Here is a 57,671-nt window from a genome sequence, read left to right on the forward strand (position 1 = left end):
ATAACTGGAATTCTTGGATACCCAGGTTGCAGCGGTTTACATATCTACCATTAGCCTCCTCTACTTAATATTCTAGATGAGCATAAACTATGTGCTTTATCTTGTTGCCACAGGTTCTATATTCTGAGGCATAATAGGAGTACATTTATATTGAGTCTATTTTAAATGCTTCCCTTTACACCGTCGTTTGGTCGGTTACCAAACCAACTATCAGTGTATTTGAAATCCTTGTATTAAACTGATATTTAACCATTTATAGCAACAAGTTCGAACCCGGTTGGGTGCACCAAAAAACTCAAAAGCAACTTTACAACATGGCACTGTCCGTAGTATTAAGGCCAAACGAAGCTACCTATATGCTGAGGATTTGTAAGAGCAATTCAATAGGTATTATCAAGACAATTTGTGAAAAAGAACCCATGTTACAAATATGTTACAACCCCATTTCTCCCTCTCCAAAAATCTCCGTAAATTAGCCTTCAGTTGAACGGAAACGAAGATATTCGCCTCTAACGCTCGAAACATTCCCAAATGCCTTATAATCTTTTGGTCGTTAATTAGTATTATTTCATTTTTTTCTCGAATAAACAAAGGTGTTTTTCTTTTCACCATGCTCTTTAACCTCAATTAAATCTGGCATCCTGTTTAAAGCATTTGAAATTGACGAGCTCTTGTAGTCCCACCCATATTTTTTTAAGGTATCCTTAATTTCATGTACTTCCAAAGGCGACCTCATAAAGTCTTTTTTTAAAAGGATGTGATTGATGCCGAAAACGATCTTCGGCCTCTTAGAAAGAATTTCCACCGCGGGGCTACCTCTTTTTTTATGCAGGTTAAGAATCTTATCTCTAAAATCATCGGGGACAGTAAAAATGTCATCTGAAATCTGCTTCAGTTTTAAGTCTAGAAATGAAAGTATCTTGTCTAATAGATCAAGATTGTAACCAGATTGTGCTGCTTCAATATTTGCAATAGATCTTTTAGAGACATCGGTAACTATGGAAAAATCGTGTTGAGATAATCCTAAAGCGTTTCGGATAGATTTTATATTGGAGCCGATAATGACTCTGCTCAATGATGCCATTAAGCAAAAAGATTACTTAAAATGATTTCAAATGGTGCATGAATTTGTATTTTATAAATTTATATGTATATTTAAATCGTTATTTTATAGGTAATTAATTAAGAGTCTTGCGGCTACATTTCTGACACCGTGACGTAAGACAGCAGATTAACCCCTACGTCTAAAACTGATATGCTATATTTGTATGTCAAATAGATGTGGGGTCTGCTGTAATTCCATGTCACGTAAGGTGTCAGAAGCAGTATGTAGCCATGGTTAGCAGAACCCACATCTATTTTCTGCATACTCAAGACTCGTATTGACATACGAGAATGAAATATTTTTCCAGTAAACATTTCCTCCAGAATCTCATCACTGCACCCGAGTGAACTCCAAGGCTGCTGCCTGATTTGCCATCTACCCGGTTTAGAAACGTCTCTGATTTAGTTTACGTCCCTCACTCGCACAGATAGCGATTAGCCACCTGCCGATCTCCAACATCTTATTGAGAATTCATTTTAAAAGCCCTCAGCGAGCTTAACGGAATCCTATTGCCCAAATTTTTTCCAAATCACATGAAAATTACCATGTCCTATTTTTACATTTTACACTCCCAAAAACTAATCATTCTGACCAGTTTTAAACTGTTCCTCATCATCATCTTAACTTCTGGTACCTCAGCCCGGGCTCAGAACATACTCACCAACCCCTCCGATACGGCCACCGTGATCCTGATCCGCACCTCCACTGCCGATAAGATCCAGGCCATCGGGGCACTGCAGCAACTCGATTTCGACCCTTACGGCTGCCGGGTGTATAACGGCAGCCTGAGCCAGTTCATGCAAGGCCTCAAAGCCACTTACCTGAAAGAGGCCCGCTTAAGCCTGATCGACGGCACTGGCTATGCCGATCCCATCGACCTGCTGCTGGATACGCCGCTGAACAGCATCGAACTTTTGAACCAAGCCCTGGCACCGTACGACCTCCGCTTTGTCACCATAAAGGAGCAAGCGCATGCCCTAAAAGCCTTGACCCTTCAAACCAAACCAGGCCACTGAAAATAACTATGACACTCAAAACAGACAACACCGAAGCCGGGGCCTTCAGAAAATGCCTGATCGTCATTGGTATCCTCATGCTGCTGGTCACCATCGTACTGGTCAGTACGCTGGTCAATGCCGCAAACAGGTCATACAGTAAACCAGGACCACAGCCCAATCCTATCACCCATAAAACGCTCAATAAAAAATGAAGAAATACCTGCTCATCATCATCATGCTCAACCTCCTGTCGGCAACCTATAGCCAGCAGATCCTTCGCGGAACGATAATTTCCGCCATAGATAAGCTTCCGCTGCCCGGAGCCAGCATCCGCATCAAAGAAAATAACAGCTCCGCCACTGCCGACGAAAAAGGAGGGTTCAGCGTCAGCGCCCCACCGGCTCCTTTTACGATCGAAGCCAGCTTCATCGGCTTCCGCAAAAAAGAACAACGTATCAGCAGCCTGCCCGCGGAGGGCACACTTACCCTGACCCTGGAAGAAGATGCCAGACGCCTCCAGGAAGTGGTAGTATCTACCGGCTACCAGGAAATTCCTGCCGAAAGAGCTACCGGTTCCTTCGCACATATTGGCGAGGAACTCTACAACCGCCAGGTAAGCAGCGATGTGCTCAGCCGCCTGAAAGCACTGGCCCCCTCGCTGCTTTTCGACGAGAGGGGAGGAGGCCAAAGCCTCAGCATCCGCGGAAGAAGCACCATCTATGCCAACGATCAGCCCCTGATCGTGCTGGATAACTTCCCCTACGAGGGAGATATCAACAACATCAACCCTAATGACATTGAAAGTATCAGCATCTTGAGAGATGCCGCAGCAGCCTCCATCTGGGGAGCCAGGGCAGGCAACGGGGTGATCGTGATCACCAGCAAAAAGGGCAGGGAAGGACAGCCCCTAAACGTAGAGTTTAACGCCAATACCACCGTGGTCAACCGGCCCGACCTGTTTTATCCGCCCGCCATCTCCCCATCCGATTACATCGATGTGGAGCAGTACCTCTTCGACCTGAACCTGTATAACAGCGACCTGGGCAATACCACTACCCGGCCTCCGGTATCGCCGGTGGTCGAGATCCTGGCCCGGCAAAGAGCCGGAACTATCACCAGCGCTGATGCGCAGTTAGCGATAGATAATTATCGAGGTTACGATCTGAGGAAGGAACTGGAAAAACACTTTTACCGCCGGGGGCTCAACCAGCAGTATCACTTGAACTTCAGGGGAGGCAGCCAAAAGCACAGCTATTTTTTCTCCGCAGGGTATGATGATAACCAAACAGAAAAGACCGGCAACAGCTCTAACCGGCTCTCACTGAACGCTCGGCAGAGCTTCAGCCCGCTGAAGAACCTTGAGCTCAGCAGCCAGATCGGCATCAGCCAGTCGGGCAACCGGATCAATAATACCCTGACCGACCTGGTCACCGGGGGACCATCCGGCAGGGTGATGTACCCCTACACCCGCCTGGCCGACGAGCAGGGCAATCACCTGGCTGCGGTGAAAGACTACCGGGACGCCTTTAAGAAAGAAGCAGAAGCAAGGGGCGTATACAACTGGGATTACGTGCCCCTGGATGAACTGGAACTGGCGGACAACCGCAGCCGCCGGAATGATACCCGGATCCAGAGCAGCATTAAGTATGAGTTGCTTAAGGGATTCAGCGCCACACTGCTCTACCAGTTTGAAAGGCAGTACACCGAAGGCCGGGACCTGCGCAGCGCCGAAAGTTATTTCGTGCGCAACCTGATCAATCGTTATACTACCTTCTCCGGAACTACCTTAACCCGTAACATCCCCGAAGGAGCTTTCCTGAACCGGAGCAGCAGTACCCTGAATGCCCATAGCGGCAGGGCTCAGCTCAATTACAGCAAAAGCTGGAAGGAGCACGAACTGCATGCCCTGGCAGGAACGGAGATCCGCGAGCTCAGCGTTAACGGCAGCCGCAACCGCTATTACGGCTATGATGAGAACCTGGGTTCCTCGCAGACGGTTAACTTTAAGAATAGCTTCAGCCTGTATCCCTCCGGTTCAGGCCTGATCCCCATGGAGCAGGGCATCAGCTCCACCACCGACCGCTACCGCTCGTACTTTGCCAATGCCTCCTACACCTATAAGAGCCGCTATACGGTATCCGGCAGCAGTCGCATGGATCAGTCCAACTTCTTCGGCCTGAACCGCAACCAGCGGGCCGTGCCCCTGTGGTCGGCCGGGATGAAGTGGAATGTCGCCAGAGAAGGCTTTTATGATCTGTCCTTCTTACCTGAGCTTTCGCTGCGTGCCAGTTACGGCTTCAACGGCAATATCAATAAATCCGTCACGGCATTAACCACGGCAACCTTCAGCAGCAACACGCTGACCGGATCGCCCGGGGCAACAATCAGCAGTCCCCCCAACCCCGAGCTGGGCTGGGAGCGAACCGGCATCTTTAACCTGGGGCTGGACTTTGGCACCCGGAACCGGAGACTGGCAGGAAGCATTGAGTATTACTCCAAGAAAGGGCTCGACCTGATCGGGGACAGTCCCCTGGATCCTACTTCCGGCCTGACATCCTACCGGGGAAACGTCGCCGCTATGAAAGGTAAGGGTATAGATGTGCAGCTTAATACCCGGAACATTCAGAGAGCCTTCAGCTGGGAGAGCGCTGTATTGTTCAGCTATACTACCGATGAGATCACCAAATACGAGGTGAAACCGGTGTTTTCCTTGTATATGGCAGATGCGAGCCTCAACTACAGCAGTACGCAGTATTCGCCCACACCCGGCAAACCGCTGTTTGCCGTTTACAGCAGGCCATTTGCTGGCTTGGACCCGCAGACGGGGGACCCAATGGGTTATGTGAACGGACAGCCCAGCAGCAATTACGCTGCGCTCAATTCCAATACCGGTCAAACGGTGGACAGCCTGGTGTACCACGGGCGGGCATTGCCTCCGGTTTTCGGTGCCTTCCGGAATACTTTCAGCTATAAAAGCTTTTCCCTTTCGGCCAATATTTCCTACCGTCTGGGTTATTACTTCCGGCGAAGTTCCATTGACTACACGGCACTGTTCAGCACAGGGAAAGGGCACAGCGACTATGCCCTGCGCTGGCAGAAGCCCGGCGATGAGATTTCAACAACGGTACCTTCCCGGCCGGCAGGCCTGAACGAAGCCCGGGATTACTTCTACAACCGCTCATCGGTACTGGTAGAAAAAGGGGATCATATCCGTCTGCAGGATATCCAGGCCAGCTGGCAGCTCAGCAGGCAGCAGTTTCGCAAGCTGCCCCTGCAGCAAGTGCAGCTCTATGTGTATGTAAACAATGCGGGTATCCTCTGGAGGGCCAACGATCAGGGGATCGATCCTGATTATCCGGCTATGACCGAGCCGCTAAGTATATCTTTTGGAATTAAAACGCTTTTATAATCAAGCAAATAAAATTATGAGAAAATATAGCTTTTACCTGATCCTGATCATGCTGGTCTGTTCCTGCAAGGAAGATTGGCTCGATATCAAAAGCGATATCAGCAAGATCGTGCCGCAAACACTTGCCGATATGCGGCTGCTGCTTAATAGCGCCACTTTTAACCTGAACTACACTACCCTGGGCGAGGTTGCCGCCGATAACATCAGCCTGAATGCTGCCCAGCTGGCAGGGGGAAGTGCCATGGAACGGAACGCCTATGTCTGGGAAGCCGACATCTTTGCAGGCAGCACAGTAGTGACCCAGTGGAACAGCGCCTATAACCAAGTGTTCACGGCCAATGTAGTGCTGGAAGGGTTGGAAAAGATAACTGATGAAATAACACCCGGTAAGCAGAGCGAATGGAACGACCTGAAAGGGAGAGCCCTCTTTTACCGGGCCAGGGCTCATTACGACATGCTGGTGATGTTCACTAAGCCCTATGCTGCTGTCAGCGCAGGGAATGACCCCGGCATCCCGCTGCGGCTAAGCTCTGACATCCATGCGCCCGTAGTCCGGGCAGGGCTTCAGGAAAGCTATGACCAGGTGATCAGCGACCTGAAATCCTCTCTGGAGCTGCTTCCGACCCTGCCTTCCCATAAAACTGAACCCTCGAAGGCTGGAACCGAAGCGATGCTGGCCAGGGTTTACATGGCTATGGGGAATTATGAAAATGCACTGGATTATGCAGAGAAAGCTTTACTAAGAAACAGCGAATTGATTGATTATAATACTCTCACAGCAAGTACCGCCAATCCCTTTGCTGCCTATAATGCAGAAACGATCTACTTCTCCCGGCAGGCCACCCTGGGAGTGATCGTAAACAGCGGGGTAGATGGAGCCTTGTATGCTTCGTACACTGCTACTGACCTGCGTAAAGCGCTTTATTTTCGTTCGAACATGGATGGTAGCTATACGTTCAAGGCCAGCTATGCAGGCAGTACCCTGCTGTTTGGGGGAACAGCGAGCCCCGAGATGTACCTGATCAAAGCGGAATGTTTGGCCCGTAAAGGTGAGACTCTGCCAGCCATGGAAACACTCAATACCCTGCTTGAAAAGCGTTACGACGATGAGGATTTCGTGCCGCTGGAGGCAGGCGGGGCAGAGGAGGCCCTGCGTACCATTCTTGCCGAAAGGCGTAAGGAGCTGGTATTTACCGGGCTGCGCTGGCAGGATCTGCGGCGGCTGAACCAGGATCCCCGCTTCGCGGTGACCCTGGTTCGCTCAGCGAATAATAAGGAGTACCGGCTGGAGCCGGGAAGCAACCGGTATACGTTCCCTATCCCGGATTATATTATTAGTTCGAGCGGGATGGCGCAAAATCCGAGGTAAGAACAGCTAAGTTCAAGGGCTGCCGAAACAAGTTCGGCATGACGAGCGGGTGTAGTTCGGCATGACGAGCAGGTGTAGAAAGGCTGTGTCGTCATCCTGAACTCGCTTCAGGATCTCTTGGCCCGGCATTCTCCCATGCTAAGTTCAAGGGCTGCCGAAACAAGTTCGGCATGACGAGCAGGTGAAGAAAGGCTGTGTAGTCATCCTGAACTCGCTTCAGGATCTCTTGACGTAAATGCTTCTTAACATATTCTCATATCGCTTTAAAATAAACGCAAATGAAATTCACTATAATCCTGGCAAGCACTGCAGCCCTTTTCTTTTCGGAGGGGCTGCAGGCACAGGGCAACTCGAAGCCCCTAAAGATCGGGGAGGTGCTGCCCGATCTTACCATCAGCAAGCTGATGAATTATCCAGCCACAGAAGTTCCGCTCTCGCACTTTGCAGGCAAGGCCCTGCTGCTTGAATTCTGCAATGTGTATTGCAGTAAGTGTACCGAAATGATCCCGCAGATGGAGGCGCTGCAGAAACGATTTGCCGGCAAACTCCAGGTTATTCGGATCACCCGCAATACCCGGCAGCAAGTCAAAGACTGGCAGTCGCGGTATGGATCCAAAGCCGCCATGACCTTACCCATGGCCGTGGAAGACAGTACCTTTATCCAGCTCTTCCCGGTAAAGCTGCCTCACCATGCCTGGATTGACAGCAGGGGAGTGGTCAGAGCCATTACGCAGCAAACCAACATCTCCGAAGAAAGGATCAGGCAGCTGCTGGCCGGAGAGCCCTTAAACCTTCCGGAGGTGCAGTACCTGGAAAACTTCGATCCGAAAAAGCCGCTGTACGCTGATTCCAGTCTTAATCTTCAGCAGTATGTGCAGTACCATTCCGTGTTTACCGGGTATATCAACGGCATCAACAGCAAGGTGGGGTATACCATTGATCCCTCGGGTAAGCATTATACCCGGCTGGCCTTCTACAATACCCCGGTAAAGAACATGCTGAAATATGCCTTCGGCGGCTATCCCGAAAGTAAATTCGGGAACCCTACAGATGACCGGATGCTGATCTTTGAGGTGCAGGATAAAAGCCGGTTCATTCCTCCGGCAGATGAGGCCGAACGGGCAGCCTGGGACTGGGAGAATGCCTGGTGTTACGAGGTGCAGGTTCCTGCAAAGCACAGGCGGGGTCTTCAGGAACTGATGCAGCAGGATCTCTGCCGGTACTTCGGAGTGAAGGTTGCGGTGGAGAAGAGGAAAGTAACCGGGCTGGCATTGCAGGGGATAGGGGTGTATGACAGCCTGCTTACCCGGGGCGGCAAGACCCAAACGATCTACAACAGCCTGAGCCAGACGTACCAGCTGAAGAATGTGCCGGCGCAAAAGCTGGTAAGTACGTTGAAGGGTATGCTGGAAAAGTATATGGTGGTGGATGAAACGGGGATAAGGGAGAATATTGATATGCAGCTGCCCCGCTCAGAAAACCTGGACGAGGTGAATAAGAGTTTGAAGAGATACGGGTTGTGGCTGATCGTGAAGGAGGTGGAAGCGGAGATGCTGGTGATCAGGGATGAGGGTTGAGGTGGTTTTTTCCTGGCAAAACGCAAGGGTGAGTCGGAAACTCTGGTTTATTTGTTAATCCGTAGTCTGCTGACGCGTTGGCCTTTTCACAAGACTACGGACAGCGCGCGGCAAGAGTTCCTGAAACAAGTTCAGGATGACGAAGATTTGAGGCCAGAGCCGGGAACTAGGGAATGAAGCAAAAATTCTTTGGCAAGAGTTCCTGAAACAAGTTCAGGATGACGAAGATTTGCGGCCAGAGCCGGGAACTAGGGAATGAAGTAAAAATTCTTTGGCAAGAGTTCCTGAAACAAGTTCAGGATGACGAAGATTTGAGGCCAGAGCCGGGATGACGATGAGATCAAACTTGAGGCACCGCCCGCAGGGGGGGCGGTGCTTAATTGCTACTATGGCCTCATGGCTGAGTTGCCGGTTGCTGTGTCGGGATTGCCGTCAACAATGTTGGACTCTTTGGCACAAAAGGCTTCGCCTCCCTGGCACAAGCTTTCCTGATCAACCGGCTGATAGGGTTGAACCAGGTTTCCATCACGGTCTGTTGCAAACCAGCCAACGGACTGAACGGAGCTGGTTTTAGCGGGTTTGAATGCACTTAATGTGAAAGTTGCTACAGAACCTGCGATCAAAACAGCGATACCGGCCATTTTGAATTTATTTGAAAATTTAATCATGTTTTATTTTAATTTATTACAGCTCCTTTGCAGGAGGAGCAATTGCCTGCCGCTTTCCCAGGGGCTCCTGTTTGCGGAATGTGTTGTGATTGCAGAGCCGGCCCTCACTCTGCCATTTGTTGAGTTTTGTATTTGTCACCTGCCTCCTTTTTTAGTTTGACATAAGTTCCGATCGGTTACACCAAAGCTAGGAGAGGAGGGAGCATATTAAATGGCTGCTATAGCCACCTGCAATTATATTGTTTTCACTTGCTTTCGTGGATGATATGGCGTAAGCGGGATTTAGAAAGGTTGAGATACTGACAAAGATCTTCCCGGCTGATCCGGTGGTGATAAGGATGATATTTCAGAAATGCCTGGTACTTAAACGAGCCTTCTTCTTTGTTAAGGATCTTGCTTCTGATGACGGCTTTTTTATTGACCAGGCCACAAACTTTAGCGTTTACCAAACAGTATTCCGGGTAGCTCTGCATCAGTTCTTTAACGGCGCTGAAATTAATCTCAACGAATACACAGTTTTCGAGGCATTGAATATAATAAGGATACTTTTTTTCATGGAAAAACAGGTAGCTGTCGAACATAAACTCATCTTCTTTAGTAAAATGTATGATCCTTTCTCTGTTGTTTTTATTCAGGTAATAAGCTTTCACCAATCCCTCTGCAATGAACCAGAGTTTATCCGCTTCCCGGCCTGGCCGTGTGATAAACTGGCCATACTCTTTCCGGATCAGCACAGCACTGTCCAGGAATTGCTTGCAGCATGCTGCACTGAGATAGCCGAGCGAGCGTAATTTGTTAAGTGCCTGTTGTTTTTCCATCTGCTGTCCTCCTGGGTTTAACTTGTGGGTGACATTTAATGGATCACAAGTTAATGGGATAGGAATTTCTGCCTTACAAAATTTCCATGAAAGCCCTTAACTCTTATACGAAATGTGATTTCTTAAGGGGATCAAAAAACGGGCGAACTCTTTACTCTTTACTTTTTTCTGTTTAAACCGATAGTTTTAAAATCAATGCTCTCGTACAATTTCGCTTTATAAGAGTCTCCGATATTTATCCTTTTATCATTTTCCATGACAACGCTTAATTTATCGACGCTTTTAATATAATCCACATTAATAATATAGCTTTTTTGGATCCTTAAAAAATTCTTGGGCAGAGATTTCATGATGTTTTGCATGCTGGCATAAAAAATCGTCTTCCTGCCATCTATAAAAACCATCAATTTATAGTTCTGCTGTCCCTGGATATACACCAGCGAATCGTACTGAAACCTTTTTCTAAGCGAGTGTTTTCTAGTATAGAAGCTCTTCGGACCAGATGTCTCCGACGATTCAGCACCATTTTTAAGTTGATACGCTGCTTGCTGATCCATCAGGCCGGATCCTCCAGATCCATTTTCTTCCCGTAGTCTATCCAGTTCATCTTCCTTCTCCATCTTGTTCCTGATCTTAAGTACTGCTTTAGTGAAGCGTTCGTATGAAAAAGGCTTTTCCAGGAAATCAGTCCCGTCATAATACCAGGCTTCCGCAGCATATTTAGAATGAGCTGTGGTGAAAATAATGGCGCTCTTGTTTGTCAGCAGGCGGGCTATTTCAAAGCCGCTAAAGTCGGGCATTTCCACATCCAGGAAAGTAATATCGGCGGTTAAACCTTTATTGATGGTTTCAAGTGCTTCTAATGGAGTGGTGCTGAACCCGATGATCTTCAGCCAGGAGAGCTTTTCTATGTAGTGTTTAAGGATGCTTATTGATTCCGGGTCATCGTCCAGGATGTAGCAGGTTATAGGTTTCATGATAATTTTTATTATTTATTGTTCTATTAGTCAAGCTCATGGCTCTTATTCGTTTTTATGGGGTTGTTACCGGCCAGATAGATGTTCAGATTAAGATCGTAGGTATGGTCGTCTTCGATAATTTCAAGATTGTGATGCCTGGGGTAGTAGTATTGAAGCCGCTTTTGCAAGTTATCCATCCCAATCCGATGGCTTTGCTGCACTTTCCGGTTGTTTTTACGATTGAAACAATGAAAATAGAGCCATCCGTTTTCTATTCGGATCTCCAGTATGGCGGGATTGTTTTGATCCTCCATATCCCCATACTTAAACATATTTTCGGTGATGTTAACCAAAGACATTGGGATAATCCTTTGCGCTGTACCGCTTTCCGGAAAATGGCAGATCAGGTTTAGTTCAGTGTTTAAATTGCTGTTTTTTATGCGGTTAAATTCGATATAAAGTTTGATCTGGTTCAGTTCTTCATCCAGGGGCATTTTTCCATGCTTATCCGTCTCCACCAAAGAATACCGGGTGATCTGTGCAATCAAAAGCAGTCTTGCCGCCAGGTCTTCTGATACAGACAGTAAAGAGCCGTAAAGTGAGTTGAGGGCATTAAAAAGAAAATGCGGACTTACCTTAGCCTGGCTATTGATGAGTTGCAGCTCTAGTATTCTCTTCTCTTTTTCGCAATTCTGACAGGTCAGCTCATTTAGCTGCTTTAGTTTGATGACATACCTGGTAAATATCCAGTAAAGAAAAACTATGGTAAAGAAGTCTTTCCCCCGGTAAAAAATGAAGGCGAGAAAAGCCGGCAGGTCCTTGTGTACAGGATAGTGAGTCAAACCGTATGCCTCAAAAAGCAGTAATAAGCCTCTTTTTAGCAGGATATAAATGGCAAAGTCAAATGTGATCAATATCACAAATAGCATCGGGGATTTTTTTTTACCCCAGAAGGGGCGGAAAACGCAGCAAATAGTGGCATAGCAAAAGGCAATATTAATAAGGTAATTGCCTAAAAAGTGTAAAAGGGAGTAGCTGGACCCTGCGACAAGGTGGAGGGTTATCAATTCATATAAAATGAATATTAACCAGAATAATATATGAGACAGGGGATTATAAAGAGACTTATTTAACGCATTCATTGGCAATTTTTCTATCTGGTGTATTGATTATTAACCTAAAATTAACATGGATTGCACTTTTCACATATGAGATAGGTCACTTCGTGGAATTTTTTTGGAAAAAATCTGCTGAAGGCTGAATCTTGAAGAAAAATCACAAGAAGTTTGGTGTTTTTTAAACAGAGGCAAAATCAGGATATACTCAGTTCGAAGAGCCGGGCAGAAAATACATCAGAACTTCATTAAAAAACAAATCAATGAAAATAAGCCCCAAAAAAAGGATCTACATTTATGCTAAAGATGTAGAAAGAATTACAGGAAAAAAGCCAACGTATTGCCGGACTCTTCTTGCCAGGATCCGTTTAGTTTACGGAAAAAAGAAGCATCAGGGAGTAACGGTAGATGAATATTGTGAGTACATGGGTGTTTCGAGGGAGGAGATAGAACAGTTCCTGTAAGGTATTAATTAAGCCGGGCTAGCGCCCGGTTTAATTAAAAATAAGTTGTCTTTCAGCATCTCAGGCCGGACGCCTGCCCGGTATATTAACCCCAATTATTGCCGTTTCTCCATGTCTTTAAGCAGACACAATTGACCACTTCTGGTTCGCGTCTGACACGTCGCTTATTTCAACCATCATACTTCCCGGATACTTGATCGTTTTTTTAAAACTCCTGTTTGGCAAGGGTACCTGAAGCCTTTGGGAAAGGACTGGGAAAGGTTATGGTCAAGTATCGGAAGCGTTTGGGAAAAGTTGCCAAATCCTTCGGAAAAACATACCCTGGCTTCGGGAAGTGTTCGGGAAGGCTTCGGAAAAAAGCGAAGCCGCTTCGGAAAGTGTTCGGAAAACGTGGTAGAAACTGGCTTGTTTTCCGCAACCCTTTGCCTGTTTGGGGATATGTCTTTGGGAGCAGCAGTAAAACAGCCTGAGGCGGTCTGAAGAATAGGCAGAAAGTTTTTAGAACAGTGAAAGCAGCGAAAATGATAAAAAACGACGAAAACAGCGAAATCAGCGCAAACGATTAAAAACGCCAAAAACAGCGAATTCAGCGAAAAACGTCAAAAACAACTAAAAGTATCAAAAGCAGCGAAAACGCCGTTTTCAGCGCAGCCTCATTTTTATCCACTCTATGTTTGTTGGCGGAAGCAAGTTACGTAACGCGTCCTTAACAGAATGTTTAACTTTTAAAATTTTTAAAAAAATGGGAATTATTAAAAAAGGAGCCAACGGCGGATTTTCCGGCAAAGCTGGCTCGATCATCGGAAGTAGTTGGAAAGACATCGACTACATCAAGGGTTTGCCTAAAAAGAGCAACAAACCGGCAACCCAATCGCAACTAGAGCAGCAAGCCCGCTTTGCTTTAGCGGTTACTACCCTGCAACCCATCACTTCCTTGCTGAATGTAGGTTTTAAGGGACAAAAGACGGGTAAAGCAACGGGTTACAACATGGCCTTACAGCATTTTCTGAGCAATGCGATCAAAGGCACTTACCCCGCTTATACGGTTGATTTTAGTAAGATGCTGATCAGCAAGGGAAATCTAATGAAATCGCCGAGTGCTGCCGTGGCTGCCGATGCTGGTGATTTGAAGATCTCCTGGTCGCCCTTAACCACGCTGTACGGTGCTTTTGCTGACGATGAGGCAACAGGGCTAATCTATAATCCGGCAAAGAACATCTATTTACCTGTCGGGGGTGCAACCAGGGCTGAGGCTGAATTGCTGGTAACTCTTCCTGCCGACTTTGACGGAGACACCTTGCATGTCTTCCTCTTCTTCACCAACCGGGATGGTTCAAAGCGTTCAGAGAGTGTTTATGCAGGTCAGATAGTGATCTGACATTTTTAGGTTGATGCAAAATCCGGGGCTTGCTTTATGCGGCTCCGGATCTAGCAGCTTAAAATAACAGGTTGTAATGTTTCATCAATTAAGCTTTTAAAATTATGGCAAAAATAGAAGATGGTTTATTATCCGGTAAGTTAGGAGGAAAGGTCTACTGCAGACATCCTAAAACGCCTTACGTTCGTAATATGCCGGCCAAAAGCACTAAAGAGCCCACCGAAGAGCAGGTTTTCAGACGCCATGGGTTCAAGCTGATCTCAGCTTTTATCAAACCCCTTGCTGATCTTTTAAAATTACATTTCAAGGGAGCCTGGCATAACATGGGTTTGAAACTGAATTTGTCGGAGGCATTAATTCAGGAAGGTGCCGAGGCGAGAATAGATTATAGCAAAATCCGCCTGACTAAACGCGGGACATTCAAACTAACTATACAGGAAGCAGTTCTGCTTAAGACGGGAGAATTGTTAGTAGACTGGGAGTTTTCAAGACGTTTTGTCAAAGGTATTTATGAGGCTGTGATACTGGTGTATTGCCCCAGCCGGGATCTATGGTGCTATTGCATCACGGATTATTGCATTGACGACTACCTGGGAGGGATAATCGTTCCTGATGATTTACTAGGTAAAGAACTGCATGGTTACATATACTTTCTCGATCATCGATCGGGTGCTGCTTCAGATACTCTGTACCTGGGTGAATTCTCCTGATGCTCAATTTATTAATTCATTTTTCACCGGGGGTAAAGAAACTAATCTTCTATAAGTCCTGAATCAAGTTCAGGATGAAACAAGTTCAGGATGACTAGGAAACGGTTCTCAAGTCACCCTTAATTCAAAAAATCATGGAAACAATTAAACAATATTTGTTGCCAGTGTTCCGGTTCAAGAAAGAACACCTGGCCATTCTGATCAGCCTTTTGCTGTTCATCTATTATCCGGTAATCTCCAGGTACCTGGATGTCACTTCGGCTCCCATAGATCCTGGGGCTCTCAGCGCTATTATTATAGCAGTAGTGGCTTTGCTGATCTTCAAAGCCCTTACCTGGTGGCTCATAAAAGCACTGTGGCCTGCTATGGCCATTTATTCAGAGTATAGTTTCGAAAATAATTTTAATTCATTATCACCATGTTGGAAAGTAAGTATCTATTTAAGCTTTTATTTGCTGGTATTATTCTCTTTTGTATTGACGCTTTCAGCGCTGGTATAAAGAACACTGTTTCTGAGGTTCCGGAACGGTCTTCTTTAGCGAGGACTGATCCTGTAACGAACAGCCGTGAAACACTGCGGAAGATTTATACAGCAGAGATAGGTGTACGGGAAAAGACAGGCCGGAACGATGGTACCAGGGTAGAAGAGTACCTAAAGTACGTTGGTCTCTCCAAAGGCCAACCTTATTGCGCGGCGTTTACCAGCTGGTGTATGGGGCAGGCAGGTATTGCTAACCCACGAACAGGCTGGAGCCCGGCACTTTTCCCGGCTGATAAAGTAGTATGGCAACGAAACAGGACTTTACCAGGGCTATATGGTTCAAAATATAAGCCTCAAGTCGGCGATATTTTTGGGATCTACTTCCCGGAAAAGAAACGCATCGCGCACGTTGGTTTTGTAGACGAATGGGGCGATTCCTGGGTTATCACCACCGAAGCTAATACAAATTTGGAAAGCAGCAGGGAAGGGGACGGAGTCTATAAAAAACGAAGATTGACGGCCTCTATTTATAAAGTGTCGTCTTTTATCAAACCAATATCTCAGCACTTATGAAGCCGGGATCAATTAGAAATATAGCACGCAGGATCTATGGTCCTGCTGCTATAATCCTGTTATTAATCATGTCATCACTTCTTGCAGGCTGTTCTGCCTGGAAAAATCGAACGGTAAACAAAGCCGACAGTGTGGTGCTTAAACAGGAACAGACCGTTACTGAGGTTACCATAAAGAACGAGCAAAAGGAAGTGCTTCATTCCGCTCATTCCGATTCTCTGAAAGAGGGTTACTGGATCCGGATCATCCCTGAAGGGGAGTTTACTTATTCGCCGCAAAAGGGTTTTAGTGGCAGGGCATCATCACTTCAGATCGAGGGCAACAGGGAAAACTGGTATGCTGACTGGATTTTGGCTGAAAGAAGCGCGGCCAGGCAATTTGATTCTCTGTCAGACAGATCATTTCAATCAAAGGAAAGTGTGGAAACCAAAACGACAGAAAAAGCACCGGGCAGAACAATGAGCTGGGGAATTGGGCTTGGAGTTGTACTAGCATTAACGCTGTTCTTCATCCTAAGCAAGTTTGTGTTTTCCGTTTTTAATAATATTCATAGATAAGATTATGCAGCAACAAAGCTTTAATTACCGCGAACAACTGATCACCATATTCCACTGTTTACAGGAAACCGTGGATGGGATGTACGCTCATGCCTTTGATCTTGCACTGAGTGGTGAACTTCGATTTATGAACGACGTATTGGAGCATGGGGATGAGATACCCGGAGATCTTAACTATTTAAAGGCATTAAAATGCCCTGTCGTCAATGCACTCGTAGAGTTAATTGAGGATATTTTTGAATTGCAGGAGTCTATGTTTAATATAAATGCTTTGAGTTTGGACGACATAATGCTGCCCGAAGACGAGCCGGAGGTTAAGATGGAGGAGTGGGAACCACAGTTTGAATTAGGACCAGCCTGGCTTGAGGCCTCTGGCCATACTTACGGAAGCCTTCTTGTTCTTTATCGGTTGGTCTGGCAGTTAGCTAATGAAAGCCTTGATGAACCGGATGAAGTTATTGAAAAATATGAAAGGAGTTTTTATGAAGAAGACCTTTGCCTGACCTCTCTAGATGCAAATGTGAATATGATATTGAATACTTTGAACACCATACTGCGGAAGAACAGGATGATTGATTATTGCGACGCTGAGGGGCAGAGAGAGAAATAGCTTATAGTTATCTATGTTGTCATTTTGTCGTTTATCTACTATAAATATTTCAAATAGAAAATTTTCTCTTCCATTCTGTCGGCGTGATCCCCTCCTGGTTAACAAACCAACGGCTCACATGGCTTATATCAGTAAATCCAAGTTCAAGGGCTATCTGTTTTACGCTAAAATTCGCTGTAAGCAGTTTTTTAAATTTTGCCAGTTTTCGCAGCTGAATTTCTTCAGAAACCGTATTGCCGTTTAAAGCTTTGAATTTTCTGTTTAAGGCTTTTATCGAGAGTCCGGTATATTCAGCAACATCGCTGGCTTTCAATGGATGATGTAAATTTTTAGAAATAAATCCCGCAGCTTTTGAAACGCCGGCATCTCTGGCTGCCTCGGTGTCTGTAGAAGTTCTTTCGATGACTTCCAGGGCTTCAGTATAAATAATAGCTTCCTGATCTCTAATCCCGTCCATCATCCTGTTAAGGGTTATACAAATCGTATTGGCTGTTTTGAAATGGTTTCGGGCAATACTTGATAAATTAGGATAGGTAATATTACAAAGAAGTTCATCATTATCCACGCCTAGTACTGCAATTTCATGAGGTACTTTTATGCCTCCGTTAGAACATGAATTGATCAATATTTGTCCGAAGTCGTCATTACAACACAAGAGGCCTGTTGGTTTTGGCAGGCCCTTTAACCAGTTTTCGAGTTCGTCAAAGTTGTGAGATAGAACATCGGCTTCATCTCCACTTAATAGATATTCATAAAAGTCGGCCTTCGACTCCTGAACCGATCTTTTGAAGCTTTTTCTTCTTTCCTCCGACCAATCTAAACCATGAATGCCAAAAAAAGCAAGGTTTTTAAAGCCTTTGCCCAGAAAATACTCCGCCGCCATGCGTGCGTCAGATTCATAATTGCCTTTAACATAAGGTATATTTGCCGTATGATTTACTGAAGTGATCTGGATGATGGGAATACCCATTTCGATGAGATCAGATACATTTTCTGTGAACTCGAGGATGCATCCATCTGGTTTAACCCGGCGAATAATACTTAGGTCGTTCTTCCGTCTGTCGTTTTTTAGGAAATAGGCAGGCTCAAAAACAATGTCCCAGTGAGATATACTATTATTATAGGCATAAATACCTCTTAACAGATCGCGGCTGTAACCACGACTTGAATCAAGATGGACAAAAACTTTTTTCCTTTGCACAGTAAGGGAGTTAAATGGCGGTAATTTAGCCAAAAAAGGCTAAAATGCGGCATCGAAGCATTCATACCTTTGAAGAAAAATCATTATGAGCTCCTCTGTAACCATCCGGGATTACAAGTTATACAAAGCAACTGCTGCGCTGAAAAAGCCAATTGCCGACGCTACACATACTCTTCACGAGATTTCTTTCCTGGTACTTCGCCTTCAGCTTGAAAATGGTATTGTGGGCGAATCATATCTGCTTTCTTTTCAGTACTCGCCTGCAGCGATACGAGGCGCTTTTAAGGACTTGCTTCCCCATATAAAAGGTTATGCGGCACACGAAACAGGCAAGGTTATTAAAAAAATTGATGACCTGTCGGAGTATTTTGGAAACCAGGGAATCAATCGCTGGGCTCAGGCGGCTATTAATATTGCCATGTGGGACGCCTGGGGAAAGTATCTGGGACAACCTGTCAACAAAGTTTTGGGCACTCATCGCGACAAATGCTCTATATATGGCAGCGGCGGTTGGATCTCATATTCTGTCGACGACCTGATTGAAGAGGTTTCAGGTTATGTGGAGAGAGGTTTTCGCGCCGTTAAGATCAAGGTTGGTTCTCCAAACTGGCGCACAGACCTTGAGCGATTAAGATTGGTTCGCGATGCAGTAGGGAGGGAAGTGAATATTATGATGGATGCTAACCAGGGAATGACCTTACCTGCAGCGATCCAGCTGGCAAATGCAGCCAGAGAACTGGATATCTTTTGGTTTGAGGAGCCTTTGCATCATCAAAATTTTGATGGTTATCAATCTCTTAAACAGCAAACCGGCATTTCGCTGGCCATGGGAGAACGGGAGTACGATACCCTGCCTTTAGTTTCTTTATTGCAAAGAAGAGCTATCGACATCTGGCAGCCGGATCTGCTTCGCATAGGTAGCGTTGAGGCATGGCGTGAAAGTGCAGCTTTGGCTAATAGTTATCATGTGCCGGTGCTGCCACATTATTATAAGGATTACGATGTTCCCCTGGTTTGTTCTGTGCCAAACGGACTAGGTGTCGAATCGTTTGACTGGATCGATCCTCTGATCGACCAACCCATGCTGGTAAAGGATGGATTCGCTTATCCGCATGAAGGTCCGGGTTGGGGCTTCAATTTTATTGATGAGCTTTTAACTGAGATTGTATTGTGAGATTAGTAGCTTTCATTACACTATTACCTGTAGATGGAGGAGCAATTGTGAGCTTCTAGCGGAGATGCCGGGTTAGTTAGATTAATTATAGCAGAATTGAAGATATAAGTAAACATGTCAAAATTAAAGATAGGCCTATTCGGCATCGGTTTAGATACCTACTGGGCGCAATTTGAAGGACTGAAAGAACGGCTTGAAGGCTATTTAAAAATAGTGGAAGATAAGATTTCAGCAATACATCCGGGAGTGCTTAACCTGGGTTTAATAGATAATGCAGAAAAGGCATTTGCAGCAGGCAGTACTTTCAGAAAAGAGGATGTAGACATCATATTTTTGTATGTTTCCACCTATGCACTGTCTTCAACGGTATTACCGGTAGTGCAAAGGGCAAAAGTTCCGGTAATCATCCTTAACCTGTCGCCGGATGCTGCGATAGATTATACTTCATTTAACAAAATGACTGACCGGACTAAGATGACCGGCGAATGGCTGGCCTATTGTTCTGCCTGCCCGGTTCCGGAAATTGCTAATGTATTTAATCGCACCGGTATCAAATTCCACCAGATCACCGGGATGCTGCACGAGGATAAGGAATGCTGGGATGAGGTATTTGAGTGGGTAGAGGCGGCAAAGGTTGCCAATACTATGGCGTACAACCGCCTGGGATGTATGGGTCATTGTTACAGTGGTATGCTGGATATTTACAGTGATCTTACACAGCAATATGCCCATTTTGGCGGTCATGTAGAACTGATAGAAGTAGATGAGCTTGCCGGAATCAGGAAAGAAGTGAGCCCCGAAGAAATAAAGAAAAGGGTCTTACATTTCCGCGAAACCTTTGATGTACAGCCTGAATGTTCTGAAACAGAATTGGAAAGAGCCGCAAAGACTTCGGTTGCATTAGATAAACTGGTAGAAAAATATAAATTAGGTTCTATGGCTTATTATTACAAAGGTACAGGGAGCATTGATAATGAAGACACTATCAGTTCCATTATCCTTGGTAATTCATTATTAACCGCAAGAAATATTCCTGTAGCCGGTGAATACGAGATCAAAAATGCCCAGGCGATGAAAATTATGGATAGTTTTGGAGCGGGCGGATCTTTCACTGAATACTATGCCATGGACTTTAGAGAGGATGTTGTATTGATGGGACATGATGGCCCGGGACACATCGCGATAGCAGAAGGAAAAACAAAGGTCCGTCCGCTTGGTGTTTACCATGGAAAAGTTGGAAATGGACTTTCTGTAGAAATGTCGGTTAAAAATGGACCGGTAACATTACTTTCAGTCGTTGAGCAAAAAGGAGGAAAACTGATGCTGCTGGTAGCCGAAGGAGAGTCGGTAGCCGGTCCGATATTGGAAATTGGCAATACAAATTCCAGGTATAAGTTTCGTATCGGCGCAAGAAGGTTTGTGAACGATTGGAACAGCCACGGCCCTGCCCATCATTGTGCTGTAGGTTTGGGGCATATCAGTACCAGGATAGAAAAGTTAGGCTCATTACTTAATATGGACGTAATCAAGGTCTGTTAACAGCTAGAAAATATTAAAAATATGTCTGAAAATACGTTGTAAAACTTTGAGCATCAGAAAGGATTTTTCATTAAAAAAACGAAAAGCTTTTTTTTAAACCGGTTTAGTTTTTATATTTACCCCTGATTATAAACTGGCATGCTGGAGTTAAACCATCAAAAATTACAAGTTTCTAAACATTAGCTGCCAAAAGCAAACAATTGATTAATGAAAATCACAACGTTACTTATTTCAGGAGCATTTCTTCTGTTTTCTTTTAGTGTTAAAGCCCAAATTGTCGATGTAAAAAAGAAAGGTGACAAATTTGATCACTTATGGAGCAAAGGCGTGGGTGCTGGCAGGGCAAATGAAGGACTTCGTGCAGGCTGGTTAGAGCAATTGGAAATGGTGAAAAGAGACCATGGCTTTGAGTACGTACGTTTTCATGGCCTTTTTCATGATGATATGTTTCCGTATTTCGAAAAGAACGGAAAAGCAAGCTATAACTGGCAGTATATTGATGAGCTTTTCGACCGGATGCTGAACTTAGGGGTAAAACCATTTGTAGAATTAGCTTTCTTTCCAAAAGATATCGCTGCAGCAAATAGTAAAACTCAGTTTTGGTGGAAGGCAAATATTTCGGTAGACCGGAACAATTTTGGCAAATGGCATGATCTGGTGAAGGCTTTTACTCAGCACGTAACTGACCGCTACGGGAAAGAAGAAGTTCTAACCTGGTATTTTGAGGTATGGAACGAACCCAATCTAAACCCCGGATTTTTAGATGGTACAAAAAGTGATTATTTCAGGTTATATAAAGAATCTGCATTAGCAGTGAAATCTGTAGATTCCCGCTACAGGGTGGGCGGGCCGTCTACCAGTAACTTTGTATCGGACAGCAGGTTTGATGGTGAAGTGTATGATAAAAATAAGTCTATATTCTGGAAAGACGATGTAATCAATACCAAGCAATGGAAAGGCGTTTGGATTGAAGATTTCCTGGAGTATTGTAAAAGAGAGAAGTTGCCCGTGGATTTTATATCTACTCACCCTTATCCAACAGACTATGCTTTAGACCCGGAAACCGGCAGAGGAAGGGGAGCAACGCGTTATATCAACTCAACGAAAGACGATATCCTTTGGTTACGAAAGATTCTGGCTAAAAGTAAATACCCGAACGCAGAGATCCATTTAACTGAATGGAGTACCAGTCCGAATAGTCGTGACCAAATGCACGATCATTTACCTCCGGCAGCTTTCCTGATAAAAGTGAACTTAGATGTCATAGGGCTTGCAAATTCTCTGATGTACTGGACTTTTACTGATATTTTCGAAGAAAAAGGAGGGGGCGAAACAATTTTTCACGGCGGTTTCGGTCTGATTAATTACCAGGGAATTGTGAAGCCTTCCTATCATGGTTACCGCATGCTGCACCAGTTGGGCGACGAAAAATTGTATTATACAGATCCATTATTTGTAAGCCGTTCGTCTAAAAATGGAAAAATTAGTGCAATAGCATTTAATTATCCTAAAGAGTTTGAAAGTAAGGTGCCGGCAGCAGAACACGTTAATTCTTACATGAAGGCCAGTTCTAAACAACTGGATGTCACTTTTAAAAACCTGGAGCCTAATGCATTATTTGAAATCGAGATCTTAAATAATACGAACGGTAATATCATGGCTAAATATAAAGAACTGGGTTCTCCCCAATCTCCTAACAGGGAAACAACTCAATTATTGAAAAATTTGGCTCAGGGCACGGTAAAAACTACTGTTAAGGCGGATGCCGATGGAACTTTAATCTTTAAGAGAGAGTTAAGCCCATGGGAGTGTGTCTTGTTAAAGCAATTATAACTAGTCAAAGGTAGTTCTATAAAATCATCTCATAATAAGCTAATGAGGTGATTTTGTAGTATCAGACCCTTAGGCTTTAGCCTTTTTAAGTGTCAAATTAACAAAAAACAAAAATATTGAGCTGAACTCAATCAATTTGTTAAATATTCTGATAGATAATTGTCTGATTGACAAAAATGAAAATAAATATACTAAATCGGTTTAGTTTATTTAAGTTTGAATATCCAATTATTATACAACAACCTAATCTGCAAAGCTTTGATTTGAGATCAGTGCCTTCAATATAGTTCTTGGATGCGAGATATTATAGCCACAAACTTATATATGATGAGCATAGCTAAGCCGATTTGACAGAATTTTCCAGAGTGCCGCTGGCAACCCTTCTATGGGTTTAACTAAGAGTGTAAGAAGAATAATTAACCAATTTAATAATGGAATATTTTTACTTGAAAAAGCAAGAAAAAAACTCGGGTTCAACTTTTTCGTTGAAGTTCTTGCTGTTTGTACTATTTCCGGTCTTAATTTCCGGACTTATAAATCCTGCTTTTTGCCAGAGCCAGCAAAAAGCTGAGGGGATCGTTATTGATAATAACGGAAAACCATTAGAGGGAGTTTTAGTGAAAGCTAAAAATTCAGGATCATCTGTGGTTACTGATGCTGATGGCAAGTTCAATATTTTATCAGCCGCAAATGAAGAGCTGGTCTTTAACCATCCGAATTTTTATATCAGAAGTATAAAAAATAAAGCTGCAAAAGCTTTCACTGTAAGGTTGAATAACCGTTATCTCTCATCCCGTATAGGTAAACTTCAATCTACTGATAGTGCAGTTGTTGCCGCAAGCAAACAATATGTGGAGGTTTTGCATGGCCGGCAGCCTCTGGAAACCCTTATCCAGTCTATCGGTTCTGTAAATAACAATCAATTAATAACTACTCCATCGTCAAACTTCTTGCAGGCTATCCCGGGACGTATTGCCGGTTTGGATATCACTTTTAACAATGGAGCTCCTAGTATTGATGCAGCCGGTACCTGGTTCAGTGTCAGGAATTCACGCGGGGGAAATGTTGTTTTGATTGACGGTGTGCAAAGAAATTTCCTATCTATCAATCCTGAGCAGGTTGAATCTATCTCAGTTTTAAGGGATGCGCTTTCCACAGTAATGTTCGGGCAGCGTTCTTCGGGTGGGATCGTTTCTATCACTACTAAAAAAGGCGATAGCGGCACTCCCAGGCTATCTTTTACGGCCCAAACTGCTTTGCAGTCGCCGACAGTTCTGCCAAGGCCCCTGAATGCTTGGCAATATGCTACACTATATAATGAGGCAAGAAAAAACGATGGAAACACTGCTTCCTATAGTTCAGATGATATTTATAAATATTATGAAGGTAACGATCCATATGGACATCCCAATGTAGACTGGTATAATACTGTTTTAAAAGACCAGGCATTAATGAGTCGTTATAACTTTAACGTTCAGGGCAACGGAACGGGCTTCCGGTATTATGTTGATGCAGATTATATGAACGAAAATGGTCTGTTAAAAACCATTGACGAAAATCAGTACAATACCAACGCGCAGCTAAAGCGCTATATCATGCGCTCCAATCTGGGTGTAGATATTACAAAATCAACCGCCATACAAATTAATTTATTGGGACGGATCCAAAGGAATAATGAGCCGGGTGCAGGTGTTTCCGGAATATTCAACAGCATGTATAATACTCCCCGGGGAGCTTATCCAGTCTTCAATGCAGACGGCTCACTTGCCGGTAATTCACAATATACTTATAACACGAATATTTACGGACAGTCATTAAAAAGAGGTTACAGATTTACAGATGCACGGGATCTGGCCGTAGATGTTCAGTTGACCCAGAAATTAGATATACTGACCTCAGGTTTGTATTTTAAAGTACAGGGATCTTATAATAATAGCTCTAGTTACCTTACTACCAGGGCAAAAAACTTTGCTGTTTTTCAGGCAAATGGCAATGGTGGTTATACCAATTTTCTTCCCTCGGGAACAAACACCAATCAAACTTCAGTTGGTGCTGCCGGTGTTCGGTCGCGTGTAACTTATTGGGAAGGAGCACTGGGCTACGAAAAGAAGATAGGTGATCACAATCTGGGAGCCATGCTGGTGGCGAACCAGCAAAGTACCATGTTATACTCCTCCGGTCATCTTCCGGAAAACTATACTGATTTTGCAGGCAGGCTTACTTACGATTGGAAGGGTAAATACCTGGCAGAAGCAGCTGGAAGCTACGCCGGCTATAATCGCTTAGCGCCTGGAAAACGATGGGGATTGTACTGGGCAGGCGGCTTAGGATGGAATGTACATAAGGAAGATTTTGTGCAAAATAATTTAAACTTCATAAGTAATTTAAAGCTTAGGGCCAACTACGGCAAAACCGGTTTTGCAAACACAGGCTACTACACCTATTTGCAAACTTATACCAGCGCCACAAGTAATCATAGCTATTATTGGTGGGGCGAAAATAGCAGTGTAATTCAATCTATCTATGAAGGGGGCTTGACCAATCCCGAGCTGGAGGCTGAAAAAGCAAACAAATTAAACTTAGGAGTTGATCTTGGACTTTGGGACAATAAATTAAGTTTTACAGGAGATTACTACATCAACAAGTTTTATAACATGGTGACGACACCTGAAAGGCAAACGAATATCATTGGTATAGATGGTTATCCTACTCAAAATATCGCAAAATATGATATCAGCGGTTGGGATCTTTCGGCCACCTGGCAAAACCGTGTTAGCAATTTCAGTTATTTTATCATAGCAAATTTCTCAGTAGTTGATTCGAAAATAAGATACGTCGGCGAGCTGCCAAAGGAATATGAGTGGCAGAGATTAACCGGAAAAACATTGGGAGTCAAAGAGGGCTACGTGGCCACCGGCTTATGGCAAAGTTATGATGAGATCAATGACCCGGCTAATGCAATTTTGAGCGGTACAAGCAGAAGTTTAATACGTCCCGGCGACATCCGCTATTTAGACCGAAACAGTGATGGAACCATTGATAATGATGATAGAGGAGATATTGGACATGGTAAGCCAGTGATGTACTATGGTGCTACCCTCGGTTTCAACTATAAGTCTTTTGACTTTAATATGCACGTTTATGGTACTGGTAACAGGACCGCAGATATCAACACTGAAGCCTACAGGGCTTTTGGAAACTCGGGGATGGGAAATGCTTTTGAATATAATCTGGGTCGCTGGACACCGGAAACTGCTTCAAAAGCTACTCAACCGCGTGCCTGGATAGGTAATAATGTGAATAATACACAGACCTCTACCTACTGGATTAAAAATGCCAACTTCTGGAGATTGAAAAATGCTGAGTTTGGCTATGCCCTGCCGAATGCTGTCAGCAAAAAGATAGGCTTACCCTATGTCCGCTTATTTATGAACGGTCAAAATCTTCTGACTTTTTCTGAGCTGTTTAAGGTGAGGGATGATATTGATCCTGAAGCATTAGGGGGAGCGTATCCGGTTATGCGCTCGGTGAATTTTGGTGTAAATGTGAAATTCTAATTCTATAAATGATGATGAATAATAAAAAATTGGTTTTTTACCCGGTGGCTGTCTTGATAGGATTTTTGATGCTGGTAAGCTCATGCAAAAATGATTTCGAAGACGAGCCCTTAAATAATATTACAGAAGATTATGTTTGGGATAAAACAGATGTAACCGGATCTTATGCGGAGCGTTTCCTGGCGAAAGCATACACCTACCTGCCTCAGGGATACGCCCGTATCAACGGGGTGCCTTTGGATTGTATCACAGATGATGCTGTTCCCAGCGATTCACGTAACACGAGCTGGAATTTTATTACCGGGGGATATAATCAGTACAATTTGCTTGATGATAACTGGGCCTCCATGTATAGGGGTATCCGTGTCGTAAATTCTTTTCTTAATAACTATCAGCGTGTGCCATGGGCAGATCCGAACCGTCCGAAATGGTTTGCTGCCGAAGCCCGGGTTTTAAGAGCTATGTTCTATTATGAGCTGATTAAAAGATATGGTGGCATACCTCTTATTGGAGACAGAGTGTTTGAAGCAAATGATGAGGAGCTATATACGATCAAGCGTAACACGTTCGAAGAATCTGTAAACTATGTAGTGGCTGAATTGGAAGCTGTAAAAGACGATTTACGTCCTGATGCAAGTCTGGTGTCCAGAGACGGCAAAGGCACGAAGGAAGGTACAGATCCGGATGCAGGCCGGATGAGAAAAAGCGGTGCCCTGGCAATAAAAGCCAAAATATTGCTGCTGGCTGCCAGCCCATTATTTAATTCTCCGGAAGGAAACAGTAATCCGCTGTCTGGTTACACGAGTTATGATGCAGAAAGATGGAACGATGCTGCTAAGGCCGCTAAAGATGTCATAGACCTGAATTTATTTAAGCTTGAGCCAAGCAGATGGACGCTGGCTATGTACAGGGTCAATACTGAAAATATTCTTTTCAGACAAGGTGGCGGAAATACCAACCAATACGGTTACCGGATGTCTCCGGTAGGGTATAGAGTAAATAATGTGGATTGCAACGGGCTGGTGAGTCCAACACAGGAACTGGTCGATGCATTTCCTATGGTTAACGGTAAGGGAATATATGATGACCAATCGGGTTATGTTTCCAATAATCCTTACGCAGGCAGAGACCCCCGCTTGAATCAGACTATCTTTTACAATGGCTCCCGGTGGCTAAAAAGGGATGTTGCCACTTACGAGGGCGGTGCAGACAAGCCAAATGTAGTATCTAAGCCGGTGCAAACCCAAACTGGTTACTATGCGAAAAAATTCTTAGCGAATGATGCTGAGAATGCAGCCTTTACCGCAACGCCTTACCAGACAGAATACTCATTTTGGGTCTATGTGCGTTATGCAGATATTCTGCTTTCTTATGCCGAAGCGCTGAACGAATATTCCGGGCCGCTTCCTGCAGTCTCTGAGGCGGTGGATCTGGTGCGTACCAGGGCTGGTATTGGTACGATTGCCCAGGCTTTCGGCACTGTGGATCAGACCAAAATGCAGGAAATTATCCGCAACGAAAGGAGGGTGGAATTTGCATTTGAAGAACATCGCTTCTGGGATCTTCGCCGTTGGAAAATAGCCGAAACAAAATATGGAAATGGCGCCGTGCTGCATGGTGTAAAAATCACAAGAGCCGACGATGGAACATTATCGTACAGCAAGGTGCCTGTTGCCACGCCGTTTTTCTTCCCAGGTATGTACAGGCTACCTGTGGCGAATAGGGAAATTTTGGTAAATCCGAATATGAAGCAGAATGATGGTTATTAATTATCTCAAAAGAAGATCGGAAATGAAATTAATCAAACTTATACTAATACTTATTGCTCTATTGCCCATTAATCACTTGTATGCGCAGCAGCAAAAAGAACGGGTAATAACCGGCCGGGTACTCGACGACCTAAAAATACCATTTCCATACGTTTCTGTTTTAGAAAGTGGTGTAATAGGTAATGGAACCAGAACAGATGCCGAAGGAAAGTTCAGGTTAGCCCTCAAAGGAAGCAGCAATAAACTGGAGTTTAAATTTTTGGGTTATCTTACGAAAACAGTACCTGTCGGCGAAAGTTCTGTTGTAAATATCACCATGGAAGTTGACGCCAAAGGTTTGGAAGAAGTAGTTATTGTTGGGCAAGGTACACAGAAAAGGATTACTAACACCGGTGCTATCAGTGCAATTAAGGGAGAAGAAATTAAGGGAATACCAACTTCTAGTTTGCAGAATACGCTTGTCGGTCGCTTGCCTGGTTTGTTTTCACAGCAAGGATCGGGACAACCAGGTAATGATGCTGCGACTTTTTATATCCGCGGAGTGAATTCTTTAAACGGAGATACAAAACCCTTGATTATTGTCGACGATATTGAATATGAATATAGCCAGGTGCAACAGTTAAATCCGAATGAGGTAGAATCCGTCACTTTACTAAAAGATGCTTCTACCACCGCTATATATGGTATAAGGGGAGCAAACGGGGTCTTGGTGATTACTACCAAAAGGGGATCTATAGGAAAACCTCAGGTTAATTTTTCCTCAGATTTCGGCTTTAACCGCTTTATAAAAATGCCGACTTTTCTGGATGCGTATACTACTGCCTTATTGAAAAACGAGGCAACTATTAATGATAGTTATGGATCCTCCAGTATTCCTACGCTGCCATTCTCACAAGAAGATCTGGAATTATATAAAAATGGTAACGATCCTTTTGGACATCCTAATGTAAACTGGTCTGACGTATTGTTCGATAAAATGTCTGCTCAAAACCGTTATAATTTAGATTTTAGCGGCGGAAAGGGAAAAGTAAAATATTTTACCTCCCTGGGTTATTACACCCAGGACGGGCAATTGAAACAGTTCTCACCAACGGTAGCCGGTGATGACGTTAATAACAAATACTTTTACCGTCGCACCAATTTCAGATCCAACCTGGATATCACTCCTATCAGTTCTATGAAATTAAGGTTTGACATCAATGGGCGCTTCGAAACCAAGAACGACCCCGGAGGAGTACAGAATGTCGGCGGACTTTTCCGGGAACTCTATTCATATTTCTACCTACCCTCGCTGGCTATGCCTGTTACAAATCCAGATGGAAGCTACGGTTATGGTGTATTCCCCAGTGGAAATGGTGTAGCGCATCCTATCAATCGCCTGGCCAATGGTGGCTATAAAAGATCATTCATGAATAACTTTAACATAGTTGGAGGGATAGATCAAAAGCTTGAGTTTATCACAAAAGGATTATCGGCCAAAGGAACACTTTCTTACGCCAGTAATATCAATGAATATCGTAACCTTACCCGAAACTTAACCGATCTGCCTTCTTTTTTTTACGATTCTGAGTCAGGTACGTACACCATAAAAGATGCAACAAAATATAAATATGTGCCTTATTCTTTGAATACAGGTGCCGATGCTTTTAATAATACTATCGTGTTGCAGGCTCTATTGAGCTATGATCGCGTTTTTGGCGATCATCACGTGTATGGTCTGGGGATGTTTAACCAACGGAGTTATTCTAATAAAGAGGCGCTTTCAGTGAATTACCGAGGGTCGACCTTAAGGCTGGGTTATGATTTTAAAAGAAAATATTTACTCGAATTTAATATCGCGAGGAATGGTAACGATGTGTTCAGAGAAGAAGAACGGTACGGTATCTTTCCTGCAGCATCTATAGGCTGGAACTTATCGGAAGAGAAATTCTTCAAGAATGCCTTTCCATTCTTCGACCTCTTTAAGCTAAGAGCTTCTCATGGTTTGGTAGGTAGCGATGCAACCTATCCGACAAAAGTTGAAGAAGAAATTATATATACTCAAAATGATAAGGCAGGGGAATTTGGCTTCGGAACAGGTGCAGTTTCATCCGGAGCAAGAGGAAATGTTAACGGACTTGCAGAAGGGGCATTGGTAAATCGTTTCGTAACCTGGGAGAAGGAAAGAAAAACCAATATAGGTATGGACGTGAATATGTTTAATGGTAAAATAGCATTGACCGCCGACTATTTTTATAATTTTCGTTACGATCAGCTGATCGATCAGGGTGATGTGAACCTCATCATAGGACAGGTGCTACCCAAAAAGAACATAGGAGAGACCTCTAACAAAGGGTTCGATGGATCTTTGACCTATAGAAGCAGAACTCGTAATGTGGATTATTCTATTGGCCTAAATGCTTCTTATGCAATCAATAAAATCGTTTATGTTAGTGAATCGCCGGATTTTCCTTACCTGGCGAGAACGGGTACCCAGATAGGCCAACCTGTTGGTTATATTTCAATGGGTTTTTATCAACTAAATGATTTTGATGCATCCGGTAACATAAAGGCAGGAATTCCGGTATATTCTGGTGCGTTGGTGCAGCCGGGAGATATTAGGTATAAAGATTTGAACGGTGATGGTGCGATAACATCTGCAGACCGAACCTATTTTGGAAAACCACAGGTACCTACAACTACACTTGGGTTAAATTTAAGTGCCAGTTTCAAAGGTTTTTATTTGAATGCATTAGTACAAGGGGCCTGGGATTATTCCGTTAGGGTAGCGGGTGAAGGTAGTGATGCTTACTTCAGCAATTTCCGCGAGTGGCACTTGGAACGCTGGACTCCTGCGACTGCGAATACTGCAACTTATCCACGTCTTGGAATCGATTACTCTAAAGGAACAAATTATAGCTGGAACTACCTTTCAGACTTTTGGTTTGCCGACGCTAGTTATGTACGGTTAAAATCGCTGGAGCTTGGTTACAATATACCGCAATCGTGGCTTCCAAAAAATGCTTTTATAAGGAATGCCAGAATTTATGGAAATGGTTATAACCTGGTCAATATCAATAATATGGGAAAATTTGAGCAGGATGCCGAAGTAGCATCAGGTACTGGTGATGTGTACCCGAATACGGCAATATTTAATTTCGGATTTCAACTTGGTTTTTAACATGAAGATGATGAAACATAGAATAACAAAAACATCCTTGTTACTCTCAGTAATGATGGTAATGCTGCTGTTAAACGCCTGTAAAAAGGACTTTTTAGAGAAGGAAACCTTGTCATACCTGAACGAAGATGCTGCATTTACCGATAGTGCCAGAGCAGAGTATTTTGTAAACAGCAGGTACGCAAATATTTCTTTTTCATGGAATCCAACAACACGTTTTGATAGCGGAAACGGTTTTTCATCAGCTTCCGATGAGGCTGGGTTTTCCTTTACCTTAGGTGCGCCTCCATACTCACTGTTGATAATTACAGGTGCTGCTAATCCAAGTAATACGGATACCAAACTGTGGACCTTGTATTACAAAGAAGTGCGGGCCGCAAATCTTTTTCTGAGAAATAAAGACAAAATTCCAGTGACCAGCAATTACAAGGATCAATTAGAGGGGCAAATAAGGTTTTTACGAGCCTGGTATTCTTTTATGATGTTGAAAACTTATGGAGGGTTTCCGTTAATAGGCGACAAGGTATTTGATGAGGGGGAAAAGATAGATGTTCCGCGTAGTACCTACGAACAATGTGTAAATTATATTGTGGCCGAATGTAATGCTTCGGCAGCTTTATTGCCTCCATCTTACGATGTAAATAACTATGGCAGAGCAACAAGCGGCGCCGCGCTCGCTTTAAAGGCAAGAACCCTTCGTTATGCAGCAAGTCCATTGGTAAATGGAGCAAGCGATTTATCCGATCCGGAACATTTGGTGTCTTATGGCACTTACGTTGAAGACAGATGGAGACTCGCTTTAGATGCTGCACAAGATGTAATAGATCTGGATATGTACAACCTTTATCAGGCCAGCGGAACTTCAGAGGATTTTTACAATATGTTTCTGCAAAGAAATCAGACAGGTTCAAATATTGAGCATATTTTTGCCTTCATGCGAACTACAGGAAGGTATTTAGAGACTACCTGGAACCCGCTAAGCAGGGGCTATCAAAACTCTGCATCTGGTTTTCCTACTCAGGAACTGGTTGATGCCTTTGGCATGACCAATGGTTTACCTATCGGTGATCCGCAATCTGGCTATCAGGGCGATACCGATCCTAATAAAATGTATGAAGGCCGGGATCCGCGTTTCTACCATACCATTACTTATAACGGTTCTTCCCGGTCTTTTACAGGTTATACAGATGCTAAAGTATGGACTTATACGGGAGTAATACCGGAAGGCAATGCATCGGTAAGCGGTGCTTCCCTGGATGGAATTTATAAATCAGGTGCGACTGCTACCGGGTACTATGCCAAAAAGATGCTGTATGACCAATCTGTGCCGGGCGGCTCAGAAAACAGCAGGCCTGATGTGCTAATACGTTATGCTGAAATACTGCTATCGGCTGCAGAAGCCTCAAATGAGTTATATGGCCCTTCTGACGATGTTTATGGCTGGCTTGCAGAAATACGTAAGAGAGCAGGAATACCAGAGGGGGCTTATTATTATGGTTTAAAAAAGAAGGTACACACTAAAGAAGAACTCAGACAAATTATCCAGAATGAGTGGCAAGTGGAGTTTGCTTATGAAGAGCACCGCTACTGGGATGTTCGCAGGTGGAAGATCGCACCTGTGACAGAGAACCGGGAAATCCATGGAATGGAGATTACGAGGGCAGCAGATGGTTCTTATAGTTATAAGAAGATTGTGAACAGAAAGCACGTGTTCAATACAGCCATGTATTTCTGGCCGATACCACAAAGCGAGATCACAAAGTCGCCTTCATTAAAACAAAATCCGGGTTATTAAAAATAGAAAATATTAGCCATGAAGATATTAAACAATAAACTGCGTTGGATCTGTACTCTTTTAACAGGTATAACCATTGCATTCAGTAGTAGCTCCTGCAGAAAAGAACTGGACTACGGTACCGTTGAACTTCCTTACAGAAACCAGGTTACAGGGCAGGAGGTGGTTTCCGATGCTGGGTTTAAACATCCAGGCATACTACTGAGCATAAAGGATCTGAACAATTTAAGAGAACAAAGGTCAGCTTCTACACCCGAGTATCTCACTTTTAGTGCCAGCACCTTTGCTAAAATAGACTATGTGCCGCGTGGTCCCTTTATTAAAGTGAGCAGGGGATCTGGAAGTGATGATGCAAATTTGAATCGTTCAGCGTATGAAAATGATGCGACCGCGATCCTTTATCAGGCTGTACAGTGGTATATTACCGGAGACACAACCTATGCCGGGAATGCCATGCGGATGTTAAAGGGATGGACCACTACCCATAAACAATGGGGACATCACGAATCGTATTTCCTGGCCTGCGAATACGGCGGCCCTTATATGATGGCTGGTGCGGAAATCCTCAAGTATACCTATCCCGGTTGGACTAAAGAGCTTAACGACGCCTGTGTGGATTATTGCAAAAACATGCTTTATCCTTTAACAAATATAAATACAGGTGTAATACGCAGGGCCAACCAGGGTGCAATACAATTGATGGGCGCTATGCCGATGGCTATTTTTTGCGACGACCGTGATTTCTATAATAAGGTATTAGATATTTATCATAATGATGCCTGTGCGGGTATTATTGCCACCTTACCTAGTGGCCAAAATCCTGATTCCGGACGCGACGCTGGTCATGCTTATGGATTTTTTGCGTCTATCGCTGAAGTTGCAGAAAGTGCCTGGATACAGGGACTGGACCTATATTCTGAGTTAAATAACCGCATTCTGGCAATGGCTGAATACCATAGCCGCTATAATTTAGGCGAAACGGTAGAATACCAGGTGTCTCATGGCGCTTGTTACGACTGGTATCTTACCATTAACGAGGACGGCGGTGCTGCTGACAGAGGTAAAAAGATCTGGGATCCCAATGGATATGCATTGATCAGCAGTGCTTATGCACGCCTGGGTGTTCCGGCTCCAAATGCTGTGAAATACCTGAACCATCTGAATCCGCATCCCAGCAAGTTTCTGTTTAATAAGAAAGCCAGTTCAACGGCTTCCACAATTCCATCAAACCTTTTACCTGCCCCCTTTGTGATGAATCCTTTAACAGGCGGTTTGAGTGATATAGATATGGCTGGAATCGGGACAGTCGGTATTCCGGGAAGTTCTGCATACAACAATGGTGTATGGACGGTGAAAGGTTCCGGTAATGTAATACCTATGGACGGTACCTGGAATATGTGGTATAATAAATGGCTGACTAGCAACCATGCTACTTCAGAACCGGTTCATTTCGCTTATAAGGAATTAACGGGTGATGGTGCAATTGTTGCAAAAGTGACTAGTTTAGACCTGGCTAACGGTTTTATGACTGTAACTAATGGCGTGAATGATGGCATTAGAGCCGGAGCCGGAGCGGGCTTGATGATAAGGACCTCGCTGACGGACAATGCCAGTTATGTACTCTTAGGTATGGCGGCTGGCAGTACGAGCACTACCTCTACTAATGGTATTCAGATACAATCCAGAGGATTTACAGCCAGTAGTAATGATTTTGTAAACTACTTTGCTATTGACGGGCCAATGGGTACCAGGAGAGTTCCTTTCTGGTTGAAGCTGGAAAGAAGAGGTAACCGGGTGATGGGATATTGTTCTGACACGGGCGAGTTTTGGACACCAATGAACGTGTTCACTTTGCCTCAAAGCGCAAAAATGTATATAGGCCTTTTTGCTAACTCTGACGACAAAACCAAGTTGGCAACAGCAACATTCACCGATGTTAAAATGGGTAATCAATAGAGATCATGAAAAGAATAGCTATTTATATAATACTTCTGGCAGTCTTTTTTGAAGGCTGCACTAAAGGTGGTGAACTGGTAAATTCAGAAGATACTATGGCATATGCGGTAACTGGCGATGGCGACAGCCACCAGATGGTTCCTGAAATGATCAAGCCAACCGGAGCCACTGCAAACTTTAAGGGGATGTATGCTGTAGGAACGAACAGTTTTAATTTTTCGATCAGCTGGAACAATCTCTATACAACAGTAAAGGATACCATTACCTCTTTAAGGTTTTATGGCCCGGCTGGAGAGGAGTATCTTGGCGATCCTATGCAATTCGTTAATCTTAACAGCAGCACAGCATCAGGAACCCTCAGCTATAGCTTGTCGGGAATACAGGGATTACGGAAATCTTCAATGGACGATCTGCTGGCTGGAAAATTATACTATGTACTGAGTACTAAAAAGTTTCCGGAAGGCATTTTGAGAGGGCAGCTCAAAGCTGCTCCGGGCGATTATTCAAAGTCTCTGGTAAAGTCTATTAGTTTTAAAAGCAGGGTGCTGGTAATGACATCAGGTCAGCAGTTGGATTTGAATCAAGCGATCGTGATCCAGCCGGTGTATGCCAGCAACAAAACCATTATCTGGGAAAGTGCAGATCCCACGTCTGCTACTGTGGATGCGAATGGTAAAGCTACCGCCCTGAAGTCTTCTATAGTAAAGATATATGCCAAAGCAACAGATGGTACAGGCAAAATTGGTGTCGTTACTCTTGCTATTGATTACATACCTGTATCCTCTGTCACACTTCTTGAGAAATCGCTCGACCTGTTAACTATAGGAAGTACCACAACACTCCATGTAGAAACAATTTTACCTGCTAACGCCAATTTGAAAGAGGTTGTTTGGAGCAGTAGTGACGAAAGCATCGCAACTGTAAGTGAAGACGGGGTAGTTACAGGAGTGGGTGCCGGGCAGGCAACAATTACTGCGTCTGCTGCTGACGAATTTGGCGCTACCGCATCGATTGTTGTTGGCGTAATTAACAATGCCAGCGCAAAACGTATAGAGGCAGAAAGATTCACTTCCGGAAATGTTAAAGCAGAAACGAATGCAAATTACACAAATGGCGGTGGCATTGGTAGTATCAGAAATAACTATACTGCTGTATTCGACAATGACAGGTTGAAACTCAAAGATTTTACTTTCATGGAAGTTAATGCAGGTAGTCTTAATACTGGAAACGTGACGGTAGAGATCAGAGAAAACAGTGCTAACGGCAACTTGTTGGGTAGCGTGGTGTATCAAAACACGGGTGGATGGCAGACTTTGCAGAAGCGGAGAGTGCTTATCGATAAGTCGGCGATAACTAATCCGGATGCAGAAACTACTATTTGTTTGGTATTTAAAGGAAACAATGAGTGGCTGATCAATGTGGATTGGGTCGAGTTTAAATAATATTAATCAGGTGCATGCATTTATGTATGCACCTTTTCTTTCCCTTATAAAAGAGATTATGATGAAATCTGATTTTACTCTAAAAATTAAAGATATACGGGCATCAGTGTCAATATATCTCCTTGCTTTAATAATGGTGGCTGGCGCCTGTAAAAAGTCGGGTGAAGATACGGTGGCGCCCGAAGAAACAGAGCCAACGAAGGTTGAAAGACTGGTGTTCACCAAAAGAAGTCTGAGTTTATCTGCTGGTGATACAGCCACATTGAAGATCTCAGTTCTGCCAACTTTTTCCAGCGATAAAGCTTTGGAATGGAAAAGTGCCAACAGTAATGTTGCGACGGTATCTGCAGAAGGAAAGGTAACTGCTGTAGGCCGTGGCAAAACATATATTACTGCAACAGCAAAAGATGGAAGCGGCTTGTCTTCTACCATACGCGTGGCGGTAGATTACCAGTTCGTTTCTGATATTGCTTTAAGTATGCAGGGCGGCAACAGAAAACTGGATGTAGGCGAGCAGGTAAGCCTTGTTGCTGCGATACAACCAGCTGAAGCAGACGAAAAGGCTCTTGACTGGACAAGCAGTGATCCTGCTATTATCACAGTTGATGAAAATGGTACTGTCACAGCAATAGGCACAGGTAAAGCAGTTATAACTGCGGTAGCTACCGATGAAAGTATGGTGAGTAATAAAATTGAGATCGAAGTAAATCCTGTTTTGGTTTCGAACATCACACTTTCAACGACTACTATTAACTTTACGCAAAAAACCCAAAGTGAAACGTTAACAGCTACCATTTTACCTGCTGGTGCTACTAATAAAGTGTTAGAATGGAGCAGCAGTGATCTGACTGTAGCGACAGTACAAGACGGTGTGGTTAGACCTGCCGGAAGTGGAACGGCCACAATTACAGCAAAAGCTACGGATGGCAGCAATGTAACTGCAACCGCAATAGTTACTTCTAATTTACCAACCTTTAAAATCGAAGCTGAAGATTTTACGTCTACTGATGCGTCACAGGGGGTTCGGAAAGAAACTAATGCAACAAACTATGAAAATGGACAAGGGATAGGTTCAATTAGGAGTGGAAAGTTTGCCCTCTATGAGAATAATCCAGTAAATGATCTTCGAAGTTTTGACAATGTTGACATCAGAGCCCAAGGTAATGGCAGTGCAACCACACCAAGGGTTGAGGTAAGGGTTGGGAATAGTAGCGGTGCTTTGCTCACTACCATCAATTTGACTGCTGATGGAAAATATGCTGTTTATTCCGCTCAACTGGATGCGACTGCTAAAGCTGCATTAACGGGCTCTACAACCATATGTTTGGTGTTCCGGAATAGTGGAGGTACCTGGGTTTGTAACGCAGACTGGATAAGATTCAGGTAAAGAATGGTTGCCATTTAATTGAACTTAAGAGCGGGTTGGAACTTTACAACCCGCTTTTTTTTATTATCACATACTACTCCTTATCTATTTTAATGAAGACGAAATAATTTCCATAAACGTTAAACATACACTTGCTAATCCGGTTTAGTGTGTATATATTTGATATATACTAATTGCAAGCCGAACTTCAAATCCTCCTTTAATAACCTGATTAGCTTCGGGATCCGGTAGAAGTCAAGCTAAAATCAAAATTTTAACCTTTTAGATTTAATTATGGAACTTCTTTACTCAAAAAAATTAGTGGCTTTAAGGGGTATGCTTATTAAAAGTGTGTTCTGTCTATTAGCTCCTTTATTTGTGTCTGCGCCATTGTTGGCGGCTACCAGAACTTCTGTGGGAAGTGGCGAATGGAATACCGGAGCGACATGGAGTGGCGGGGTTGTGCCAACGGCGACTGATGATGTGATTATAGCCAACGGGCATAACATTACTTTGTCTACCCCCCAGGGAAATTGTCTGAACTTAACCGTAAATGGAACCTTGACTTCAACAATTGCTGTAGATTGTAGGGGAAATTTATTGGTGTCAGGAACTTTTATATTTGGGGCGAATTCTTATTTTCGAGGTAACGCGGAAATCACTCCGACCGGAGTGTTTAATTCTGCAGCAAATGGAAATAGAGCGACATTTTATGGTTCTGCCGGTCTTAACAATGTAATCTTGACTAATAACGGACAGTTTGGAGAGGCTTCAGGAACTACAGCTCAAGGACCCGCATTGTTTGTATCTGGGGATCATATCAGAACTTTTAGAATGACAGGAACAGGAACTGCTCGTTTTCAAGGGGTGTCAGTTGGTGATGGTAGCACGGGAACTTTAGACATAGCAGTTGACCAGGATTGGGAGCTAAGAGGTACTGGCGGGGTTCTTTCTGTGGAAGGGTTTAGCAAACCTACTTCGGTTCGTTCCCTTACCATTAATGCAGGGAAAACGGTTGTTATCAAAGCTGGCTGGTTTCACATAGGTAATAACACTAATAATAAAGAGCCTACTGGCAACCACTGTCCTTACACTTATAATATTAATGGAACGTTGGATGTCTCATCCGGAAGGGTCAATTTAAGTACAACAAGTAGCGCAACCGTAGGCAATGCGGGTACTACTCAAAGTCTACTTGTCGAAGTAGGGCCAGCTGGCCTTTTTAAGATGGGAGGAGAGGTTTATATAAGAAAAGCACAGGCCACTCAAAGTCTGGACATTATTGTTAACGCTGGCGGCCGGATAGATGGTTCAGGAATAGCATTGAGCGCCAATTCAACAAATATTGGAGCCGCTGGCCCCTCATGGTTCAGTCTTGCTGACGGCTCCACTTATAGCAGGAAACTCAACGGTACTACGGCAACTAATTTTTGGGTAGGTACTTCTTCTGGTTATAATCCGGTGCAGGTGACCACCGGAGGTACAGAAGTATTAACAGTTGGCGCTTCTGGCTCCAGTACAAATCCACTTCCTCAACCAGGTTATGCTATCGGTAATTTTTGGACGATAACACCTTCAGTGCCTGTTGCTGCTGCTTCACTTGCCTTTGGCTACAATGATAGTCAGGCTGGACCGAATGCCGATGCAGGGGCTAGCATGGTTTTGGCCAGGTACAATCCAGGAACTTCTCTATGGGATAACTTGGGTTCGGCAATCCCTGCCGCTGGTACAGGTACAGACAGGCAGGTGGTATACAGCAATGTAGCTATGGATGCCGGCGGGGCCACATATGCAATAGGAAATGCCAGTGTACTTCCGGTTAAGCTGAAAGACTATACTGCAAAGTTAAGCAGGGAAGGTGCTGCAGAATTAAAATGGACTACAGCTACTGAGACCTCTAACGACTATTTTATCCTGAGCAGAAGCACTGACGGAATTAACTTCGATTTCCTGGCCAGAATTGAAGCAAAGGGGCCTTCTGAGTACACTTTTGTGGATGCAAATCCGCTTTCGCAAGTTAATTATTATCGTTTAGCGCAGGTAGATACCGACGGAGAAACGGAAGTATTAGGAATTGCTACGGTGAAAGTTTCTTTGTCAGCGGCTGATCTAAAGATCTATCCTAATCCTGTAGTAAATAATCAGTTTACGGTTTCAATACCTGAATCATCAGTCGAATCCGTATTGCGCATATATAATTTAACAGGCAATCAAGTATACCAGCGCGCGAAAGTCAAAGGAGAACAAGAGGTAAATGTTGGCAGCCTGGCTTCAGGCACTTATATAGTAAACGTAAATGGCGTTTCGAAACAATTAATAATAAAATAAAAATATTTTATTTAAGAGGGTGCTAAATAAGTACCCTCTTTTTTTTGTGTTATTGCGCAATATATCGACTGAATAGTGCTTTACTTTATATCGCTATTTAAGTCTAACCAACAACTTCCGGGGGAACTATTTCAACTATTTCGCTGGATTTACGTCGATTATTGCGTCTGGCTTATCAACCTTCCGCCTTCCTTATCTGCCTGAGTATTCATTCGTAATGTCTTAGGAAATCTCTTCTGGTAAGTCTATTTCTTCGTCCTGATCTAACCATTATAAAACTAACAAGATGAAAAAAACCATTTTAACCACTTTTTCTCATGTGCTATTGCTGCTGCTTGCCGCTTCTTGTACGAAAGAACAAAAAATCCTCAAGGAAGATGAGGCTTCTGTTACCTCAAAACGGGATGCAGCCAGTACCACGGCATTTACTTTTTCCCATCCGGGTGTGGGCTTTAGTACCTATGATCTGGAAAGAATGAAGGCTAACAGAACAGTTGCTCCCTGGTCTACCGGCTATTCAGCATTGACATCCAGTACCCAGGCTTCTTTAACTTACTCCATGCAAGGGCCTTTTGCTACAGTAGGAAGGGAACCAAACTCTAATTTAAGTCAGTACGAGAATGACTCTAAGGCTGTACTTTATCAGGCAATACTTTGGTATATGACGGGAAATACAACTTATGCAACTAAGGCTGTTTCCATCCTGAATTCATGGGCAACTACTCATACTGCCTGGTCGGGCACGACCCCTTTTCTCGCCGCTACTGATTTCGGTTTGAATTTCGTTATGGGCGCCGAAATCTTGCGCTATACTTATTCCGGCTGGACATCTACTAACACTACCAATAGCCAGAATTATTTTAATAATATGTTATGGCCTCAATTCGGTGTGGGATCTAACACCATGTTGAAATCAGCAAATCAGGGATCTGCCCAGTTAAAAGGAGCTATTGCAGTAGCTGTCTATTGCAATGATGCGACAAAGATGAATCAGGTGTTAGATGCCTGGCACTACAATGCCTGTGGCGGTCTCGGAGGAACCACCTTAGCTTCAGGACAAAATGCGGATTCTGGACGCGATCAGGGACATGCTCTCGGCCACTTGCAGAATATGGCGCTGGTTGCCGAAATTGCATGGAAACAAAATGTAGACTTATATGGAGAGCTTAACGACAGGCTAAAGGTAAGTATGGAATACTTTTCAAACTATAACTTGGGAAATACCGTGTCGTTTGTTCCCTTCGGGGCCTGTTATGGCCTTTATACAAGCATAGGTGCGACCGGCAGAAATTCGTGGGCATATAACACGTATACCACTGCAGCAGAAATTTTATATGGTGCATATGTTGCAAGAAAAGGACAAACGATGCCCTATACCTTGCAGTACCTGAATGCCATCCCGGCTCAGATCGAAACGTTTCTTTTCAAGAAAGATAACGCTTCCCCGCCAACTCCTCCTCCAGCGCCGCCCGCATCAGTTACCCTTCCCTCTCTTCCAAGTCCGGTAGCAGTTACTACTTTTACAAGTACCGATATTGGCAGTGTAGGCGTAGCGGGAAGTTCGACTTATTCCTCAGGAACCTGGACCGTTAAGGGTAGTGGAGGTGATCTATGGAACAGTCCTGACGCGTATCATTTTGCTTATAAACCACTAATTGGTGATGGCGTTATCATTGCCAGAGTAACAGGTGTTCAAAATACCAATGTCAATGCGAAAGCAGGTTTATTGATCACAGAAAGTTTGACGGCTACGTCTAAGCATGCTTTTGTCTATGCTAAATCTAACAATGCAGGAATTGGTTTTGCATCACGAAGTACAACCGGTGGTTCTGCTGAAAACACTCAAAGCCATTCGCCGGCAGTGCTTCCCTACTGGTTAAAACTTGAAAGAAGAAACAATTGGATAACCGCGTATAATTCAAACAATGGTACCACATGGACGCCTATGCGCGTAGTTTATATACCTATGGGATCCACTGTTTATGCAGGTTTAGCTGTAGCTGCTGTTAATAATTCCGTTCTTAATACCTCGACATTCACAGATGTTGCCATGAATTCGAATGTGCTGGTAAATCGTGCAACCGGCGGCGATGCTCTTGCCGACCGGCAGAATGTTGCACAAACGGCTGCAAAGGCGTTTGATGGCTCAACAGCAACTAAATGGTATACTGAAACTGCTGGGAGTACAGGCTGGTTGAGGTATCGGTTCGAAAGCGATATCGCCTGGCCGGTTAAAGAATACAGGCTTACCAGCGCAAACGATGTCCAGCAACGGGATCCGAAGAGTTGGCAGTTTCAGGGTTCTAACGATGGCTCTGCATGGACAACTCTCGATACGCGAACCGGAGAGGTGTTTACCGCTCGTTTGCAAATGAAAGCTTATAGTATTTCCAATACGACATCGTATAAATATTACCGTTTAAATATTACTGCCAATAGTGGCGGATCTTCTTACGGAATACAGTTAAGTGAATTCGCCTTGATGGCACCATAATATTAATTACTAATTTGTGTTAGTCAGGAGCAGCCAGTCAGCATTGACTGGCTGCGGTATTTAAATATACATTCAAACTAAGATTAGTTTGTTAAATCGGTTTAGTGTGTCTATATTTGGGAACACATACTTAGTTTCTATATCATCAGGGAACCATTATTTAACCTATTTTAAAATCCAATGATTAAGATGAGAAGAATAAATTTATTATTTATTGTTTTTACAATCTGTTATTTGCTGCCGCGAAATTTGCTTGCACAAGAAAAGCCACGGGACGTATTGGTTTTGGGTAATGTTCAATCCGAAGAACAACATGGTTTAAAATCGGAAAACAGTAAGATAGTCGCCGGTGCTTTATCTCAAACGGCACGTATCTTATTACCAAGGGAACCGCTTAATTATACGGGTGGGACACTTGCGTTCCGGATGCAGGTAGATCCTGTTAAACAAAATTACTTTACGGTAAAGTGCTGGGGTTCTGACAAGGATAAATCCATGCTGATGCTTTTTAGCGAAGGCAAGCAGGTGGGGTACCGCCATTTAGGGGATATCGATCTGTTATTTCTTGGAAATAATGAAGCCCCCTTAGCCGGCCGGTTCTTTTACGTGACTTTACCTATACCTCTTAATCATACTAAGGGTAAAAAAGAAGTGAACCTTGAAATCAGGTCTTATGGAGAGATCTGGGGCTATGGTGATACTTTTGAACGCTACCAGAAAGACATGACGGCACCGACGATGGGATTGTATAAAGTTTATACCCATACGTCAACCTTAGTTCAAACTGATAAAGCCTCTGCTACCGAAAAAGTGGATCTGAATGCAAGCATTAGGAATGATGTTGGCGAAGAAGTTCTGGTTGAATTAAAGGAACGTTTAAACAAGGAACTAGACGAAATTATCAATGCCGACAGGCCGATTAAACAGTTGGAAATCATGTTTGTTGCTCCTGCTTATCATATAAAGTGGACGCATGCTTACCAGAATCCTAAAGTTATCAGGCAGGTTATTGCAGGAATAGATGAGCATTACCGAAAGTTTGTTCAGGATCCGGATATAGTTTATTCTGACAAAAGTGTTTATAATTATGAGTGGCTGATAACGGGGCCTTTGTCAAGAGGGATCCGGGAGTTGTACACAGAGATCAAACCTCAGTTAGACGAGGAGATATCTAACGGAAAAGGTGCTAAAATCAATAGAAGGACTGCCTGGTCTGATATGTTACAAGCCAGTTTAAAGTACAGTACTACGCATAGGAGGCAATATACCAACCAGTCGATGATCATCGATTTATTCATGTACGACTGCAACAGGGCCCTGCTTCTGATAGATCCTGCACATGCGCTGCCTGAATTCCAAATATTAAGATATTTATATGAGTCAGTGGGTTTGGTGCCCTGGTTAGGCAAAGAAACAGCAAACGGACCCCAAAAGCCTTTGGGTGATGATTACTGGCAGTTAACGGCCAAAGGCCTGACGAAAGAATTAGGCTTTGTTGGATACTATGGAGAGGTGCTGGACTGGGTGGTTGACATTTACAAATCAACCTGTGCGCCGGGTGTGCCTCATTCAGGTGATGCGAAGATCAGGCAGCAATTGTTAAAAATGATGCGGGCACGTAGCTATTTCAGGTATCCTGCACTAGATGCAGACGGTAATAAAGCCATGAGAGCAGAAGCTGTAGTCGGCTGGAGAGATGGCGGACATTACCCTGGTAACGTCATGTATGGTGACAGAGGTACTGCATGGGACGCTACACCACTAATGACAGCAGCGGCAACTTTGGATGAACATGCTTTAGGTTACGCACAGCAAATGTTGAAGGATAATCAATTCTTCAATATCATAAAGATTAAATTGAAAGATAAAGGAATCAGAGCAAGCAAATCTTTATTATATGTCCCGGATGAGTATGAGCTGATAAAAAAGCAGGCGGACAGCAAATACCGTTTGCCTATGACTCCTGGTATGCCGGATTTTGTATTTGCAGATGAGGAAGACGGCGTGATAGCTATTAAAAATGGAGAAGATATATTATACGCTTCTTTATATTGGAGAGCAAGAAATGCAGTGAACAGATTGGCTAAAGTACATTACATCACGCCAACTACGGATGTAATTTCTAATATTTACATCGAACAGGAATTTGAACCTTCAGGGATGGAATATGTGAGAAGAGACTGGGTAAACCTTGGCTTCCAGGGGAGTAGGGAATGGTATAAAGGTATTTCCTCTGCTCATGCGGGAGAAGTTCAGCCGATAGCTAAAATCCCGGAAGGCGTCCCGTTCAGACCGGGTGATGAAAATGCCTATGCAGGGAAAGCAGATTTCTATAAAATGCAGTTTGGAAAATACCTGGTGGGTATGAACAGCAGTAAAGGGAAAACTTTTAAATTGCAAATTCCTGAGGGTTATAAAAAAGTTAAAAATCTGACAACGGGTAAATACATAAAGGAAAAAGAACTTAGTATCGACCCTATTTCAACAACAGTAATATATTTTGAAAAATAAACACATGAAACGTGAAATTTATACCTTGTTAATTTTGCTTTTAACAGGGTTTATACAGGCCCGGGCTCAACAAGATCTCAAACTATGGTATAAGCAGCCTGCCCGCCAATGGACAGAAGCTTTGCCCCTTGGTAATTCCCGCCTGGGAGTGATGGTTTATGGAGGAACAGAAAAAGAAGAACTCCAGTTAAACGAGGAAACAGTTTGGGGCGGTGGCCCCCATAGAAATGATAGCCCCAATGCTTTGAAAGCCTTGCCTGAAATCCGGAACCTGGTGTTTCAAGGAAATCTGCAGGCTGCACAGAACCTGGTGTCAAAGAATTTCGAGACACCACGAAATGGAATGCCTTACCAGACAGTAGGAAGCCTGATGCTTAATTTTCCGGGACATGCAGCTGCTGAGAATTACTATCGTGATCTTAATATTGAGAAAGCGCTTGCCACAACCCGCTACCGGGTGGGAGGTGTCACTTATGTTCGGGAGGTTTTCTCTTCGTTTACAGACAATGTTATTATCGTTCGTTTAACCGCCGATAAGGCAGGTTCCTTATCTTTTTCAGCTGCTTATAAATCACCTTTAAAACATGAGATATATAAGCAAGGCCAGAAATTGATATTGAAGGGCAAAGGTGAAGACCACGAAGGTGTTCCGGGAGCAATCCAGTTGGAAACACAAACGGAAGTGAAAAATGAAGGCGGAAAAGTGAAGGTTGAAAATGATAAGATCATCATCAATGGCGCTAACGCTGTAACGCTTTATATATCCGCAGCGACAAACTTTGTAAATTATAAAGATGTAAGCGGAGATGAAAGTAAAAAAGCAAGTGCTTATTTAGCTTCTGCAAAGAAGAAACCTTATTCCAAGGCTTTATCTGATCATACTGCCTATTACAAAAAACAGTTTGACCGGGTGCGATTAGATCTTGGAACTTCTGATGCTGCCAACCAGGAAACGCACCTGAGAGTGAAAAACTTTAATAACGGAAAAGATATTTCATTAGCTACTTTATTCTTCCAGTACGGCCGTTATTTGCTGATCTCTTCTTCTCAGCCGGGTGGTCAGCCGGCTAACCTTCAGGGCATTTGGAACGACCAGTTACTGGCTCCATGGGATGGCAAGTATACGGTTAATATCAACCTGGAAATGAACTACTGGCCAGCTGAAGTTACCAACCTGAGCGAGACTCACCTGCCCCTGGTTCAAATGGTCAAAGAACTTTCTGAAAGCGGCCGTGAAACGGCTAAGACCATGTATGGAGCTAATGGCTGGGTTTTACACCATAATACAGATATCTGGCGTAGTACGGGTATTGTAGACCGCGCTTTCTGGGGCATGTGGCCAAATGGAGGTGCCTGGTTGTGCCAGCATTTGTGGCAACGCTATTTATATAATGGAAACCGGGCTTACCTGGAGGATATATATCCTGCAATGAAGGGATCAGCGGATTTTTTCCTTGATTTCCTGGTGGAGCATCCTAAATATAAATGGATGGTAACGGTCCCCTCCAATTCGCCCGAGCATGGTCCAACTGGCGATGAGAAAAAGAACGCGCCATCCACAATCGCAGGCAGTACTATGGACAATCAGATTGCTTTTGATATTTTATCAAATACGCGGCTTGCCGCTAAGGTTTTAGGAAAGGATGCTGCTTATATAATGAAACTGGAAAATATGATCAGTAGGCTGGCACCTATGCAAATAGGGCAATACAATCAATTACAGGAGTGGCTGGAGGATGTAGATAATCCTAAGAGCGACCACCGTCATGTATCGCACCTTTACGGGTTGTTTCCAAGTAACCAGATATCTCCTTATCAACATCCGGAGTTGTTTCAGGCTGCTAAAAACTCGCTGGTTTTCAGAGGGGATAAGGCAACAGGATGGTCTTTAGGCTGGAAAATTAATTTGTGGGCCCGGCTGCTTGATGGTAACAAAGCTTTCAAATTAATCAATAACATGCTGATGCTGGTGGAGCCTGGAAATAATGACGGAAGAACGTATCCTAACTTGTTTGATGCGCATCCTCCTTTTCAAATTGACGGTAACTTCGGTTATACCTCCGGCGTTGCCGAGATGCTTTTGCAAAGTCATGACGGCGCAGTACATCTTTTACCAGCCTTGCCGGATGCCTGGAGAACGGGAAGTATCAGCGGACTGGTTGCCCGCGGCGGTTTTGTTGTCGATATGGACTGGGATGGAGTGCAACTCAATAAGGCGAGTATTCTTTCCAGAAATGGAGGAAATCTAAGGATTCGCTCGTATGTTCCACTAAAGGGGGAAGGCTTGAAGAAAGCTGAAGGAATAAATCCGAACGAGATTTATAAAACTGCAGCAATTAAAGAGCCTTTAGTTTCAGATAAGATTAACCCGCAAGTGCCCCTGCTTTATAAGATTTATGAATATGATGTGATGACCGAGGCTGGGAAACGGTATAGCTTTACAAGAGCGAACTAGCAGTCGTAGTCTTCGTTATATTGAAACCCTCATCAATTATATTACCAATTGAATGAGGGTTTGTTGTTAAAGGAAATAGGAAAAGAAATATTAATGAAAGATCCAAGATTACTCACTTTTTATGCTGCTGGCGAATGTCTTTAAGAGCGCTCTCCAATAAAATTGAAGGGCTTATTTCCAATATATCAGATATTTCAATAAGTCGTTTTACGGTAAGTTCTATTCGTCCAAGCTCAATACGAGAATAGGAATTTTGAGATAAGTCTAAACAGAATGCCATATAACTTTGAGAATATCCCCTTAAAAGGCGGTAATTTCTTATTGTTTTGCACATCATGGTAAACTGGTTTAGTTAACCAATTTACGTGCTTTTTTGTTTTCCTGCAATAGTTTAAGTTTTTTATTTACAACGTGGATGGATAAAATACAACCGCTTGTTGTTGAGGATGCTTTAAATAAACATAATCTTGTGCTTTTGATAGGTATTCGCTGAAACATATTGTAGATGCGGTAAACCTGGATCTCATTACATTGATAGCCCAATAAACTAACATATTAACCTTTAATTATGAACATGAAAAACCGAATCAATTTTGGAAACAAATTCCTTTCTTTCACCTTAAAAGTGCTGCCACTTGTTTGTTTGATGATAATGTTGCAAAGTGCTTCGTCTTTCGCTGCACTATATGCGCGAATCAAGTATGTTAACAATGGAACCCTCGATTATGCAACATGGTCATATCATGACAGAGGGCAATGGAGTGATATATATGTTGAAATATTTGAAGATATTGAATGTACCATACCAGCTTATTCCGAAGAGAATCAGACTGTGATAATTCGGCCCAAAAGCTCAAATTATCAAAATATTTACAATTGGAATTCAGGATATAGTAGTGACTTTTCGATAGAAATACCGGCCAATTCTCAGAGCGTACAAATAGAATATGCGATGAACACCTGGTTTGATCACCAGGATTTTTATCAAAGTAATCAATCGTACTCTGGTTATCAATGGTATGAGATACTTTCTTTTACAGGAGATGGTATTGCTGGTTCTGAAAATCAGCCAACTTACTGGGTCTATTAAACACAAGCGGAGTCAGGCCAGGGCTATGGCATAACTCCGCTCCGTTAAAATCAATGCTGGCGATTTTTACTGGTTACATTCCGTAATGGTAAGATCCTAATGGTCCGGCTTTTCGGTATCAATATAATCTCTTCATTTGAAATTTATCGGATTCTCCTTTACTGCGGCTTGGAAAAAAGCTGAGCTGAACATTATTACGCGTAACTCAGACTAATCTAATTATAAACTAAAAATCAAAACATGAAAACAATCAATTTGCTAAAGCTTAAGCATTACGCAATGGCATGTGCCGTTTTTGTACTATGTTCTTGTAAAGAAAGTAATGAGAAAAGCGAAAGTGTCCTGGTGCTTGGACAAGTTAAAGATGTTGGAATAACGTCCGCCGTCGAAACGAATACATCTACTCATAAGGAAACAGGTTTTGAGGATGGTAATCTCTCGCCCTTTACTGTATGTACTACTCAGAATCCCAACTACGGACAGGCATTCACAAAAGATGGGGTAAAGTGTATGAAGTTTTACTGGACGCAAACGGGCTTTGACGGTACCCGAATGGACAAAGGAGCAGAAGCGTGCAGTGACCTTAATTTTTATAAAGAAGGCTGGTATGGGTTTCATTTTTATCTTTCTTCGCCCGGTTTTCCAACTAATAAGGAAACTGCCATCGCCCAGATCTTTGCCGAAAATGGATGCAGCTCGTGGGCTGCAATGCTGATTGTAAGGAATAATGCCCTATATCTTCAAAGAAGAAGTGCCTGCGTTAATCCAACGGAAGTGTTAATAGCCAGTGATATTCAGCGTAATGCCTGGAAACCTGTGATCATTCATTTCAAAGCTTCTAAAACCGGTACAGGTTTATTACAGGTCTGGTATGCAGGTGCCGGCAAGTCTTCACCAACTTATAGCGCAACTAACATCAATTTCGCCTGGGGAGTTTGGAACGGAGACTCTCTCGATTCATCAGTAGCCGATAATATGATCAAATTGAAATTTGGAATGTATTGTTACGACAACGCCAACTACACTACAAATGAAACACGTGTAGTGTATTTCGATAACGTAGGTCAGCTGGTTGGTAATCCAACGAATGCCTGGGAGACTGTGAATCCTAATCAATAGTATTAAAAACTTTAGATGAAATAGTACTTTCAAAGAAAGATTCAGATTTGTTGGTAAGTGCATTCTAATCTGTTTAGCTTCTGAGGCAGTTTGTTGTCGGCTACTAAAAGCCTCCATATTAATAGCCCCTGACTTAACTGTATAAGCAATTAAGTCAGGGGTTCTTTATTTCAATCGATTATTTAACAGTTTTGTAAGAAATTCTTGAAGTAAGAATTCATCTTTTCAAAGAATATTGAGGTACGTTAAGTATTCGGAAAAAAATAAAAAATTCTTCTAAACCGATTTAGTTTTTGTAGTTTTGACTTACAATAAGCCTAAGTCGTTTACCAAACTAATTAAAGCCCATTAAAATGAAAAACTTTGTATTTCTAAAAAGGAAGTCCTGTCTCCTGGTTTTTCTGTTTAGCTGTTCGTGTCTGATCACTTATGCACAGCAGACAGTCACCGGAAAAGTAGTTGATGCTGCTACAAATGAAAGCATTATTGGGGCATCTGTAAAAGTAAAAAACGGTTCATCCGGTGCTTCCACTGACGTAAATGGGGTGTTTACGCTAAGCGCCCAATCGGGCGCTCAACTGGAAGTCAGTTATATTGGCTATGCCAGTGTCACTGTTACAGCAGATGTAACCAAGCCAATGGTCGTAAGACTTGATGTAAACAACAAGCAACTTCAGGAAGTTGTGGTAGTGGGTTACGGTACTCAGAAAAAAGAGACCCTTACAGGCGCCGTTACACAGGTGGGCGAGGAGGTTTTTGAAAATAAAACATTCGCGAATCCTGCACTTTCCCTTCAGGGAGAGGTGCCAGGGCTTGTTATTACAAGAAGTAGTTCACGAGCTGGAAACGAAGGTTTAAATATTCGTTTACGTGGTGAATCTTCCGTAACAGGTGTGGATCCTTTGATCATTATTGATGGTGTTCCCGTAATTGGCACCTGGGAATTAAACCAGATTAATCCGGACGACATTGCGACAGTGAGCGTTTTGAAAGACGCTTCTGCAGCCATATATGGCGCAAGAGCTGCCGGCGGTGTAATCCTGGTGACTACCAAGAGAGGGAAGGGGGGTAAGTTACAGGTAAACTATAACAATAACCTTAGCCTGAATACAATTGGTATAACAGTTCCCTATGCGACGATGTCGGAATGGGCCCAGCTATACTTAGAAACATCTACACAAGATAAGGTTGATGTAAATGGAAATGTGGTAGAATGGTTTCCTCAATGGGGAAAAGATAATATCACAAGAATGGCTAATGGCGAATCATTTGAATTCACCAATCCTTCCAATGGCAATATAAGTAAATACGAAAATAACAATTGGTTTGACCAGCTATACGGACCTTCATATTCTCAGAAGCATAATATAAGCTTACGAGGTTCTTCTGAAGATGCAGCTTATAACGTTTCATTTGGATTTGCGGATAATAAATCTTTGCTGAAAACTGCCTACGACGGAGAAAAGAAATATAATGCCCGTTTAAATTATGATTATAATATAACCAGTAAGATAAAGTTGCAAACTGGTTTGTCCTACGATGACAGAACGGTAAGCAATCCGAAGAATGGCATAGGTGCAGGCTTTTTTGATGCACCGGTATTTCCTACTTATAACGCCAACGGTGATTTTTACGATGATTACGGCTACAGAAACCCTGTTGCTTCCACGCAAAGAGGGGGAAGAGTAAATAATAAGGAGGAGATTTTCAGGGTCAATACCCGCTTATCTGCAGAGCTTTTTAAAGATTTTTCCCTGAGTGGAACGGCTGCTATAACAAGACGTAACGGATGGAAAAGTTCCTACAATCAAACATATAATCTCTACAACTGGAAAGGAGATAGGTTGACTTCTACCCAGTATCCGAATCCGGAAGTGATAGAGAATATTTATAATACCTTTTATCAGAATTACGGACTTTTCGTAGATTATAAAAAGACAGTTGCTAAATTTCACAATTTCTCTGTTACCGGTGGTGTTACAGGCGAGTTAAACGAGAATAAAGAGGTTGAAGCCAAAAGGACTAAGCTGGAGTTTGAAGGCTTATATGATTTAAATACTGCCAATCCGGTTACTCAAACTAATAAAGGCGGATCTAATCATTGGGGTTTGCTATCCTATATCAGTCGTCTTAATTACGATTATAAAGGAAAATATCTTCTTGAGTTAATAGGACGCCGGGATGGATCTTCTAAGTTTGCCGCAGATCAGAGATGGTCAAACTTTGCCGGGATAACTGCTGGATGGAGAATATCAGAAGAAAGTTTTCTGAAAAACTTAGGGATCTTCAACGACTTGAAGATAAGAGGAGGTTACGGTGAAACAGGCGGACAAGCTAATATTGGTAACTATGATTATATATCGAATGTTACCACAACAGGAACAGCAATTTTTGGGACTACTCCGGCTTACCAGGGAACGGCTTACCTTGCAGGAACCACCAGCAGGACCAGAACCTGGGAGCGTATTGCCAATTCGAACATCGGTTTAGACTTTGCTGTTCTAAGGAACAGACTTTCCGGAAGCTTTGACCTGTTTCAAAAGAAAAATATCGGAATGTTAATTGACGTTACCTACCCACAGGTTTACGGTGCCACCGCTCCAAAGTCGAATAGTGGCGAGTTGACTGTAAAAGGTTGGGAGCTGTTGTTAAACTGGAGAGATAGGATCAATACGGTAACGTATAACATAGGTTTTAACATTGGTGACAATAAAAGTGATCTGACTTCTATGGTAGGGAGAGATAGCTGGACAGCCGGGAAGGTTGCTTTGCGAGAAGGTTATCCTCTGAATTCATTGTTTGTATATAAAACAGATGGCTTATTTAAAGATCAGGCCGATGTGGATGCTTACTATGCGCAATACACCTCTGTTAAAGCTGGTAACCTTGGCAGAATGGTTGGCGATACGAAGGTTCTACGCCCGGGTGACGCCAAAGTAGTAGATCTTGATGGCAACGGATATATTGATCCGGTAGGAGATGGCAGCCTGGGGCAAGGAGATGTTTATTATTATGGAGATGCTAATCCTCACTATACATTTGGCTTGAATCTGGGTGCACAATGGAAAAATTTTGATCTTTCAACTTTCTTCCAGGGAGTTGGGCAGCAATATGTTTTGAGGGGAGGCAATGCAAGAGCCCCCTTTTTCAGAAACTATCTTAATGTTAATGCTTCGTATATAGGAACGACCTGGACGCCTGAAAATATGAATGCGGAGAATCCCAGATTGTCTTTCGACACTGACAGGAATAACTGGAACTGGCAATTTAATGATATAAATGTTCAGAATCTAAGTTATGTGCGCTTAAAAACCCTGGTGCTGGGATATACATTACCTCAAAACATTAGCAGGAAATTAAAGTCAAACAGGATAAGGTTCTATTTCTCCGGAACCGATCTGTTTGAGTTCAGTACGATCAATGACGGCTTCGATCCCGAACAAGGTGAAAGTGCAGACAGTACTTATCCATTTCAAAGGACCTACTCTGTAGGTTTAGATTTTACATTTTAAGCAGTATTTAAAATGACGACTATGAAAAAGCAGCTATTTCAGCTATTAATGATTGCCGGAATTTTATCGGTGAGTTCATGCAAGAAGTTTCTCGAGTTGGACCCTTTAGACGCTCCAACAGAAGCCATTTATTTCAAAACCCCTGAGCAGTTTAAAGCCGCTGCAAACGATTTTTATAATAAAATGATCGGGTTTAAAAAGATCGATGACAGTAACATATACGACTGGATGGATCCCGGAAGTGACCTTACAGCCATTCCTTCCAGCTATGGCAGGGGGGCAATGAGTGCAAGTTCAACCGATATTTACTGGAGAAACCCGTATAAATATATCCGTTCAAATAACGTCCTTATCGAGAAAGGAGAAGAATACCAGGGAGATAAAGCCGGAATTAAGCAATACGTTGCTGCGGCTCATTTCTTCAGGGCCTGGCATTATTTCTTTTTGTTAAAACGCTTTGGAGGGGTGCCAATCGTTACAACTGTTACCGATGTAAATGACGAAGTGTTATATGGCCCCAGAAATACCAGGTATGAAGTAGTTGATCAGATTATTAGAGATCTGGATATTGCTATCGATGGTTTACCGCTTGAGGGAAATATTGCTGTTGCTGATAAAGGGCAGTTAAGTTTAGAGGCAGCAAAATCTTTTAAAGCAAGAGTATTATTGTACGAAGCAACATGGGAGAAATATGTCGGAGAAAGTACAGACTGGGCACCTGGTCAGAAGAAAGCTGATAATGTAACAGCTTACTTAACAGAGGCTGCAGCTTTAGCTGAAAGTGTAATGAGTAGCCCCAGCTTTCAGTTGTTTAATGGCGTAGATGAATTAAGTTACTATTATTTATTTGTACTAGAAGATGCAAAATCTAATCCCAGGGGCTTAACTAAAGCAGCTAATAGAGAATTTATTCTGAAAAGTTTATATGACAAGAACTTAAACAGAGCTGCTGTCAATTTAAGTCATACATTGGGAGGACCCGCAAGTCCATTGGCCCCAAATCGTAAGATGATGGATATGTATTTGGCAAAAGACGGATTGCCTTACAGATATTCTTCTTTCTACAATGGGTATAATGAGATGACGGATGAATTTGAAAACAGAGATAATCGTCTGATCTCACTGGTGAAAAAGCCCGGACAAAAGTACTGGGGCTGGGGAGCTGGCGTAAACGGTGGAGGTGCCGATTATACAAAGGCCAACTATACCACTCTGGCAAACTGGCCGGCCAATATTCCAACCTACTATCCGGACCTGTCAACCAACTCAACGCATAGTGGATATGTCAATAGGAAATGGGTCAGCGAGAATCCGGGTACAGAAACAGAGTATGAATCTTACGATTATCCACAGATCCGTTTAGCAGAAGTTTACTTGATCTATGCAGAAGCGAAATGCGAGCTGGGTAATGGAAATATTTCGGATGAAGATTTAAATATCTCCATTAATAAAATAAGGACAAGGGCTGGCGTAGCGAATCTATCTGCTTCCCTGCTTATCACAGCAAACGCAGCGAACCCCGGAAAAACACCGCTTACACTTCTTGGCGAGATAAGAAGAGAACGAGCTTTGGAGCTTTATGGAGAAAATTCACGCTTCGATGATTTGAAGCGTTGGGGTATAGCTGAACAAGAATTAAACCAGGACATATTGGGAATTCCTGTTAAGAATCCGGATGGCAGTCCAACAGAAGTGGCTACGTTTAAGGTATCAGGAGTAAATATTTATAATCCTGCTATATACGCTTATGGAGTTGATGTTCCAACCGGCGCTTTGATTTTAGATCCGGCAGCTTCGAGGAACTTCACACGAAAACACTATTTGTATCCAATTCCATCCGCCGAGCGGCAATTAAATCCAGGGCTAGATCAAAACCCTGAATGGTAAGAATATTATTGTGATTTCGCAACGTCAAATAAATAATGCCAGCTTTAGTCTGGCATTATTCTAATTCAGTGATGATTGGTCTTAAGGTTCAGCGCCGACCTCTATCTTGATTATACGCTTTGAATGAGCGATGGCAATATTTTAAGTCAGACGTACAATTGTTGACAAATCTTAAAAGATATGATCGGAATCTTTGAAAAATAGCAAAATTCACCTCTTTTTTACTAAACCGATTTAGTTTTTTATATTTGAATGGTTGTTATAATCTTTAGCTGAGTGCCAGGCAGTCATTCTTAATGAGAAATATGTATCGATTATCTAAAAATATTGCTGTAGTATTAGTTGCCGCGGGTTTGCTTTGTTCCTGTTCGGTTAAACGCCTGAATGTAGATAAGAACATAGCTTATTGCAAAAAACAAGCTTTCAGAACTTTGGCTGATGTTCCTGGAGATCTACCCAATATCCCAAGAAATATAAAAGACGAAGCAGGTAACTGGCGTTATGTCAATTATAAAGATTGGACCAGTGGTTTTTGGCCTGGAACTTTATGGTATTTATATGAGGCAACAAAAAATGATTCTTTAAAAAAAGAAGCTGAGAGATTCACTTCGGAACTGTATAACCTTTCTGTTGAACCAGCTTTTGATCACGATTTGGGGTTCCAGGTATTTAATTCTTATGGGCATGGTTACCGGTTAGCCGGAGATGAAGAATATAAGAAGATCGTTTTGCGCACCGCTGATACACTGGCAACTCTGTTTAATCCTAAAGTAGGCACCATTTTATCGTGGCCACGTTCGGTTCCCAATATGGACTGGCCTCAGCATAATACCATTATAGACAATATGATCAACCTGGAACTATTGTTCTGGGCGTCAAAAAACGGAGGCACAAAAGGCCTGTATGATATCGCTGTAAAGCATGCGGAAACCACGATGCTGAACCATTTTCGTAAGGATTACACATCCTATCATGTGGTGGTTTATAATAAAGAAACTGGCAAGAGAATTAAACAGGTTACTCATCAGGGCTATGCCGATGATAGCATGTGGGCCAGAGGGCAGTCATGGGCAATTTATGGGTATACTATGGTTTACCGCGAAACTAGAGACGAAAGGTTTTTAGATTTTGCTCAAAAGGTAAGCGATGTATATCTTGATAGACTGCCTGAAGATCTGATCCCTTATTGGGATTTTAATGCACCCGATATTCCGGATGCTCCTAAAGATGCTTCTGCAGCTGGCGTCGTAGCATCAGGTTTACTGGAACTCTCGACTTTTGTGAAAGACGAAGCTAAAGCAAAACGTTACCGTGAAGTGGCCGAAAAGATGATAAAAAATCTGTCATCGGCAGAATATCAAAGCAGGGAAAAGAATTCGGCTTTTATTACCCATGTTACAGGACATAAACCAAATGGAACGGAGATAGACACGTCCATCAATTACGGCGATTACTATTATATCGAAGCATTGGTTCGTTTGAAGAAATTACAGCAAGCGAAAAGCATTTACGAAAACCTATAGAATGAAAGTATTTACAAGTATTCTTATGCTCATACTGTTCAGCTTTTTCTCAAAAGCTGAAGACCGGTACGAAGTAAAATCTCCTGATGGATTGTTAATATTTAATATCCGGCAGGAATCAAGGAATAGCCAAAAAGCATTTTATTACAGCGTTAACTATAAGGGCAAAGAAGTAATCAAAGAGTCCTTGCTGGACTTACAGTTCGATAATTATTTATCAGAGCGGGCAATGGCCCTCAAGGCTGATACACAAAAAAGATGGTTCGGAAATTTAAAGATTACTGGTGTAAGAACGATTGCAAAAGATACCACCTGGAAACCAGTAGTTGGCGAAAACGCCGCCATAAGAGATCGCTATAATGCACTCAGCATTTCTACTGTAAAAGAAGATAATGCCATGTACTTGATGAATATTGAGGTACGCGTGTATAATGAGGGAGTAGGATTTCGCTTTTTCTTTCCCGAAAATGAAAAAGGAACTTATTACAGGGTGGTCTCGGAAAATACAGAATTTACTCTGCCGGATGGAACGAAGGCATGGCATGCCGAATGGGCGCAGGCTCCTTATCAGCTATTGCCCTTGAAAAACTGGAGGCATGAGAGCGAACGCCCCCTGACACTGGAGTTGCCAAACAATTTGTTTGTCTGCTTAGCAGAAGCCAAAATGGTAGACTACAGTCGTACTAAGTTTAAGCTAAGCGAGGCGAAGCCTAATACTATTGTAACATCTATCCACGACCCTGCAGATCTGATCTCTCCATTTGCAACACCCTGGCGGGTTATCATGGTGGCGGAAAAGGCAAGCAGGCTGATAGAGAATAATGAGATTCTGTTGAATTTAAATGACCCGTCCCGTATTTCGGATGAAAGTTGGATAAAACCTGGTAAGATTATCAGGGTGATGAAACAAACGACCAGAGATGCTTTACAAAACATCGATTTTGCAGCCGAAAGAAAGTTGCAGTATGTTCTCTTTGACTGGAAATGGTATGGACCTGCATTTAGTTTCAGTTCTGATGCGACTAAAGTCGCCATTCCGGACTTTGATCTGCCTAAAATTATCAGCTATGCGAAAGACAAAGGTATTGGTGTATGGCTTTATGTAAATCAACAGGCCTTATTAGCTCAGTCTGATTCGCTGTTCAGCATTTACAAGGATTGGGGAATAA

The 57,671-nt window shown here is 43.1% G+C and carries 41 protein-coding genes (2 of these 41 running past the window's edge); 34 read left to right on the forward strand and 7 right to left on the reverse strand.

Annotated features, from left to right (window positions below):
- Positions 1 to 68 carry the end of a hypothetical protein gene (locus J3P37_RS13585; protein WP_256011812.1) on the forward strand. 1,009 nt of this gene lie to the left of the window's left edge, so the window shows 68 of its 1,077 coding nt (coding positions 1,010–1,077); its start codon lies beyond the left edge, outside the window; it ends in the stop codon at positions 66 to 68.
- A 500-nt stretch (positions 69 to 568) separates the two neighbouring features.
- Here J3P37_RS13585 and J3P37_RS13590 read toward each other — a convergent pair whose 3' ends face one another.
- A complete protein-coding gene (locus J3P37_RS13590; RefSeq protein ID WP_256011813.1) occupies positions 569 to 1,075 on the reverse strand; it encodes a helix-turn-helix domain-containing protein in 507 nt (168 codons plus the stop codon).
- A 563-nt stretch (positions 1,076 to 1,638) separates the two neighbouring features.
- On the opposite strand from J3P37_RS13590, the gene J3P37_RS13595 reads away from it, so the two are divergent.
- From J3P37_RS13595 to J3P37_RS13615, 5 genes are all read left to right on the forward strand, one after another.
- A complete protein-coding gene (locus J3P37_RS13595; protein WP_256011814.1) occupies positions 1,639 to 2,121 on the forward strand; it encodes a hypothetical protein in 483 nt (160 codons plus the stop codon).
- A gap of 8 nt (positions 2,122 to 2,129) precedes the next feature.
- Entirely contained in the window at positions 2,130 to 2,315 is a 186-nt protein-coding gene (locus J3P37_RS13600) for a hypothetical protein (RefSeq protein WP_256011815.1), read from the forward strand.
- Complete coding sequence (locus J3P37_RS13605) at positions 2,312 to 5,512, forward strand: SusC/RagA family TonB-linked outer membrane protein (RefSeq protein ID WP_256011817.1); 3,201 nt, start codon at positions 2,312 to 2,314, stop codon at positions 5,510 to 5,512. The genes J3P37_RS13600 and J3P37_RS13605 overlap by 4 nt, the downstream gene beginning before the upstream one ends.
- A 16-nt stretch (positions 5,513 to 5,528) precedes the next feature.
- Entirely contained in the window at positions 5,529 to 6,881 is a 1,353-nt protein-coding gene (locus J3P37_RS13610; RefSeq protein ID WP_256011818.1) for a RagB/SusD family nutrient uptake outer membrane protein, read from the forward strand.
- Between the two features lie 278 nt (positions 6,882 to 7,159).
- Positions 7,160 to 8,458, forward strand: a complete 1,299-nt coding sequence (locus J3P37_RS13615) for a TlpA family protein disulfide reductase (protein WP_256011819.1) — start codon at positions 7,160 to 7,162, stop codon at positions 8,456 to 8,458.
- Between the two features lie 386 nt (positions 8,459 to 8,844).
- On the opposite strand, the gene J3P37_RS13620 is transcribed toward J3P37_RS13615, so the two are convergent.
- The 4 genes from J3P37_RS13620 to J3P37_RS13635 form a co-directional block, all read right to left on the reverse strand.
- Complete coding sequence (locus J3P37_RS13620) at positions 8,845 to 9,126, reverse strand: hypothetical protein (RefSeq protein ID WP_256011820.1); 282 nt, start codon at positions 9,124 to 9,126, stop codon at positions 8,845 to 8,847.
- A 245-nt stretch (positions 9,127 to 9,371) separates the two neighbouring features.
- Positions 9,372 to 9,944, reverse strand: coding sequence for a Crp/Fnr family transcriptional regulator (locus J3P37_RS13625; protein ID WP_256011821.1), 573 nt, complete (start codon positions 9,942 to 9,944; stop codon positions 9,372 to 9,374).
- A gap of 158 nt (positions 9,945 to 10,102) precedes the next feature.
- Positions 10,103 to 10,921: a LytR/AlgR family response regulator transcription factor gene (locus tag J3P37_RS13630; protein ID WP_256011823.1), complete on the reverse strand. Its 819-nt coding sequence runs from the start codon at positions 10,919 to 10,921 to the stop codon at positions 10,103 to 10,105.
- Between the two features lie 26 nt (positions 10,922 to 10,947).
- Positions 10,948 to 11,832 (reverse strand): sensor histidine kinase, encoded by an 885-nt coding sequence (locus J3P37_RS13635; RefSeq protein ID WP_256011825.1) that lies wholly within the window; start codon positions 11,830 to 11,832, stop codon positions 10,948 to 10,950.
- 449 nt (positions 11,833 to 12,281) lie between these two features.
- Here J3P37_RS13635 and J3P37_RS13640 point away from each other — a divergent pair, with 449 nt between their 5' ends.
- From J3P37_RS13640 to J3P37_RS13675, 8 genes are all read left to right on the forward strand, one after another.
- Complete coding sequence (locus J3P37_RS13640; RefSeq protein WP_256011826.1) at positions 12,282 to 12,482, forward strand: hypothetical protein; 201 nt, start codon at positions 12,282 to 12,284, stop codon at positions 12,480 to 12,482.
- Positions 12,483 to 12,722: 240 nt separating this feature from the next.
- The gene (locus J3P37_RS13645; protein ID WP_256011827.1) at positions 12,723 to 12,962 is read left to right on the forward strand and encodes a hypothetical protein; all 240 of its coding nucleotides are present in this window, start codon (positions 12,723 to 12,725) and stop codon (positions 12,960 to 12,962) included.
- A gap of 262 nt (positions 12,963 to 13,224) precedes the next feature.
- On the forward strand, positions 13,225 to 13,860 hold the full coding sequence (locus J3P37_RS13650; RefSeq protein WP_256009357.1) for a DUF6266 family protein: 636 nt from the start codon (positions 13,225 to 13,227) through the stop codon (positions 13,858 to 13,860).
- A gap of 104 nt (positions 13,861 to 13,964) precedes the next feature.
- Positions 13,965 to 14,570 (forward strand): DUF6266 family protein, encoded by a 606-nt coding sequence (locus tag J3P37_RS13655; RefSeq protein WP_256011828.1) that lies wholly within the window; start codon positions 13,965 to 13,967, stop codon positions 14,568 to 14,570.
- Positions 14,571 to 14,704: 134 nt separating this feature from the next.
- A complete protein-coding gene (locus J3P37_RS13660; RefSeq protein WP_256011830.1) occupies positions 14,705 to 15,070 on the forward strand; it encodes a hypothetical protein in 366 nt (121 codons plus the stop codon).
- Complete coding sequence (locus J3P37_RS13665; protein WP_256011831.1) at positions 14,989 to 15,624, forward strand: CHAP domain-containing protein; 636 nt, start codon at positions 14,989 to 14,991, stop codon at positions 15,622 to 15,624. Before J3P37_RS13660 ends, J3P37_RS13665 begins: the two co-directional genes overlap by 82 nt.
- A 68-nt stretch (positions 15,625 to 15,692) precedes the next feature.
- Entirely contained in the window at positions 15,693 to 16,181 is a 489-nt protein-coding gene (locus tag J3P37_RS13670; protein WP_256011833.1) for a hypothetical protein, read from the forward strand.
- A 4-nt stretch (positions 16,182 to 16,185) separates the two neighbouring features.
- Complete coding sequence (locus J3P37_RS13675; RefSeq protein WP_256011835.1) at positions 16,186 to 16,791, forward strand: hypothetical protein; 606 nt, start codon at positions 16,186 to 16,188, stop codon at positions 16,789 to 16,791.
- Between the two features lie 49 nt (positions 16,792 to 16,840).
- Here J3P37_RS13675 and J3P37_RS13680 read toward each other — a convergent pair whose 3' ends face one another.
- On the reverse strand, positions 16,841 to 17,992 hold the full coding sequence (locus J3P37_RS13680) for a DNA-binding transcriptional regulator (RefSeq protein ID WP_256011836.1): 1,152 nt from the start codon (positions 17,990 to 17,992) through the stop codon (positions 16,841 to 16,843).
- Between the two features lie 85 nt (positions 17,993 to 18,077).
- On the opposite strand from J3P37_RS13680, the gene J3P37_RS13685 reads away from it, so the two are divergent.
- The 14 genes from J3P37_RS13685 (at position 18,078) to J3P37_RS13750 (ending at position 47,371) form a co-directional block, all read left to right on the forward strand.
- Positions 18,078 to 19,166, forward strand: a complete 1,089-nt coding sequence (locus tag J3P37_RS13685) for a mandelate racemase/muconate lactonizing enzyme family protein (RefSeq protein WP_256011837.1) — start codon at positions 18,078 to 18,080, stop codon at positions 19,164 to 19,166.
- Positions 19,167 to 19,280: 114 nt separating this feature from the next.
- Positions 19,281 to 20,705, forward strand: a complete 1,425-nt coding sequence (locus J3P37_RS13690; RefSeq protein WP_256011838.1) for an arabinose isomerase — start codon at positions 19,281 to 19,283, stop codon at positions 20,703 to 20,705.
- A gap of 207 nt (positions 20,706 to 20,912) precedes the next feature.
- Positions 20,913 to 22,538, forward strand: coding sequence for a GH39 family glycosyl hydrolase (locus tag J3P37_RS13695; RefSeq protein WP_256011840.1), 1,626 nt, complete (start codon positions 20,913 to 20,915; stop codon positions 22,536 to 22,538).
- Positions 22,539 to 22,969: 431 nt separating this feature from the next.
- A complete protein-coding gene (locus J3P37_RS13700; RefSeq protein ID WP_256011841.1) occupies positions 22,970 to 26,095 on the forward strand; it encodes a SusC/RagA family TonB-linked outer membrane protein in 3,126 nt (1,041 codons plus the stop codon).
- 8 nt (positions 26,096 to 26,103) lie between these two features.
- Complete coding sequence (locus J3P37_RS13705; RefSeq protein WP_256011843.1) at positions 26,104 to 27,864, forward strand: RagB/SusD family nutrient uptake outer membrane protein; 1,761 nt, start codon at positions 26,104 to 26,106, stop codon at positions 27,862 to 27,864.
- A gap of 22 nt (positions 27,865 to 27,886) precedes the next feature.
- Positions 27,887 to 31,024: a SusC/RagA family TonB-linked outer membrane protein gene (locus J3P37_RS13710; RefSeq protein ID WP_256011844.1), complete on the forward strand. Its 3,138-nt coding sequence runs from the start codon at positions 27,887 to 27,889 to the stop codon at positions 31,022 to 31,024.
- A 7-nt stretch (positions 31,025 to 31,031) separates the two neighbouring features.
- Entirely contained in the window at positions 31,032 to 32,819 is a 1,788-nt protein-coding gene (locus tag J3P37_RS13715) for a RagB/SusD family nutrient uptake outer membrane protein (RefSeq protein ID WP_256011846.1), read from the forward strand.
- Positions 32,820 to 32,837: 18 nt separating this feature from the next.
- Positions 32,838 to 34,775, forward strand: coding sequence for an alginate lyase family protein (locus J3P37_RS13720; protein WP_256011847.1), 1,938 nt, complete (start codon positions 32,838 to 32,840; stop codon positions 34,773 to 34,775).
- A 5-nt stretch (positions 34,776 to 34,780) separates the two neighbouring features.
- Entirely contained in the window at positions 34,781 to 36,217 is a 1,437-nt protein-coding gene (locus J3P37_RS13725) for an Ig-like domain-containing protein (RefSeq protein ID WP_256011848.1), read from the forward strand.
- 58 nt (positions 36,218 to 36,275) lie between these two features.
- Positions 36,276 to 37,604, forward strand: coding sequence for an Ig-like domain-containing protein (locus J3P37_RS13730; protein WP_256011849.1), 1,329 nt, complete (start codon positions 36,276 to 36,278; stop codon positions 37,602 to 37,604).
- Between the two features lie 273 nt (positions 37,605 to 37,877).
- Positions 37,878 to 39,911, forward strand: coding sequence for a T9SS type A sorting domain-containing protein (locus J3P37_RS13735; protein ID WP_256011851.1), 2,034 nt, complete (start codon positions 37,878 to 37,880; stop codon positions 39,909 to 39,911).
- A 286-nt stretch (positions 39,912 to 40,197) separates the two neighbouring features.
- Entirely contained in the window at positions 40,198 to 42,405 is a 2,208-nt protein-coding gene (locus J3P37_RS13740; RefSeq protein ID WP_256011852.1) for a discoidin domain-containing protein, read from the forward strand.
- A gap of 189 nt (positions 42,406 to 42,594) precedes the next feature.
- A complete protein-coding gene (locus J3P37_RS13745; RefSeq protein ID WP_256011853.1) occupies positions 42,595 to 44,916 on the forward strand; it encodes a hypothetical protein in 2,322 nt (773 codons plus the stop codon).
- Positions 44,917 to 44,920: 4 nt separating this feature from the next.
- Positions 44,921 to 47,371, forward strand: a complete 2,451-nt coding sequence (locus tag J3P37_RS13750; RefSeq protein ID WP_256011854.1) for a glycoside hydrolase family 95 protein — start codon at positions 44,921 to 44,923, stop codon at positions 47,369 to 47,371.
- A 112-nt stretch (positions 47,372 to 47,483) separates the two neighbouring features.
- Here the strand turns inward: J3P37_RS13750 and J3P37_RS13755 are convergent, their stop codons facing one another.
- Positions 47,484 to 47,708 (reverse strand): helix-turn-helix domain-containing protein, encoded by a 225-nt coding sequence (locus J3P37_RS13755; protein ID WP_369414080.1) that lies wholly within the window; start codon positions 47,706 to 47,708, stop codon positions 47,484 to 47,486.
- Between the two features lie 237 nt (positions 47,709 to 47,945).
- On the opposite strand from J3P37_RS13755, the gene J3P37_RS13760 reads away from it, so the two are divergent.
- The 6 genes from J3P37_RS13760 to J3P37_RS13785 form a co-directional block, all read left to right on the forward strand.
- The gene (locus J3P37_RS13760; protein ID WP_256011855.1) at positions 47,946 to 48,461 is read left to right on the forward strand and encodes a hypothetical protein; all 516 of its coding nucleotides are present in this window, start codon (positions 47,946 to 47,948) and stop codon (positions 48,459 to 48,461) included.
- A 240-nt stretch (positions 48,462 to 48,701) separates the two neighbouring features.
- Positions 48,702 to 49,580, forward strand: a complete 879-nt coding sequence (locus J3P37_RS13765; protein WP_256011856.1) for a heparin lyase I family protein — start codon at positions 48,702 to 48,704, stop codon at positions 49,578 to 49,580.
- 353 nt (positions 49,581 to 49,933) lie between these two features.
- On the forward strand, positions 49,934 to 53,092 hold the full coding sequence (locus tag J3P37_RS13770) for a SusC/RagA family TonB-linked outer membrane protein (RefSeq protein WP_256011857.1): 3,159 nt from the start codon (positions 49,934 to 49,936) through the stop codon (positions 53,090 to 53,092).
- A 21-nt stretch (positions 53,093 to 53,113) separates the two neighbouring features.
- Positions 53,114 to 54,979 (forward strand): RagB/SusD family nutrient uptake outer membrane protein, encoded by a 1,866-nt coding sequence (locus J3P37_RS13775; protein ID WP_256011859.1) that lies wholly within the window; start codon positions 53,114 to 53,116, stop codon positions 54,977 to 54,979.
- Positions 54,980 to 55,284: 305 nt separating this feature from the next.
- Positions 55,285 to 56,502 carry a glycoside hydrolase family 88 protein gene (locus J3P37_RS13780; protein ID WP_256011861.1) on the forward strand — a complete coding sequence of 406 codons (1,218 nt, stop codon included), beginning with the start codon at positions 55,285 to 55,287 and terminating at the stop codon, positions 56,500 to 56,502.
- Between the two features lies 1 nt (position 56,503).
- Positions 56,504 to 57,671, forward strand: partial view of a glycoside hydrolase family 97 protein gene (locus J3P37_RS13785; protein WP_256011862.1) — the 5' portion only. Its footprint extends 713 nt past the window's final position; only the first 1,168 of its 1,881 coding nucleotides appear in the window; its start codon is at positions 56,504 to 56,506; the stop codon falls past the right edge of the window.

It is taken from the genome of Desertivirga xinjiangensis (genome assembly GCF_024436435.1).
Taxonomy (GTDB): domain Bacteria; phylum Bacteroidota; class Bacteroidia; order Sphingobacteriales; family Sphingobacteriaceae; genus Desertivirga; species Desertivirga xinjiangensis.

Coding starts and splice junctions, on each gene's coding strand:
- J3P37_RS13780 (WP_256011861.1), top strand. CDS start 55,285: ATGTATCGATTATCTAAAAATATTGCTGTAGTATTAGTTGCCGCGGGT.
- J3P37_RS13640 (WP_256011826.1), top strand. CDS start 12,282: ATGAAAATAAGCCCCAAAAAAAGGATCTACATTTATGCTAAAGATGTA.
- J3P37_RS13675 (WP_256011835.1), top strand. CDS start 16,186: ATGCAGCAACAAAGCTTTAATTACCGCGAACAACTGATCACCATATTC.
- J3P37_RS13725 (WP_256011848.1), top strand. CDS start 34,781: ATGAAAAGAATAGCTATTTATATAATACTTCTGGCAGTCTTTTTTGAA.
- J3P37_RS13690 (WP_256011838.1), top strand. CDS start 19,281: ATGTCAAAATTAAAGATAGGCCTATTCGGCATCGGTTTAGATACCTAC.
- J3P37_RS13660 (WP_256011830.1), top strand. CDS start 14,705: ATGGAAACAATTAAACAATATTTGTTGCCAGTGTTCCGGTTCAAGAAA.
- J3P37_RS13765 (WP_256011856.1), top strand. CDS start 48,702: ATGAAAACAATCAATTTGCTAAAGCTTAAGCATTACGCAATGGCATGT.
- J3P37_RS13755 (WP_369414080.1), bottom strand. CDS start 47,708: ATGATGTGCAAAACAATAAGAAATTACCGCCTTTTAAGGGGATATTCT.
- J3P37_RS13685 (WP_256011837.1), top strand. CDS start 18,078: ATGAGCTCCTCTGTAACCATCCGGGATTACAAGTTATACAAAGCAACT.
- J3P37_RS13605 (WP_256011817.1), top strand. CDS start 2,312: ATGAAGAAATACCTGCTCATCATCATCATGCTCAACCTCCTGTCGGCA.
- J3P37_RS13750 (WP_256011854.1), top strand. CDS start 44,921: ATGAAACGTGAAATTTATACCTTGTTAATTTTGCTTTTAACAGGGTTT.
- J3P37_RS13655 (WP_256011828.1), top strand. CDS start 13,965: ATGGCAAAAATAGAAGATGGTTTATTATCCGGTAAGTTAGGAGGAAAG.
- J3P37_RS13600 (WP_256011815.1), top strand. CDS start 2,130: ATGACACTCAAAACAGACAACACCGAAGCCGGGGCCTTCAGAAAATGC.
- J3P37_RS13665 (WP_256011831.1), top strand. CDS start 14,989: ATGTTGGAAAGTAAGTATCTATTTAAGCTTTTATTTGCTGGTATTATT.
- J3P37_RS13740 (WP_256011852.1), top strand. CDS start 40,198: ATGAAAAAAACCATTTTAACCACTTTTTCTCATGTGCTATTGCTGCTG.
- J3P37_RS13620 (WP_256011820.1), bottom strand. CDS start 9,126: ATGATTAAATTTTCAAATAAATTCAAAATGGCCGGTATCGCTGTTTTG.
- J3P37_RS13700 (WP_256011841.1), top strand. CDS start 22,970: ATGGAATATTTTTACTTGAAAAAGCAAGAAAAAAACTCGGGTTCAACT.
- J3P37_RS13595 (WP_256011814.1), top strand. CDS start 1,639: ATGAAAATTACCATGTCCTATTTTTACATTTTACACTCCCAAAAACTA.
- J3P37_RS13770 (WP_256011857.1), top strand. CDS start 49,934: ATGAAAAACTTTGTATTTCTAAAAAGGAAGTCCTGTCTCCTGGTTTTT.
- J3P37_RS13730 (WP_256011849.1), top strand. CDS start 36,276: ATGATGAAATCTGATTTTACTCTAAAAATTAAAGATATACGGGCATCA.
- J3P37_RS13735 (WP_256011851.1), top strand. CDS start 37,878: ATGGAACTTCTTTACTCAAAAAAATTAGTGGCTTTAAGGGGTATGCTT.
- J3P37_RS13615 (WP_256011819.1), top strand. CDS start 7,160: ATGAAATTCACTATAATCCTGGCAAGCACTGCAGCCCTTTTCTTTTCG.
- J3P37_RS13610 (WP_256011818.1), top strand. CDS start 5,529: ATGAGAAAATATAGCTTTTACCTGATCCTGATCATGCTGGTCTGTTCC.
- J3P37_RS13760 (WP_256011855.1), top strand. CDS start 47,946: ATGAAAAACCGAATCAATTTTGGAAACAAATTCCTTTCTTTCACCTTA.
- J3P37_RS13745 (WP_256011853.1), top strand. CDS start 42,595: ATGAGAAGAATAAATTTATTATTTATTGTTTTTACAATCTGTTATTTG.
- J3P37_RS13710 (WP_256011844.1), top strand. CDS start 27,887: ATGAAATTAATCAAACTTATACTAATACTTATTGCTCTATTGCCCATT.
- J3P37_RS13695 (WP_256011840.1), top strand. CDS start 20,913: ATGAAAATCACAACGTTACTTATTTCAGGAGCATTTCTTCTGTTTTCT.
- J3P37_RS13715 (WP_256011846.1), top strand. CDS start 31,032: ATGATGAAACATAGAATAACAAAAACATCCTTGTTACTCTCAGTAATG.
- J3P37_RS13650 (WP_256009357.1), top strand. CDS start 13,225: ATGGGAATTATTAAAAAAGGAGCCAACGGCGGATTTTCCGGCAAAGCT.
- J3P37_RS13720 (WP_256011847.1), top strand. CDS start 32,838: ATGAAGATATTAAACAATAAACTGCGTTGGATCTGTACTCTTTTAACA.
- J3P37_RS13775 (WP_256011859.1), top strand. CDS start 53,114: ATGAAAAAGCAGCTATTTCAGCTATTAATGATTGCCGGAATTTTATCG.
- J3P37_RS13625 (WP_256011821.1), bottom strand. CDS start 9,944: ATGGAAAAACAACAGGCACTTAACAAATTACGCTCGCTCGGCTATCTC.
- J3P37_RS13630 (WP_256011823.1), bottom strand. CDS start 10,921: ATGAAACCTATAACCTGCTACATCCTGGACGATGACCCGGAATCAATA.
- J3P37_RS13670 (WP_256011833.1), top strand. CDS start 15,693: ATGTCATCACTTCTTGCAGGCTGTTCTGCCTGGAAAAATCGAACGGTA.
- J3P37_RS13705 (WP_256011843.1), top strand. CDS start 26,104: ATGATGATGAATAATAAAAAATTGGTTTTTTACCCGGTGGCTGTCTTG.
- J3P37_RS13635 (WP_256011825.1), bottom strand. CDS start 11,832: ATGCTATTTGTGATATTGATCACATTTGACTTTGCCATTTATATCCTG.